General features: G+C 66.0%; 58 protein-coding genes (1 of these 58 only partly in view). 45 read left to right on the top strand and 13 right to left on the bottom strand.

Going from position 1 to position 55,766, the window contains the following annotated elements; all coding sequences use genetic code 11:
* Positions 1-114 precede the first annotated feature (114 nt).
* The 24 genes from fabA to trmB all read left to right on the top strand — a co-directional run bounded on the left by fabA (position 115) and on the right by trmB (position 22,978).
* Positions 115-636 (top strand): 3-hydroxyacyl-[acyl-carrier-protein] dehydratase FabA, encoded by a 522-nt coding sequence (gene fabA / locus RE429_RS00835; protein WP_414472524.1) that lies wholly within the window; start codon positions 115-117, stop codon positions 634-636.
* 215 nt (positions 637-851) lie between these two features.
* Complete coding sequence (gene fabB / locus RE429_RS00840) at positions 852-2,075, top strand: beta-ketoacyl-ACP synthase I (protein WP_414472525.1); 1,224 nt, start codon at positions 852-854, stop codon at positions 2,073-2,075.
* A gap of 155 nt (positions 2,076-2,230) precedes the next feature.
* Positions 2,231-3,061, top strand: a complete 831-nt coding sequence (gene fabI / locus RE429_RS00845; protein WP_370439201.1) for an enoyl-ACP reductase FabI — start codon at positions 2,231-2,233, stop codon at positions 3,059-3,061.
* Positions 3,062-3,318: 257 nt separating this feature from the next.
* The gene (locus RE429_RS00850; protein WP_414472526.1) at positions 3,319-5,082 is read left to right on the top strand and encodes a chloride channel protein; all 1,764 of its coding nucleotides are present in this window, start codon (positions 3,319-3,321) and stop codon (positions 5,080-5,082) included.
* Between the two features lie 105 nt (positions 5,083-5,187).
* Positions 5,188-5,811 (top strand): thioredoxin domain-containing protein, encoded by a 624-nt coding sequence (locus RE429_RS00855; RefSeq protein ID WP_414472527.1) that lies wholly within the window; start codon positions 5,188-5,190, stop codon positions 5,809-5,811.
* A gap of 61 nt (positions 5,812-5,872) precedes the next feature.
* Positions 5,873-7,387 (top strand): murein biosynthesis integral membrane protein MurJ, encoded by a 1,515-nt coding sequence (gene murJ / locus RE429_RS00860; RefSeq protein ID WP_414472528.1) that lies wholly within the window; start codon positions 5,873-5,875, stop codon positions 7,385-7,387.
* 102 nt (positions 7,388-7,489) lie between these two features.
* Entirely contained in the window at positions 7,490-8,530 is a 1,041-nt protein-coding gene (trpS, locus tag RE429_RS00865; protein ID WP_414472529.1) for a tryptophan--tRNA ligase, read from the top strand.
* A 292-nt stretch (positions 8,531-8,822) separates the two neighbouring features.
* Positions 8,823-9,320, top strand: coding sequence for a universal stress protein (locus RE429_RS00870; RefSeq protein ID WP_414472530.1), 498 nt, complete (start codon positions 8,823-8,825; stop codon positions 9,318-9,320).
* 241 nt (positions 9,321-9,561) lie between these two features.
* Entirely contained in the window at positions 9,562-10,122 is a 561-nt protein-coding gene (locus tag RE429_RS00875; protein WP_414472531.1) for a NifU family protein, read from the top strand.
* A 67-nt stretch (positions 10,123-10,189) separates the two neighbouring features.
* Positions 10,190-10,780 (top strand): malonic semialdehyde reductase, encoded by a 591-nt coding sequence (locus tag RE429_RS00880; RefSeq protein ID WP_414472532.1) that lies wholly within the window; start codon positions 10,190-10,192, stop codon positions 10,778-10,780.
* A gap of 106 nt (positions 10,781-10,886) precedes the next feature.
* Positions 10,887-11,273 (top strand): hypothetical protein, encoded by a 387-nt coding sequence (locus RE429_RS00885; RefSeq protein ID WP_414472533.1) that lies wholly within the window; start codon positions 10,887-10,889, stop codon positions 11,271-11,273.
* A gap of 111 nt (positions 11,274-11,384) precedes the next feature.
* Complete coding sequence (gene tsaB / locus RE429_RS00890; RefSeq protein ID WP_414474266.1) at positions 11,385-12,068, top strand: tRNA (adenosine(37)-N6)-threonylcarbamoyltransferase complex dimerization subunit type 1 TsaB; 684 nt, start codon at positions 11,385-11,387, stop codon at positions 12,066-12,068.
* The gene (locus RE429_RS00895) at positions 12,065-12,565 is read left to right on the top strand and encodes a GNAT family N-acetyltransferase (RefSeq protein ID WP_414472534.1); all 501 of its coding nucleotides are present in this window, start codon (positions 12,065-12,067) and stop codon (positions 12,563-12,565) included. The genes tsaB and RE429_RS00895 overlap by 4 nt, the downstream gene beginning before the upstream one ends.
* A gap of 233 nt (positions 12,566-12,798) precedes the next feature.
* A complete protein-coding gene (locus tag RE429_RS00900; RefSeq protein ID WP_414474267.1) occupies positions 12,799-13,209 on the top strand; it encodes a Fur family transcriptional regulator in 411 nt (136 codons plus the stop codon).
* Complete coding sequence (locus RE429_RS00905; RefSeq protein ID WP_414472535.1) at positions 13,206-13,973, top strand: lysophospholipid acyltransferase family protein; 768 nt, start codon at positions 13,206-13,208, stop codon at positions 13,971-13,973. The genes RE429_RS00900 and RE429_RS00905 overlap by 4 nt, the downstream gene beginning before the upstream one ends.
* A 210-nt stretch (positions 13,974-14,183) precedes the next feature.
* The gene (locus RE429_RS00910; protein WP_414472536.1) at positions 14,184-14,675 is read left to right on the top strand and encodes a hypothetical protein; all 492 of its coding nucleotides are present in this window, start codon (positions 14,184-14,186) and stop codon (positions 14,673-14,675) included.
* 103 nt (positions 14,676-14,778) lie between these two features.
* Positions 14,779-16,137 carry a tRNA (N6-isopentenyl adenosine(37)-C2)-methylthiotransferase MiaB gene (gene miaB / locus RE429_RS00915; RefSeq protein ID WP_414472537.1) on the top strand — a complete coding sequence of 453 codons (1,359 nt, stop codon included), beginning with the start codon at positions 14,779-14,781 and terminating at the stop codon, positions 16,135-16,137.
* A gap of 69 nt (positions 16,138-16,206) precedes the next feature.
* Entirely contained in the window at positions 16,207-17,301 is a 1,095-nt protein-coding gene (locus RE429_RS00920) for a PhoH family protein (RefSeq protein ID WP_414472538.1), read from the top strand.
* A 14-nt stretch (positions 17,302-17,315) separates the two neighbouring features.
* Positions 17,316-17,777, top strand: a complete 462-nt coding sequence (gene ybeY / locus RE429_RS00925) for an rRNA maturation RNase YbeY (RefSeq protein ID WP_414474268.1) — start codon at positions 17,316-17,318, stop codon at positions 17,775-17,777.
* A 34-nt stretch (positions 17,778-17,811) separates the two neighbouring features.
* Positions 17,812-18,846, top strand: coding sequence for a hemolysin family protein (locus RE429_RS00930; protein WP_414472539.1), 1,035 nt, complete (start codon positions 17,812-17,814; stop codon positions 18,844-18,846).
* A 7-nt stretch (positions 18,847-18,853) separates the two neighbouring features.
* Positions 18,854-20,575 (top strand): apolipoprotein N-acyltransferase, encoded by a 1,722-nt coding sequence (gene lnt / locus RE429_RS00935; protein ID WP_414472540.1) that lies wholly within the window; start codon positions 18,854-18,856, stop codon positions 20,573-20,575.
* 89 nt (positions 20,576-20,664) lie between these two features.
* A complete protein-coding gene (locus tag RE429_RS00940; RefSeq protein WP_414474269.1) occupies positions 20,665-21,006 on the top strand; it encodes a helix-turn-helix domain-containing protein in 342 nt (113 codons plus the stop codon).
* 104 nt (positions 21,007-21,110) lie between these two features.
* Positions 21,111-22,289: a methionine adenosyltransferase gene (gene metK, locus RE429_RS00945; protein ID WP_414472541.1), complete on the top strand. Its 1,179-nt coding sequence runs from the start codon at positions 21,111-21,113 to the stop codon at positions 22,287-22,289.
* 5 nt (positions 22,290-22,294) lie between these two features.
* On the top strand, positions 22,295-22,978 hold the full coding sequence (trmB, locus tag RE429_RS00950) for a tRNA (guanine(46)-N(7))-methyltransferase TrmB (protein ID WP_414472542.1): 684 nt from the start codon (positions 22,295-22,297) through the stop codon (positions 22,976-22,978).
* A gap of 110 nt (positions 22,979-23,088) precedes the next feature.
* Here the strand turns inward: trmB and RE429_RS00955 are convergent, their stop codons facing one another.
* From RE429_RS00955 to RE429_RS00965, 3 genes are read right to left on the bottom strand one after another with little or no spacing between them, the layout of a single operon-like run.
* Positions 23,089-23,790 (bottom strand): ABC transporter ATP-binding protein, encoded by a 702-nt coding sequence (locus tag RE429_RS00955; RefSeq protein WP_414472543.1) that lies wholly within the window; start codon positions 23,788-23,790, stop codon positions 23,089-23,091.
* On the bottom strand, positions 23,787-25,034 hold the full coding sequence (locus tag RE429_RS00960) for an ABC transporter permease (protein ID WP_414472544.1): 1,248 nt from the start codon (positions 25,032-25,034) through the stop codon (positions 23,787-23,789). Before RE429_RS00960 ends, RE429_RS00955 begins: the two co-directional genes overlap by 4 nt.
* Position 25,035: 1 nt before the next feature.
* Positions 25,036-26,034, bottom strand: coding sequence for an efflux RND transporter periplasmic adaptor subunit (locus tag RE429_RS00965; protein ID WP_414472545.1), 999 nt, complete (start codon positions 26,032-26,034; stop codon positions 25,036-25,038).
* Between the two features lie 230 nt (positions 26,035-26,264).
* On the opposite strand from RE429_RS00965, the gene rimP reads away from it, so the two are divergent.
* From rimP to mbfA, 9 genes are all read left to right on the top strand, one after another.
* Positions 26,265-26,888: a ribosome maturation factor RimP gene (gene rimP, locus RE429_RS00970; RefSeq protein WP_414472546.1), complete on the top strand. Its 624-nt coding sequence runs from the start codon at positions 26,265-26,267 to the stop codon at positions 26,886-26,888.
* A 12-nt stretch (positions 26,889-26,900) separates the two neighbouring features.
* Positions 26,901-28,520: a transcription termination factor NusA gene (gene nusA, locus RE429_RS00975; RefSeq protein ID WP_414472547.1), complete on the top strand. Its 1,620-nt coding sequence runs from the start codon at positions 26,901-26,903 to the stop codon at positions 28,518-28,520.
* 30 nt (positions 28,521-28,550) lie between these two features.
* Positions 28,551-29,222, top strand: coding sequence for an RNA-binding protein (locus RE429_RS00980; RefSeq protein WP_370439224.1), 672 nt, complete (start codon positions 28,551-28,553; stop codon positions 29,220-29,222).
* Positions 29,219-32,275 carry a translation initiation factor IF-2 gene (infB, locus tag RE429_RS00985; RefSeq protein WP_414472548.1) on the top strand — a complete coding sequence of 1,019 codons (3,057 nt, stop codon included), beginning with the start codon at positions 29,219-29,221 and terminating at the stop codon, positions 32,273-32,275. Before RE429_RS00980 ends, infB begins: the two co-directional genes overlap by 4 nt.
* Before the next feature lie 156 nt (positions 32,276-32,431).
* Positions 32,432-32,863, top strand: a complete 432-nt coding sequence (gene rbfA / locus RE429_RS00990) for a 30S ribosome-binding factor RbfA (RefSeq protein WP_414472549.1) — start codon at positions 32,432-32,434, stop codon at positions 32,861-32,863.
* A 7-nt stretch (positions 32,864-32,870) separates the two neighbouring features.
* Positions 32,871-33,803, top strand: a complete 933-nt coding sequence (gene truB, locus RE429_RS00995; RefSeq protein WP_414472550.1) for a tRNA pseudouridine(55) synthase TruB — start codon at positions 32,871-32,873, stop codon at positions 33,801-33,803.
* A gap of 587 nt (positions 33,804-34,390) precedes the next feature.
* Positions 34,391-34,660: a 30S ribosomal protein S15 gene (rpsO, locus tag RE429_RS01000; RefSeq protein ID WP_370439229.1), complete on the top strand. Its 270-nt coding sequence runs from the start codon at positions 34,391-34,393 to the stop codon at positions 34,658-34,660.
* A 289-nt stretch (positions 34,661-34,949) separates the two neighbouring features.
* Positions 34,950-37,127 (top strand): polyribonucleotide nucleotidyltransferase, encoded by a 2,178-nt coding sequence (gene pnp, locus RE429_RS01005; RefSeq protein WP_414472551.1) that lies wholly within the window; start codon positions 34,950-34,952, stop codon positions 37,125-37,127.
* 281 nt (positions 37,128-37,408) lie between these two features.
* Positions 37,409-38,392 carry an iron exporter MbfA gene (mbfA, locus tag RE429_RS01010; RefSeq protein WP_414472552.1) on the top strand — a complete coding sequence of 328 codons (984 nt, stop codon included), beginning with the start codon at positions 37,409-37,411 and terminating at the stop codon, positions 38,390-38,392.
* A 154-nt stretch (positions 38,393-38,546) separates the two neighbouring features.
* On the opposite strand, the gene RE429_RS01015 is transcribed toward mbfA, so the two are convergent.
* Together RE429_RS01015 and RE429_RS01020 are read right to left on the bottom strand one after the other, a co-directional pair.
* Positions 38,547-39,626: an IS4 family transposase gene (locus RE429_RS01015; RefSeq protein WP_414470626.1), complete on the bottom strand. Its 1,080-nt coding sequence runs from the start codon at positions 39,624-39,626 to the stop codon at positions 38,547-38,549.
* Between the two features lie 119 nt (positions 39,627-39,745).
* Positions 39,746-40,678, bottom strand: coding sequence for a DMT family transporter (locus tag RE429_RS01020; protein WP_414472553.1), 933 nt, complete (start codon positions 40,676-40,678; stop codon positions 39,746-39,748).
* A 134-nt stretch (positions 40,679-40,812) separates the two neighbouring features.
* Between RE429_RS01020 and RE429_RS01025 the strand changes: the two genes are divergently transcribed.
* The gene (locus tag RE429_RS01025) at positions 40,813-41,427 is read left to right on the top strand and encodes a pyridoxamine 5'-phosphate oxidase family protein (protein ID WP_414472554.1); all 615 of its coding nucleotides are present in this window, start codon (positions 40,813-40,815) and stop codon (positions 41,425-41,427) included.
* A 12-nt stretch (positions 41,428-41,439) separates the two neighbouring features.
* Here the strand turns inward: RE429_RS01025 and RE429_RS01030 are convergent, their stop codons facing one another.
* Positions 41,440-41,943, bottom strand: coding sequence for a DUF4142 domain-containing protein (locus RE429_RS01030; RefSeq protein ID WP_414472555.1), 504 nt, complete (start codon positions 41,941-41,943; stop codon positions 41,440-41,442).
* A gap of 183 nt (positions 41,944-42,126) precedes the next feature.
* Between RE429_RS01030 and RE429_RS01035 the strand changes: the two genes are divergently transcribed.
* Positions 42,127-42,477, top strand: a complete 351-nt coding sequence (locus RE429_RS01035) for a RidA family protein (RefSeq protein ID WP_414472556.1) — start codon at positions 42,127-42,129, stop codon at positions 42,475-42,477.
* Positions 42,478-42,570: 93 nt separating this feature from the next.
* Positions 42,571-43,992, top strand: coding sequence for a M10 family metallopeptidase (locus RE429_RS01040; RefSeq protein ID WP_414472557.1), 1,422 nt, complete (start codon positions 42,571-42,573; stop codon positions 43,990-43,992).
* 113 nt (positions 43,993-44,105) lie between these two features.
* Here RE429_RS01040 and RE429_RS01045 read toward each other — a convergent pair whose 3' ends face one another.
* From RE429_RS01045 to hslV, 3 genes are all read right to left on the bottom strand, one after another.
* A complete protein-coding gene (locus tag RE429_RS01045; protein ID WP_414472558.1) occupies positions 44,106-44,573 on the bottom strand; it encodes a BA14K family protein in 468 nt (155 codons plus the stop codon).
* A gap of 240 nt (positions 44,574-44,813) precedes the next feature.
* Complete coding sequence (hslU, locus tag RE429_RS01050; protein WP_414472559.1) at positions 44,814-46,124, bottom strand: ATP-dependent protease ATPase subunit HslU; 1,311 nt, start codon at positions 46,122-46,124, stop codon at positions 44,814-44,816.
* Positions 46,125-46,216: 92 nt separating this feature from the next.
* Positions 46,217-46,747 (bottom strand): ATP-dependent protease subunit HslV, encoded by a 531-nt coding sequence (gene hslV / locus RE429_RS01055; RefSeq protein ID WP_414474270.1) that lies wholly within the window; start codon positions 46,745-46,747, stop codon positions 46,217-46,219.
* A gap of 164 nt (positions 46,748-46,911) precedes the next feature.
* On the opposite strand from hslV, the gene hisB reads away from it, so the two are divergent.
* The 8 genes from hisB (at position 46,912) to RE429_RS01095 (ending at position 52,484) form a co-directional block, all read left to right on the top strand.
* Positions 46,912-47,499 (top strand): imidazoleglycerol-phosphate dehydratase HisB, encoded by a 588-nt coding sequence (gene hisB / locus RE429_RS01060; protein WP_414474271.1) that lies wholly within the window; start codon positions 46,912-46,914, stop codon positions 47,497-47,499.
* A 198-nt stretch (positions 47,500-47,697) separates the two neighbouring features.
* Positions 47,698-48,192 (top strand): DUF2628 domain-containing protein, encoded by a 495-nt coding sequence (locus tag RE429_RS01065; protein WP_414472560.1) that lies wholly within the window; start codon positions 47,698-47,700, stop codon positions 48,190-48,192.
* Positions 48,189-48,839 carry an imidazole glycerol phosphate synthase subunit HisH gene (gene hisH, locus RE429_RS01070; RefSeq protein WP_414472561.1) on the top strand — a complete coding sequence of 217 codons (651 nt, stop codon included), beginning with the start codon at positions 48,189-48,191 and terminating at the stop codon, positions 48,837-48,839. Before RE429_RS01065 ends, hisH begins: the two co-directional genes overlap by 4 nt.
* A complete protein-coding gene (hisA, locus tag RE429_RS01075) occupies positions 48,827-49,579 on the top strand; it encodes a 1-(5-phosphoribosyl)-5-[(5-phosphoribosylamino)methylideneamino]imidazole-4-carboxamide isomerase (protein WP_414472562.1) in 753 nt (250 codons plus the stop codon). The genes hisH and hisA overlap by 13 nt, the downstream gene beginning before the upstream one ends.
* Entirely contained in the window at positions 49,579-50,373 is a 795-nt protein-coding gene (gene hisF / locus RE429_RS01080) for an imidazole glycerol phosphate synthase subunit HisF (protein ID WP_414472563.1), read from the top strand. Before hisA ends, hisF begins: the two co-directional genes overlap by 1 nt.
* Positions 50,374-50,390: 17 nt before the next feature.
* Positions 50,391-50,711, top strand: a complete 321-nt coding sequence (locus tag RE429_RS01085; protein ID WP_414472564.1) for a phosphoribosyl-ATP diphosphatase — start codon at positions 50,391-50,393, stop codon at positions 50,709-50,711.
* Between the two features lie 33 nt (positions 50,712-50,744).
* The gene (gene coaA, locus RE429_RS01090) at positions 50,745-51,719 is read left to right on the top strand and encodes a type I pantothenate kinase (protein ID WP_414472565.1); all 975 of its coding nucleotides are present in this window, start codon (positions 50,745-50,747) and stop codon (positions 51,717-51,719) included.
* 246 nt (positions 51,720-51,965) lie between these two features.
* Positions 51,966-52,484 carry a YidH family protein gene (locus tag RE429_RS01095; protein ID WP_414472566.1) on the top strand — a complete coding sequence of 173 codons (519 nt, stop codon included), beginning with the start codon at positions 51,966-51,968 and terminating at the stop codon, positions 52,482-52,484.
* Between the two features lie 55 nt (positions 52,485-52,539).
* On the opposite strand, the gene RE429_RS01100 is transcribed toward RE429_RS01095, so the two are convergent.
* Complete coding sequence (locus tag RE429_RS01100) at positions 52,540-53,541, bottom strand: adenosine kinase (protein ID WP_414472567.1); 1,002 nt, start codon at positions 53,539-53,541, stop codon at positions 52,540-52,542.
* A gap of 11 nt (positions 53,542-53,552) precedes the next feature.
* Here RE429_RS01100 and RE429_RS01105 point away from each other — a divergent pair, with 11 nt between their 5' ends.
* Positions 53,553-53,732, top strand: coding sequence for a hypothetical protein (locus RE429_RS01105; protein ID WP_414472568.1), 180 nt, complete (start codon positions 53,553-53,555; stop codon positions 53,730-53,732).
* Here the strand turns inward: RE429_RS01105 and RE429_RS01110 are convergent.
* The 3 genes in view from RE429_RS01110 to RE429_RS01120 are tightly spaced (at most 10 nt apart) and all read right to left on the bottom strand, a layout consistent with a single transcriptional unit that may run on beyond the window.
* Positions 53,729-54,136 (bottom strand): helix-turn-helix domain-containing protein, encoded by a 408-nt coding sequence (locus tag RE429_RS01110; RefSeq protein WP_370435615.1) that lies wholly within the window; start codon positions 54,134-54,136, stop codon positions 53,729-53,731. The genes RE429_RS01105 and RE429_RS01110 overlap by 4 nt on opposite strands.
* 4 nt (positions 54,137-54,140) lie before the next feature.
* The gene (locus RE429_RS01115; protein ID WP_414472569.1) at positions 54,141-54,716 is read right to left on the bottom strand and encodes a Smr/MutS family protein; all 576 of its coding nucleotides are present in this window, start codon (positions 54,714-54,716) and stop codon (positions 54,141-54,143) included.
* A gap of 10 nt (positions 54,717-54,726) precedes the next feature.
* Positions 54,727-55,766 carry the 3' portion of a murein transglycosylase A gene (locus RE429_RS01120; RefSeq protein WP_414472570.1) on the bottom strand. Its footprint extends 76 nt past the window's final position, so 1,040 of the gene's 1,116 nt are visible here — the last part of the coding sequence; its start codon lies off the right edge, out of view — the gene reads right to left on this strand; its stop codon occupies positions 54,727-54,729.

The following is a 55,766-nucleotide window of genomic DNA, read 5'->3' on the forward strand; positions in this document are numbered from 1 at the left end:
CCCGGGTCCCTTTGATGGACGGCCAAGCCTGTGCTACCAGAGCTCCCGTCGAAGGCCTCGGGACCCGCCCTCAGGCCGCTTTTTGTGAACGCTATGAAAGGATCGGCACCCCGGATGGCCCGCCAGTCCAGCTTTAATTACGAAGAGCTCCTCGCCTGCGGGCGCGGAGAATTGTTCGGCCCCGGCAATGCGCAGCTGCCGCTGCCTCCCATGCTGATGTTCGATCGCATTACCTCCATCGGCGAGGACGGCGGCGAATACGGCAAGGGCCATGTGCGCGCCGAGCTCGACATCCGTCCGGATCTCTGGTTCTTCCCCTGCCATTTCCACGGCGACCCCGTCATGCCGGGATGCCTGGGACTGGATGCCCTCTGGCAGCTGACCGGCTTCTTCCTAGGGTGGGGCGGCTCGCCGGGCCGCGGCCGGGCGCTGGGCGTCGGCGAGGTGAAGTTTTCAGATCAGGTCCTGCCGACCGTCAAGAAGGTGGTCTACGGCGTGGACCTCAAGCGCGTGTTCCGGTCCAAGCTGGTGCTCGGCATCGCCGACGGCTGGCTCGAAGCCGACGGGCGGCGTATCTACGAGGCCAAGGACATGCGCGTCGGCCTCTTCCAGGCCGAGGCCCCGGCCGGCGGCTGAGTCCCGCAGGTTCGGGCTGACGCAACGTCACCACATTCATCATGTTGACAAAACGTGATCTTTTTTAAAAAACCGACCCCGCCGCGCCCGGCGGGGGCATCGGGTTCGACGGATCAATTCCCGATCCTCGCCGGCTCGCGGTTGAGAATGAGCCGGTCAGGCCTTACGTGTTGGAACACAAGGCTGGCATCCAAGATCCTATGAAGAGGTAGGCTATGAGGCGCGTCGTCGTCACCGGAATGGGCATCGTTTCGTCCATCGGCAACAACACGCAGGAGGTGCTTGCCTCTTTGCGCGAAGCAAAGTCGGGCATCGCGAAGGCCGAGGATTACGAGAAGTTCGGTTTCCGCTGCCAGGTGCACGGGGCCCCGCAGATCGATGTGGAATCCCTCGTCGACCGCCGCGCCATGCGCTTCCACGGCCGCGGCACCGCCTGGAACCACGTGGCCATGGATCAGGCGATCCGTGATTCGGGCCTCGAGGACGGCGACGTCTCCAACGAGCGCACCGGCATCATCATGGGATCGGGCGGCCCCTCCACCCGCGTGATCGTGGAAGCCGCCGACATCACCCGCGACAAGGGCCCCAAGCGCATCGGCCCCTTCGCCGTGCCCAAGGCCATGTCCTCCACGGCGTCCGCGACGCTCGCCACCTGGTTCAAGATCAAGGGCGTGAACTATTCCATCTCGTCGGCCTGCGCGACCTCCAACCACTGCGTCGGCAACGCCTACGAGATGATCCAGTACGGCAAGCAGGACGTGATGTTCGCCGGCGGCTGCGAGGATCTGGATTGGACCCTGTCCAACCTCTTCGACGCCATGGGCGCCATGTCGACCAAGTACAACGACACGCCCGCCAGGGCCTCGCGCGCCTACGACGCCAACCGCGACGGCTTCGTGATCGCCGGCGGCGCGGGCGTGCTGGTGCTCGAGGAGCTGGAGCACGCCAAGGCCCGCGGCGCCAGGATCTACGGCGAGATCGTGGGCTACGGCATGACCTCCGACGGCTACGACATGGTGGCGCCCTCGGGCGAGGGCGCGGTGCGCTGCATGCGCATGGCGCTCAAGGACGTGCACAATCCCATCGACTACATCAACCCGCACGCCACCTCGACTCCGGTCGGCGACCAGAAGGAAATCGAGGCGATCCGCGAGGTGTTCGGCTCCGGCGACAAGTGCCCGCCGATCTCGGCCACCAAGTCGCTGACCGGCCACTCGCTCGGCGCCACCGGCGTGCAGGAGGCGATCTATTCCCTTCTGATGATGCAGAACGGCTTCATCTGCGAGAGCGCCCATATCGACGAGATCGATCCGGCCTTCGCGGACATGAATATCGTCCGCAAGCGCATCGACGATGCCAGGATGGATACGGTCCTGTCGAACTCGTTCGGCTTCGGCGGCACCAACGCCACTCTCGTCTTCAGCCGTTATAACGGATAAGACGTCATAAACCTGAGACAGCGCCGTGCGATGTCCCCACGCCTGAGGGGGATCTCGCAATGGACACGCTCATTGAAATGAACACCAAGGCTCCGGATGCACGATTTGCTAACGATCGGCATCCGACACTGGAGCCGACGCATAGGGGGACCCGAATGGGCGGTCTGATGCAAGGTAAGCGCGGCCTCATCATGGGTGTCGCGAACGACCATTCCATTGCCTGGGGGATCGCCAAGGCCCTGGCGTCGCAGGGCGCGGAACTCGCCTTCACCTATCAGGGCGAGGCGCTGGGCAAGCGCGTGACGCCGCTGGCGCAGTCGCTGGGTTCGGATCTCGTGGTCCCCTGCGACGTGGAGGATCTCGCCTCCGTCGACGCCGCGTTCGAGGCCATCGACGGACGCTGGGACTCCCTCGACTTCGTGGTCCACGCCATCGGCTTCTCGGACAAGTCGCAGCTCAAGGGCCCCTACACCGAGGTCACGACGCGCGAGAACTTCTCGCGCACCATGGTGATTTCCTGCTTCTCCTTCACGGAGGTCGCGCAGCGCGCGGCCAAACGCATGAGGAACGGCGGCTCCCTCCTGACCCTGACCTATGGCGGCTCGACCCGCGTGATGCCCAATTACAACGTCATGGGCGTGGCCAAGGCGGCCCTCGAGGCGTCCGTGCGCTACATCGCCAACGACCTCGGACCGGCCGGCATCCGCTGCAACGCCATCTCGGCCGGGCCGGTCCGCACGCTGGCCGGCGCCGGCATCGCCGATGCGCGGCTGATGTTCACCTATCAGAAGGCCCATGCGCCGCTTCGCCGGAACATCACCATCGAGGACGTCGGAGGCGCGGCCCTCTACATGCTCTCCGACCTGTCCTCGGGCGTCACCGGGGAAATCCACTACGTGGATTCCGGCTACAACATCATCTCCATGCCGCGCCCGGAGGTGCTCAAGGCCCAGGACGCCGCCGGCGTGACGGGCGAGGATGCTTAGAGCATCGGCCCCAAAAGTGGAATCCACTTTTGGGATCGATCCGATGCTCCCACAGTAGATTAGCGCATCGTTTGCTGCGAAAAACCGGGGCCACTTTTTCGCACGATGCGCTAGGCGCAATTCACAGCCGGTTCAGGACGACTCGTCTAATGCCGCCCGCTCAGCCGGGCGGCATTGTCGTTTCGCGCATCGCGCCGTGACTTTTCCCGACCGAGGGCGTTCCCGGAAGAACCCCTCTCATGACCGAAGGCTTGCGAATGAGTCCCGAACCGCGACTCTCCTCCGTTCCCGATTTTCGCAAACCCACCGGTTCGTTCCGTCTCGTCGGCCTGGCGGCGGTTCTCGGCTGCCTGACGGGCGTCGCCGTCGCCGGAATCCAGAGCTTCGTCATCTTCGCCCAGCGCGCGACCTTGGGGTTCGCCGCCGAGCGGCGGATCGTGCTGCCCGACCACGCATCCTATCTGCGCATCGCGCTGGCGCTCATCTCCAGCGCGATCCTCGTCACCGTCCTGACGCGGCTGCTCTCGCGCTGGAAGACCCGGGAGCCCATCGACGCCGTGGAGGCCAACGCGCTCAGCGGCGGGACCATGAGCTGGTTCGATGCGGTGGGCGTCGTCATCCCGATTCTGGCGTCCGTGTCGTTCGGCGCCTCGGTGGGCATCGAGGCCGCCGTGACCCAGCTCGGCGCGGTGCTCGCCAGCCGTATCGGGCGGCGACTGGGACGGCCGCGCTCGGACCTGCGCCTTCTCGTGGGTGCAGGCTCGGCCGCGGCCATCGCGGCCGCCTATCGCGCGCCGATCGCCGGCATGCTCTACGCCTATGAGCTCGTCCTCGGCACCTATACCAAGCGGACGCTGGCGCCCATCGGGCTTGCCGCCATCTGCGCCGTGATCACCATGTGGATGCTCACCGGGCAGGCGAAGCCTTTCAACCTGCCGCTGGAGACCCAGGCCTCGTGGTCCGATTTTCCGCTCGCCCTGGCGATCGGGCTTCTGGCCGCCCTGTTCGGCATCGGGGTCATGCTGCTCGTGACCATTCTCGAGCGCCTGTTCAAGCGTCTGTTTCCGGGCCATGCGCTGCGCCGCGCCGTGGCCGGTCTGCTTCTCACGGCTCTGGCGATCCGGTTTCCCGCCGTGCTGGGCAGCGGCCATGCGGCCGTCGAGCATGCCGTGAACGGCGAGATCGCCGGACGCCACGCCCTGGGCCTTCTCGGCGCCAAGACCGTCGCCTCGGCGGCAAGCCTCGGCAGCGGCTTCCGGGGCGGCCTCTTCGGCGCGTCGCTGCTCCTGGGCGCGCTTCTCGGACAATGCGTGGCCTGGATCGTCCCCTTTCTGCCGGGCGTGCCGCCCGTGAACCCCACGCTCTGCGCCGTCATCGGCATGGCCTCCGTCGGCGCGAGCATCATCGGCAGCCCGCTGACCATGATCTTTCTCGTGCTCGAAACCACGGGCGATTACGACGCGGCCATCGTGGTGGCCATCGGGGCGGTGGCGGCTTCCTTCCTGACCGACCGGCTCTTCGGCTATTCCTTCGCGACCTGGCGCTTCCAGCAGCGCGGGCTCGCCATCGAGGGCGGGCACGACGTATCGCGCCTTGCCGCCTCGCCGATCTCCGGCATCATCAAGCCGCCCAAGCGCTCGATTGCCGCCAATGCGGAACTGGACGACGTCCTGCGGGCGATCTCGACCGCCGGGGCCCGGGGCACCGCCGTCTATCAGCATGACGGTTCGTTCGCGGGCCTGATCGATCCGCGCCTGGTGGAGGCGATCGAGGGAGAGGACATCCGGCTGCCCGTCGTCGCGGCGGAGCTCGTCTACGAAACCAACCCGGCCGTGACGCCCCGGACCAATCTGGCCGAGCTGGTCGACATCTTCCGCAACGATGACCGCGCGACGGTCGCCGTGATGGACCCGACGGACAGCCGCGCCCTCGTCGGCGTCATCCGCGCCCGCGACGCCTATGCGCTGGCCTCGCACATCCTCGACATGCAGCGGCGCGAGGACCTCGGCATCGCCAAGTGAGGGCGCTCAGCCGCCCTCTTCACAAGTCCATGAGAGCGGGGAGCTTGGCCTTGCTCCCGACACGATCGAGCGGCACCAGGGCCTTCCGTTTCGAGAGTCGCTTTCATGATCCTGTCCCGCCGCACCGTCCTGGCCGGCCTCGCCGCCGGCGCCAGCCTTCCAGCCTTCGCCCAGTCCGCCCCGGAGCCGCAGATGGTTCCCGTCGAGCTCGTCGAGGACGCGCTGGCCCTGCCCTCGGCGGTCAAGATCGGGCATCCGCATGGCGACGTGATCATGGTCGAGTATTTCGACTACAACTGCCCCTGGTGCCGGAAATCGGCCGCCGACCTGCCCGCGCTCCTCAAGGCCGAGCCCGAACTCACCTATGTGCTCGTGAATTTCGCGGTGCTCGGCATCCCGTCCGTCACAGCCACGAAGGCCGCCCTCGCCTATCTCCAGGTCTACGGCCCCGAGCGCTACCTGCCGCTCCACCTCGCTCTCTTCACGCTGAAGGGAGCCGTCGACGGCGGGCGGGCCCTGAAGGAGATCGAGCGCCTGGGAGGCGACACCGCGCGCCTGGAGGAGGTCGCGAATGCCGACCGGACCACCCAATGGATGAGGGACGCGTTCAAGATCGGCGATTCGCTGGGCTTTACCGCCACGCCCTCCTACCTTGTCGCGACGGAAGCTTATGTGGGCGGGATGACGCTCGCCCAGAAGCGCGAGGCGATTGCGCGCGCGCGGGGATAGCAGCCTCCCGTCACCATTTCTTAGACATTCGCCGCGGAAGCGTTTAAGCGCGGCTCTGCCCATGTCGCTCATCCGCTCCTCCCTTCTGGTCGGCTTCGGCTCGATCGCCTCGCGCATTCTCGGCTTCGTCCGGGACATGCTGTTCGCGCAGGCGCTCGGCGCGGGACCCGTCGCGGATGCGTTTCTCACCGCCTTTCGCCTGCCGAACCTCGTGCGGCGCATCGTCGGCGAGGGCGGGCTCAACCCGGCCCTCGTGCCGCACCTGAGCCGCCTGGAGCCGGAGGAGGCCGCCGAGGCGGCCGGCGACGTGATCGGCGTCTTCGCCCTCGCGCTTCTCGGCCTCGGCGCCCTCGTCGAGATCGGCGCGGGCCCCCTCGCCTTCCTTCTCGCGCCGGGCCTTCGCGCCGACGGGGAGACGCTGGCGCTGGCGGCCCTCTATACGCGCCTGTCCTTTCCCATCGTCGTGGCGGTGACGCTCTCCTCCGTGGCGGCCGCGATCCTCAACATGCGCGGCCGCTATGGGGCGACGGCGCTCGCGCCCCTTGCGGTCAATGCCGGACTGATCGTGACGCTCGTGGTGCTGGAGACCGTCTTCGCCCTGCCCCTCGACGCCAAGGCCGCCTGGCTCTCTGGGGCGTCGAGCCTCGCCGGCTTCCTTCAGCTCGCCGCCGTGCTGGTCGCCCTGCGGCGGGGCCGGGAAACGCTCGTGCGCTTCCGCAGGCCGCGCTGGTCCCCGGGCCTGAGAAATCTGCTCCTGGCGGGCTTCCCGGCGCTCGTCGCCAGCGGCGCCGTGCAGCTCTTCCTGCTGGCGGGAACGCAGATGGCCTCCTTCTGGCCCTCCGGCATCTCCTGGCTCTATTACGCCGACCGGGTGATGCAGCTGCCGCTCGGGCTCATGGCGGCCCTGGGCGCCAGCGTCCTTTTGCCGGAACTCGCCCGGCACCATCGCGCGGGCGAAACGGACGCCATCGTGTCGGCCCAGCACCGGGCGCTCGAAATGGCCCTGCTGCTCGCCCTGCCGGCCAGCGCGGCCCTGCTGATCCTGGCTTTCCCGGTGACGGTCGTTCTCTTCGAGCGGGGAGCCTTCCAGCCTTCGGATTCCGAGGGAACCGCGCGGGTGCTCGCGGCCTTGAGCCTCGGCCTGCCCTTCGCCACCGCCGCCAAGGTGCTGAGCCAGACCCTGTTCGCGCGCGGAGCCCTGCGCAAGACGGTGGCCGGCGCCGTGCTCGGCATCGTCACGACGGTCGCAGGAGGCGCGCTGCTCGCGTCCTTCTGGGGGCCTCCCGGAATCGCCCTCGGCATCAGCCTGGGCTGTGTCGCCCACGTCCTCGCGATGATCTGGCTGCTGGCCCGAATCGGCTTGTGGCGCCCCGACCATCGCTTCCTCGCGCGCCTTCTGCGCATCGGTCTCGCGACCGCCCTCATGAGCCTGGCGCTGTGGGGGGCAGAAGGGTTCCTCGGGCCCAAGGATCCCGCCGCCCTGGCGGGCCTGTGTCTCGGCGGCCTCGGCGTTTATGCCCTCGCGGCATGGCTGACCGGCGCGGTGACCCGTGACGACCTGGCCCGGTTCCGTTAAACGCTTGCATCGTGGCGCGGCCCTGTCATAACCGCGCCGCAACGCAATAAGGGAAACAACGCGGCCGGCGTCCAACCCGGTCCGGCGTAGGAGTGCAAGACGATGGCGCAGTTCAAGGAGCTGGTTTTCTCAGGCATGCAGCCGACGGGGAACCTGCATCTCGGTAACTATCTCGGCGCGATGATCCGATGGATCGAACTCCAGAAGACGATGGAATGCATCTATTGCGTCGTCGACATGCACGCCATCACCATCTGGCAGGACCCGGCGGACCTGAAGCGCCAGATCCGCGAGGTGACGGCCGCCTATCTCGCCGCCGGCCTCGACCCGAAGAAGAGCATCATCTTCAACCAGAGCCAGGTGTACCAGCACGCGGAACTCGCCTGGGTGTTCAACTGCGTCGCGCGCATCGGCTGGATGAACCGCATGACGCAGTTCAAGGAGAAGGCCGGCAAGGACCGCGAGAACGCCTCGCTCGGCCTCTATGCCTATCCGAGCCTGATGGCCGCCGACATCCTGGTCTACCGCGCCACGCACGTACCGGTGGGCGAGGACCAGAAGCAGCATCTCGAGCTCACCCGCGACGTGGCCCAGAAGTTCAACAACGACTATGCCGCCTCGATCGCCGCGAACGGCTATGGCGACGCCTTCTTCCCGCTCACCGAGCCCATGATCCAGGGCCCGGCCACCCGCGTCATGTCGCTGCGCGACGGATCGAAGAAGATGTCGAAGTCGGACCCGTCCGACTATTCCCGCATCAATCTCACGGACGATGCCGACACCATCGCCCAGAAGGTCCGCAAGGCGAAGACGGATCCCGAGCCCCTGCCGTCCGAGATCGAGGGCCTAAAGGGCCGTCCCGAGGCGGAGAACCTGGTCGCCATCTACGCGGCGCTCACCGGCATGACGGCGGAAGACGTGCTGCGGGACCACGGCGGCGGCCAGTTCTCCGGCTTCAAGGCGGCCCTGGTGGACGTGGCGGTGACGAAGCTCGCTCCGATCGCCGAGGAGATGCGCCGTCTCATGGCCGATCCGGACCATATCGACGCGATTCTCATCGACGGTTCGAACCGCGCCCGGGTGATCGCCGCCCAGACCATGGACGCGGTGAGGGACATCGTGGGCTTCGTTCGGGCCCGCTGAACGGGATCCGGTGGTCCGGAGCGGATCACCGGATCCATCCCATGGGGGCAAGCCGATAAAGGGCAAGTCTAAAGGGCAAGTCGACTTTTCACGTTCGATGCTCGACCATCTTGGTTCGAGCATCTTTTCACGCAAACCGGGTCCCACTTTTGCGTTCGATGCTCTCCTGGCTTGAGCATCTTTTCACGCAAAACCGGGTCCCACTTTTGCGTTCGATGCTCTAGATCAAAGCCTCGCACTTGTCCTATTCCTTCGGGCAGGGCAGCATCATGCCGTTGCAGGAGAGCTTGCATTGAGCGGGCAGCGCCGATCCTACGAATCGGGCCACCGGCCGAAATTCATGGTGGTGGTCGACAAGACGCCGGAATGCGCGCAGGCGGTCCACTTCGCCTCGCGCCGTTGCGCGCGCACCGGAGCGAGCATGCTCATGCTCGCCGTGGTCGCTCCGCCGGACAATTTCGAGTGGATCGGCGTCGGCGAGGCCATGATCGAGGAGGCGAGCGCGGAAGCCGCCAAGCTCCTCGAAGCGGCCGCCCGCGAGGCGCGCAGCGCCGCAGGCGTGGAGCCGGAGCAGGTGATCCGGGTCGGCAGCCGCTCGGAAGAGATCATCAAGCTGATCCGCGAGGACGAGGACGTATCCTTCCTGGTCCTCGCCGCCGGCAGCGGCAAGGAAGGCCCCGGCCCCCTCGTGAGCACCCTTGCCGGCAAGGCGGCCTCCACCTTCCCGGTCCCCATCGTGATCGTGCCGGGCAGCCTGACGGACGAGGAGATCGACGCCCTGGCGGGGTGAGATGCATCATCCGGCGTCATGGACGTGCTCGTCACGGCCATCCACGTCTTGGAAGCCGCAGCGAGGCGAAGGCGTGGCTCCCCTGGATCAAGTCCGGCGGCCGGGATGACGGAAGCGCCGCCATTCATTCTGCCCTTGGAATCCTCCTCTCGCCGATCCACATTGGGGTTAAAACCTGTTAGAACGATTCTAAACCCACCGCTCGGCCGGCCTTGAACCGGCGTCAGAGGACCCATAAGCGATGTTCATCCAGACCGAAGCCACTCCCAATCCGGCCACCTTGAAGTTCCTGCCCGGCCGCGTCGTGATGCCGGAAGGCACCTTCGAGGCGAAGACCCCCGAGCAGGGCGAGTTCTCGCCCCTCGCCCAGCGCCTGTTTTCGGTGCCGGGCGTGACCGGTGTCTTCTTCGGCTACGATTTCATCACCGTGACGAAGGCCGACGGCGAGTGGCAGCACCTGAAGCCCGCCATCCTGGGCGGGATCATGGAGCATTTCATGACCGGCGCGCCCCTCTTCGCGAACGGCTACGGCGCGTCGGAAGAGGACGGCGAGGAATTCTTCGATCCGCAGGACGCGTCCACCGTCGAGACCATCAAGGAGCTGCTCGAGACCCGCATCCGCCCGGCGGTGGCAGGCGACGGCGGCGACATCACCTTCCGGGGCTTCAAGGACGGCGTCGTCTATCTCGTCATGAAGGGCGCCTGCTCCGGCTGTCCCTCCTCGACCGCCACGCTCCGCCACGGGATCCAGAACCTGCTCCGCCATTTCCTGCCGGACGTGCGCGAGGTCCAGGCCGTTTGACGGTACGTCAAGAGCTCTCATATGAACAGCGCGGCCCTCACGCCGCGCTTTTCTTTGGAGACGTGCCTTGCCCCCTCTGTCCGACGCCGCCCTCGACCAGCTCTTCCGCAATGCCCGCACCCACCGGTGGTGGGACGACCGGACGATCCCGGAAGAGGCCCTGCGGGCGATCGCCGACCTCGCCAAGATGCCTCCGACCAACGGCAATTCCTCGCCGGGCCGCTTCGTCTTCGTGGTGTCCCGGGCCGCCAAGGAGAAGCTGAAGCCTCATCTCGACGAGGGCAATGTGCGCCAGACCATGAGCGCGCCCGCCACCGTCATCGTGGCGCAGGACATGGAATTCTACGAGAAGCTCGGTTTCCTGGCTCCCCACAGCAAGGACGCGCGCAGCTGGTTCACGGGCAGCCCCGAGACCATCGCGCACACGGCCATGCACGGCTCCACTCTGCAGGGCGCCTACATCATCATGGCGGCGCGCTCGCTGGGACTCGATTGCGGCCCCATGGGCGGCTTCGACCGCGAGGGCGTCGACAGGACCTTCTTCCCGGACGGGACGATCAAGTCCAACTTCCTCATCAATCTCGGTTACGGCATTCCCGAGAAGCTGCACCCGCGCGCGCCGCGCTTCGCGTTCGAGGACTTCTGCCGGATCGAATGAGCGCGGCCGTCTCTGAAAGGGAGCATCGGACGGGCCTCGAAAGTGCAAGTCCACTTTCGAGGCCGATGCTCTAAGATCGGCTCCCGATCAGCATGAACGGCGCGCCGTGACCGAGAAACCGCAGACCGACAGGATCGACCCTGCGCCCGAGCCTCTCCCGGAGCGCACCACGATCGACTCGACCTTCCGCAACGGGTCGCTGACGGCGATCGGGGTCGTGGTCGGCTTCTCGCTGGGATTCTTGAGCCGCTGGGCGGGCCTTCCGGGAGACTGGGAGCGGTCCGACCTCATCGCCGTCTGCGCGATCACCCTCGGGATCGTGCTCCAGATCAAGGCTCTGGCCAATCTTCTGGCGATCGATTCTCTGCGGATCGACAAATACAACCGCTCGGTCCGGATCTTCATCATCGGGCTGATCCTCGTCGCCTGCGGGATTGCCGCGGCCCTTTTCGCCGACCTCCTCGGCTTCGGCGGCATCGCCCTGAAGGGATGAGGCGGCGCCGGAGGGCCGCGTCAGCGACCCGGAGGGCCACATTCGTGAAAACCGGGTCCACTTTTCCGCGCGATGCGCTAAAGAGAGGTCTCGATCAGACGGAGACGAATGTTGCGCGTCCTTGCCATCGATACCGCTCTCGGCGCCTGCTCGGCCTGCATCTGGCAGGCGGGCGATGACGTGCCGCTGGCCGGCGAGACCCTGCCCATGGAGCGAGGCCACGCGGAGGCCCTGCTGCCGCTCATCGACCGGGTGGCCGCCAAGGTCGAAGGCGGCTTCGAGAGCCTCGACCGGGTCGCCGTGACCGTGGGGCCCGGCAGCTATACGGGCCTGCGCGTCGGGATCTCGGCCGCCCGGGGAATCGGCCTTGCCGCCGGAATTCCGGTGGTGGGCGTGGCCACCCTCTCGGCCTTCCTGGCCCCGCTCATGGTGAAGGAGCGGCGCGGCCTGTTCACCGCCGCCGTCGATGCCAAGCACGGCCACATCTACATCCAGGCCATCGCGGCGGGCGGACGCACCATCATCCCGCCGAGCCTCATGACCTATCGCGATGCGGTGCGCGTGCTCGGCTCCGGTCCGCTGCTGATCAGCGGCTCGGCCGCTCCCATGCTGGCGGCGGAGGCCCGCATGCAGGGCGTGGAAGCCCACGTGACCGACATGCCCCAGGCGCCCGACATCGCCTGGGTGGCACGCCTCGGCGCCCTCGCCGACCCGAATCAGGCTCTCCCGAAACCCCTCTATCTCCGCGATCCCGACGCCAAGCCTCAGGATGGCGCGCGCATCGCCCGCCGATGAGCTTCTTCGACCTCTTCAAGAGGCCCGGCGGATTCCGCATCGACCCGCTCGGCACGGAATCCGCCGCCCGGATGGCGGCGATCCATGCCGCCTCCTTCGCGCGTCCCTGGACCACGCTGGAATTCGAGCGGCTCATGGGCGAGCGCGGGATGGTCGGGGACGGGCTTTTCCTGGGCCCCGCCCCCAAAGGTCTCGCCTCAAAGCCTTCGGGCTTCGTCCTGTCGCGCATGGTGCTCGACGAGGCGGAGATCCTCACGGTCGCGGTCGCCCGCGAGGTCCGCGGCAAGGGTCTCTCGATCCCTCTCCTGGAGCGGCACCTGGACGAACTTTCCCGGCGCGGCGTCCGCACAGTCCACCTGGAGGTGGAGGAGGGAAACCAGCCCGCGCTCGCCCTCTATCGCCGCTTCGGCTTCAAGGAAGTCGGTCGACGGGAGGCCTATTACCAGAAGCCGGACGGCAGCCGGGTCGCGGCGCTCACCATGGCGCTCAGCCTATAGCCGCTCCCCGGCAAGTCCCGTATAAGCGTTTCTCAGGCGCATCGTGCTTCATGCAACGGTTCCGGATTTCCGCAGACGCGGCCCGCCGGTTCCACCCCAACGATGCGCGATCGAAGACAGCGGGCATCGGATCGATCCGGAGCGCGGCTTCGGCCCTCGGTCCGGTGTTCGGGGAGTGAGTTTCAGTTTTGGCAGCACGGACCATCAGCACCGGAAAATCCCGCCGACCCGGCATGATCGAGCGCGCCTGCCGCGACAAGGGCCTGCGCATGACGGGCCAGCGGAAGATCATCGCGCAGATTCTCGACGACGCCGCCGATCATCCCGACGTCGTGGAGCTCCACCGCCGGGCGGCCGAGGTGGATCATCGCATCTCCCTGTCCACGGTCTATCGCACCGTGAAGCTCTTCGAGACGGAAGGCATTCTGGAGAGGCTCGATTTCCGCGACGGCCGCTCCCGCTACGAGCAGGCGGCGCGCGAGCATCACGACCATCTCATCAATCTCGAGACCGGCGCCGTGATCGAGTTCCACTCGGAGGAGATCGAGGCGCTGCAGACCGAGATCGCCCGGCGCCTCGGCTACAAGGTGGTGTATCACCGCCTCGAACTCTACGCGGTGCCGCTCGCCAAGGACGACGCGTGACGAGGATCGCCGTCGCCCTCAAGCTCCTCGTCCTGGCGCTGTGCAGTCTCGTGCTCGTCCCGCTGCAGATGCTGGGGATCCGCTTCGGCTGGGGCCTCATCCACCATCTGCCCGTTCTGTTTCACCGCATTCTCCTGAGGCTCTTCGGCGTGCGCGTGATCGAGAAGGGAACGCCCCCGGGCGACGCACCGACCCTCGTCGTGGCCAATCACGTCTCCTGGCTCGACATCCCCGTCATCGGCTCGGTCCATCCCCTCTCCTTCATCGCGAAATCCGAGATCGAGAACTGGCCGGTGGTCGGCCTCTTCGCGAGGCTCCAGCGCTCCGTCTTCATCGACCGCCAGCGCCGGAAAGCCACCGCCGAGGTGAACGACGCGCTTGCCCATCGCCTCGTGAAGGGCGAGGTCATCGTGCTGTTCGCGGAGGGCACCACGGGCGACGGCAACCGGCTCCTGCCCTTCCGCTCCTCCCTGGTGGGCGCCGCGCAGGCGGCCCTCATGCACGACAGCGTCGAGAAGGTCTTCCTGCAGCCGCTCTCCATCGCGTATGTCCGCCGCGACGGACTTCCCGTCACGCGGCGCGACCGGCCCTTCATCGCCTGGTACGGCGACATGGACCTTGCGCCCCACCTCAAGCTCTTCGTGCAGGGCCACCCCATCGACGTGGTGGTGACCTGGGGCGAGCCGATCCCCTTCAACGGCAACCGCAAGGAAGCCACCGCCGCCGCCGAAAGTGCCGTGCGCAAGGCCCTGAAGGCGGTGTGAAGCCTGCTTTGAAGCGCATGCGTTCTATTGTAACAAAGGTTGTTCCTTGTTGACGGACCGACCATGCGGTGCCCTGCGATTGTCCTGATTGTCCTCTTGGCGGTTCCTGCGGTTGCGCAGAAACACCCTCCAAGTCAGGAGCCTGTCTCCTGTCAGGCGGAGGAGGATTGTCTTGCCGAATTGCGGGGCAAGGTGAGCCGGAAGGGCGACGTGCTCACGATCAGGCTCGCAAGCGGGAAGATCAAGACAATCCGGGCGTCGAAGGCCTGCAAGACCAACAATGAGTTTGAATGCGTGAGTTATTCGCTTCACGGTTATCGCCCCGCTCAAAGTATCTATGTCCTGATCGAGCATGGATGGGAGAGCGACAGCGTTCTGCTGCTGAACGCAAAGACCGGAGAACGGTTGGACTTGCCTGACGAGCCCCATTTCTCGCCCTCCGGACGCTGGTTCGTGGTCTTTGGTGGTGAGTACGAATACCACCTCAGCATCTGGTCTCTCGATGCCGGCAAGGCCAAACAGGAGTTGCTGTACAAATACGACAGCAATGGAACGAGCGAGACTTGGCGATTCGTGGGCTGGGACGGCGAAACTCGGATTCGGTTCAAAGTTAGCCCCGCCGAGACATACGAGAAGGACGTGGAAACCGACGCGGTGCTGAAAGAGCAGGGCTGGGTGCTCAACTGGCCCTTCCCTCAATAGGCCATGGCGGCCGGTCGAAAGGCCGCTATTCTCATTGAGGCCCAAAAGGCTTAAATGGGCGCTCGATTGTTGACCGCCAATACCCAGCAGACAGGCCGATCTCGTGAAAAAAGTCTTCGTCAAATCCTATGGCTGCCAGATGAACGTCTATGACGCCGAGCGCATGGCCGACATGCTGACGTCCGAAGGCTACGCCGAGACCAAGGCCATGGAGGAGGCGGATCTCGTCATCCTCAACACCTGCCATATCCGCGAGAAGGCCGCCGAGAAGGTCTATTCGGAGCTCGGCCGCGTGCGCGAGCTCAAGAAGGAGCGCGAGACGGAAGGCCGGGAGACGAAGGTCGTCGTGGCGGGCTGCGTCGCCCAGGCCGAAGGCAAGGAGATCCTGCGCCGGGCGCCCGCCGTCGACGTGGTGGTGGGCCCGCAGAATTATCACAACCTGCCGCAGCTCCTGAACAAGGCGCGCTCGGAACGCGTGGTCGATACCGAATTCCCCATCGAGGACAAGTTCGACCACCTGCCCAGGCCCTCGAAGGCCGCGATCCGGAATCGGGGCGTGTCGGCCTTCCTGACCATCCAGGAGGGCTGCGACAAGTTCTGCACCTTCTGCGTGGTGCCCTATACCCGCGGCGCGGAAGTCTCCCGTCCCGTCGCCAAGATCCTCGACGAGGCCCTGAGCCTGGCGGATGCGGGCGTGCGCGAGCTCACCCTGATCGGCCAGAACGTGAACGCCTATCACGGCGAAGGCCCGGACGGCTCCGTCTGGTCCTTGGGGCGCCTGCTCCATCGCCTCGCCGCGATTCCCGGCATCGCCCGGCTCCGCTACACCACGAGCCACCCGCGCGACATGGACGACGCGCTGATCGCCGCCCATCGCGACCTGCCGGCGCTCATGCCCTATCTGCACCTGCCCGTGCAGTCCGGCTCCGACCGCATCCTCGACGCCATGAACCGCAAGCACACGGGCGACGAGTACCGCCGCCTGATCGCGCGCATCCGCGAGGCGCAGCCCGATCTGGCGCTCTCCTCCGACTTCATCGTGGGCTTTCCCGGGGAGACGGATGCGGAGTTCGAGGACACGATGCGCCTCGTGGCCGATGTGGGCTTTGCGAGCTCGTTCTCGTTCAAGTACAGCCCCCGTCCCGGCACGCCGGCCGCCGAGATCGCGGTGCAGCTGCCCGAATCCGTGAAGGCGGAGCGCCTGAGCCGCCTCCAAAATCTGTTGGAAACGCAAAGACAGGCTTTCAATCGCGGAACCGTTGGTCAGACTCTGGACGTTCTCTTGGAGAAGCCGGGTCGTCACCCCGGCCAGATGGCCGGCAAATCGCCCTATCTTCAGGCTGTTCAGTTCGAGACGGACAGCCACCGGATCGGCGATATCGTGACGGTGCGGATCACGCAGGCAGGCTCGAACAGCCTGTTCGGGGAAGTGGTGCAGCCCGGCGATCAGGCCGCGGCCTGACCCCTTCTCTACGACTTCGAGAGTTTCTTTCGCGGCGATCCTGTCGCGACATACGGTAAGGAGAGGCATTTGAGGCCAGCGGACAACGCGACCGCACGAGCGCAAAAGGGCAGATCCCCCAATCCCTTGCATCCTGGCGTCGAGGAAGAGGCCGAAATCGTCCTCACCTTCGACGATAACCGCCTCGCCAGCCTGGTTTTCGGTCAATACGACCAGAATCTCGCCCATCTGGAGCGGCGCCTGAACGTGGCCGCCATCGCCAACGGCAACCGGGTGACCGTGAAGGGTCGGCCGGAATCCTCCGAGATGGCGCGGCGCGTGCTGGAAGGCCTCTACGACCGTGCCCGGCAGGGCGCGGCGCTGGGTCCAGGCGACGTGGACGGCACCATCGAGGAGGCGACCCTTCAGGGCTCGCTCTTCTCCCCGGAGGAGGCGCCCGCCCCCGGCCTCTCCGCCTTCGACCACATCGCCACCCGCAAGCGCGGCCCGGTGCGGGCGCGCAACGCGGCGCAGAACACCTACATCAAGGCCCTCAAGCAGAACGAGCTCGTCTTCGCCGAAGGCCCCGCCGGCACCGGCAAGACTTGGCTGGCCGTGGGCTATGCCGTCTCGCTCCTGGAGGCGGGACAGGTGGACCGGCTCATCATCTCGCGTCCTGCCGTCGAGGCGGGCGAGCGCCTCGGCTTCCTGCCCGGCGACATGCGCGAGAAGGTCGACCCTTACCTGCGCCCGATCTACGACGCCCTCTACGACTTCATGGAGGCCCGCCACGTGGATCGCGGCCTCCAGACCGGCATGATCGAGATCGCGCCCCTGGCCTTCATGCGCGGCCGCACGCTCACCAACGCCCTGGTGCTGCTGGACGAGGCACAGAACACCAGCTCCATGCAGATGAAGATGTTCCTGACGCGTCTCGGCGAAGGCTCGCGCATGATCATCACGGGCGATCCGACGCAGATCGACTTGCCGCCGGGGCAGAAATCCGGGCTCGTCGAGGCCGTGCGCATCCTGCAGGGCGTGGAAGGCATCTCGCGCGTGACCTTCAAGGAAGCGGACGTGGTCCGCCACGACCTCGTGCGCCGCATCGTAGCGGCCTACGACACCGCCGCCCGCGAGGCGCCATCCCAGGAACAACCCTACCGCGAACGGAACGCAAGACCGTGATCGAGCTCGACTTCATGATCGAGGCCGGGGCATGGGAGGAGAGACTTCCCGATGCGGAAGCCCTCGCCCGCAAGGCCGCGGGGGCGGCGCTCGCCGTCACCTACGAGGCCGCCGGGGAGTTCGAGGCGAGCGTGATGCTCACCGACGACGCCCATATCCGGGAGCTGAACCGCACCTGGCGGAGCAAGGACAAGCCCACGAACGTGCTGTCTTTCCCGGCCCCGGAACAGCCGGGCGCGACGGGGCCTCGCTATTTGGGCGATATTGCTTTAGCGTACGAAACCCTGGTGCGCGAATCCGAGGAGGAATCCAAGGAACTCGCGCATCATTTCGCCCATTTGATCGTTCATGGCGTTCTGCACCTTCTCGGCTACGACCATGAAGTCGAGGCGGAGGCGGAGATCATGGAAGCTCTTGAGGTGAAGGCGCTCGCCACTCTTGGAATCGCCGATCCCTATCGCGATATGGCAGCGTGAACGCAAAAACGTTTGAGCTGATACTCACATTGATATGAACGAAGATCGAAGTCGTAACGACCGTCCTGTCCGCACTCCCTCGGACGACGAAGACCCACGAGAACATTGGTACGATCGTGTTCTCGTCCGCTTGGGGCTGAAGCCCCGCGATTCCATCCGCCACGATCTCGAGGACGCCCTCGAGGAGACATCCGTCGAAGACACGGACTTCTCGCCCCAGGAAAGGGCGATGCTCAAGAACGTGCTTTCCTTCCACCGCATCCGGGTGGAAGACGTGATGGTGCCCCGCGCCGACATCGTGGCGGTTTCCGCCGACACCAATCTCGGCGAGCTTCTGAGCCTCTTCCGAACGGCGGGCCATTCCCGCCTCCCCGTCTATGGCGAGACCCTCGACGACCCGAAGGGCATGGTCCATATCCGGGACTTCCTCGATTTCATCGCCATGCGGGCCGACGGCGGCGCCTCGGAAGGCGGCGCGAGCGACGACACGCCCCCGCCGAGCCTCGGCCAGATCGACCTTTCCATGACCCTGGCCGACGCCAATATCCTGCGCCCGGTGCTCTTCGTGCCCCGGTCGATGCCGGCCATCGATCTCCTGGTGCGCATGCAGGCGACGCGCACCCATATGGCCCTCGTGATCGACGAATACGGCGGCACGGACGGCCTCGTCTCCATCGAGGATCTCGTGGAGATGGTGGTCGGCGACATCGAGGACGAGCACGACGAGGACGAGGACGTCACCATCGTGCCGGCGGCGGACGGCACCTACATCGCCGACGCCCGCGCGAGCCTCGACGAGGTCACCGAGAGCCTCGGCGTCGATCTCTCGGAGGAGGAAGGGGCCGAGGACATCGACACCATCGGGGGCTTCATCGTGACGCTCGCCGGCCGCGTGCCCTCCCGCAGCGAGGTCATCGAGGGCCCGGGAGGGCTGGAATTCGAGGTGCTCGACGCCGATCCCCGCCGGGTGAAGCGTCTGCGCATCGTCCGGCATGTCGCCGCACCCGAGACGATCGTCGCAGGCCCCGCGAACGCCGCCCCGCGCCCTGAAAGCGCCGCAGCGGAATGACTGCCGAATGATTCCCCTGGCCGACCGCGTCGTCCTCGCCCGGGGATGGCGCCGCTCGACCTTGAGCTTCGCGGCGGGCGCGGCAGGCGCGCTCGCCATGCCGCCCTTCGGCTTCCTTCCGGCGCTCGCCCTGTCCCTGACGCCGGCCGTCTGGCTGATCGACGGCACCGCCAAGACCGACTTTGCCAAGACCGACTTTGCCAAGACCGACTTTGCCAAGACCGACTTTGCCAGGACCGACCCTTCCCGGACCGGCCTTTCCCGATGGTCCTCCCTCAAATCGGCGGCTCTGATCGGCTGGTTCTGGGGCTTCGGCTATTTCGTAGCCGGGCTATGGTGGCTCGGCGCGGCCTTTCTCGTCGAGGCGGATCAATTCGCCTGGGCGCTGCCCTTCGGGGTTCTGGGCCTCCCGGCCCTGCTCGCCTTCTTCACGGCCTTCGGGTTCGCGCTCGCCCGCCTGCTCTGGCAGCCCGACGCCTCGCGCATCCTTGCCTTCGCGTTCGCGCTCACGGTGAGCGAATGGCTGCGGGGCCATCTCTTCACCGGCTTTCCCTGGAACAATCCCGGCATGGCGCTCGGCCAGAATCTCTGGCTCATGCAGAGCGCCTCGATCCTCGGCCTCTACGGCCTGTGTTTCCTCGCCCTTGCGATATGCGCCTCCCCGGCCGCGATCCTCACGGGGCCGACGCCCCGGGCGCGCCGGCTCGCGCCGGGGCTTGCGGCGGCCGTGCTCCTCGCCATGGCGGCTTTCGGCTTCTGGCGCATCCCCACTGATCCCGTCGAGAGCGTGGCGAATGTGCGCCTTCGCATCATGCAGCCCAACCTGGCCCAGGACGCGAAGTTCAACCCGCGCAACCGCGATGCGATCATGCGGCGCTATCTCTCCCTGAGCGCCCGCCCCGGCCGTGACGGGCGGACCCTCGGCGAGGCCACCCATATCGTCTGGCCGGAATCCGCATTCCCGTTCCTGCTGCATCGCGATCCGGCCTCGCTCGCCCAGATCGGAGGGCTTCTCGAGGCGGGCTCGGTGCTGATCACGGGCGCGGCGCGCATGGACGAGCCGCTGCCGGGCGAAGCAGTCGGCAAGTTCTTCAACGCGATCCAGGTGATCGACGACCGCGGCACGATCCTCGGCTCCTACGACAAGGTGCACCTCGTGCCCTTCGGCGAATACGTCCCGGCCTTTTTGGAGACGCTGATCCGGGCCGTGGGCCTGCGCCAGTTCGTGCATATCCCGGGCGGCTTCGAGCCCGCCGAAAGGCGCGAGGCCCTGTCCATTCCCGGCCTGCCACCGGTCGCCGCCACGATCTGCTACGAGGCGATCTTTCCCGGGGAGATCCTGGCCGAGGGCGACGGTCCGCGACCGCGCCTGATCCTCAATGTGACGAATGACGGCTGGTTCGGCCAAACAACCGGCCCCTACCAGCATTTCGCTCAGGCACGCCTGCGTGCCGTAGAGGAAGGCCTACCCCTGGTGAGAGCGGCCAACACGGGAATCTCCGGTGTTGTCGATCCTTACGGCCGGCTCGTGGGCAGTCTTCCACTCGGAGTTGAAGGTGTTTTAGACTCCGATCTTCCGGTTGCAGCGGAGGCTTTTTATTCTGCAAGAACAAGAAGCTTTTCTTTGACGGCTCTGCTGACGATCTGCTTAATGGCCCTGATCGTACGTCGAAAACAAAGAGCCATATTCTCATCCGATAAGTTGGACACGGCGTTACATCAGCTTTGATAAGAATGCGTGGGGCTATGAAGAAGTCGACCAGCTTAATCGATAAGGAAATTGGCACGCGCGTCCGCATGCGCCGTATCTCCATCGGCATGAGTCAGGAAAAACTTGGCGAATTGCTTGGCCTTACCTTTCAGCAGGTCCAAAAATACGAAAAGGGGATGAACAGGATCAGCGTCGGTCGCCTCGTCGATATCGCGAAGATCCTGGGCGTCGACATCCACTTCTTCTTCGACGGCATCAGAAGCGGCAAGGAAGAATCGAGCTTCGCGGAGGCGGAATCCCCGCCCTATATTGCCGATGTGATGTCGACCCCGGAGGGTCTCCAGCTGATCCGGACCTTCACGGGCATCAAGAGCGCCAAGGTCCGCAAGAGCATCGTGCAGCTCGTCGCGTCGCTCGCGGCACAGGAAGAGCAGGAACGTTCGTCATAACGAACGCGTTCGCTTGACCTTTCCTTTGCCGTAAGGCATGACAAAGTTGCGAGTCTGTGTCCGAAGGCTCGGCCTCTCTTCATTTGCCTCAAAGGAATTCTGTCGTGCGGCGGTCAAGCTATCTCTTCACCAGCGAGTCTGTGTCCGAAGGCCATCCGGACAAGGTTTGCGACCGAATCTCCGATACGGTCGTCGATGCCTATCTGGCGGCTGAGCCCGAAGCGCGCGTCGCCTGCGAAACCCTGGCGACCACCAACCGCGTGGTCATCGCCGGCGAGGTCCGCGGCCCCGATTCGATCACGAAGGACAAGGTGATCCAGCTCGCCCGCGACGCCATCAAGGACATCGGCTACGAGCAGGAAGGCTTCCACTGGCAGAAGGCCGAGATCGACGTCTACCTGCACGCCCAGTCGGCGCATATCGCACAGGGCGTCGATGCCTCCGGCAACAAGGACGAGGGCGCGGGCGACCAGGGCATCATGTTCGGCTATGCCTGCAACGAGACGCCCGAGCTGATGCCGGCGCCGATCTACTACGCCCACAAGATCCTCGAGAACCTGACCGCCGCCCGCAAGGCGAAGAAGGGCGATGTCGGAAAGCTCGGCCCGGACTCCAAGAGCCAGGTCACGGTGCGCTACGCGAACGGCAAGCCCGTCGCGGCCACCCAGATCGTTCTGTCGACGCAGCATCTGGACGAGGACCTGACCTCCGAGGAGGTGCGCGCGATCGTGGAGCCCACCATCCGCGAGACGCTGCCCGAAGGCTGGATCCTGCCCGAGACGATCTGGCACGTGAACCCGACCGGCAAGTTCGTGATCGGCGGCCCCGACGGCGATTGCGGTCTGACGGGACGCAAGATCATCGTCGACACCTATGGCGGCGCGGCTCCGCACGGCGGCGGCGCCTTCTCCGGCAAGGATCCGACCAAGGTGGACCGCTCGGCGGCCTACGCGGCCCGCTATCTCGCCAAGAACGTGGTCGCGGCCGGTCTCGCCGACCGCTGCACCCTCCAGGTCGCCTACGCCATCGGCGTGGCCAAGCCCCTGTCGATCTACGTGGACCTGCACGAGACCGGCAAGGTGGGCGAGGACAAGCTCGAGGCCGTGCTCATGGAGGTCATGGACCTCTCCCCGCGCGGCATCCGCACCCATCTCGGCCTCAACAAGCCGATCTACGCCCGGACCTCGGCCTATGGCCATTTCGGCCGCAGGCCCGACGCGGATGGCGGCTTCTCCTGGGAGCGGACCGATCTCGTCGATACCCTGAAGGCGGCCTTCCGCTAACCGTCATGAGCGAAGCACAACAGCGCGCCGGCGCATTCTTCGGGCGCCGGAAAGGCAAGAAGCTTCGCTCCGGTCAGGACGACCTGATCCAGAACCTCTTGCCCGCGATCCGTGTGATCCCGGACAGCCCCCCTTCCGGCCAGTTTCCGGACGCGACAGCCCGCGAAACCTGGCTCGAGATCGGCTTCGGCGGCGGCGAGCATCTCGCCGCCCAGGCCCGGACCCACCGGGACGTCAACTTCATCGGCTGCGAGCCCTTCGTGAACGGCATGGCGAAACTGCTCGCGGCCGTGGAGCACGAGAAGCTCGACAATATCCGGGTGTGGGACGACGACGTCACCAAGCTCCTGCCGGAGCTGCCCGACCGGTCCTTCGACCGGGTCTACATCCTTTATCCCGATCCGTGGCCGAAACGCCGCCAGCGCAAGCGCCGCCTCGTGTCCGACGAGATGCTGGAGATGCTGGCCCGCGTCATGAAGCCCGGGGCGGAACTGCGCTTTGCCAGCGATATCGACGATTATATCGGCTGGGTGCTGGCCCGCGCGCTGCGCTCCGATCACTTCCGCTGGACGGCCGGGCGCGCCGACGATTGGCGCAGGCCCTACGAGGGCTGGCCCGGCACCCGCTACGAAGCGAAAGCCATCCGCGAAGGCCGCGTGCCGAGCTACCTGACCTTCGTTCGGAACTAGAGCATCGAACGCGGGAAGTGGGGACCGGTTTTGCGTGAAAAGAAGCGCGAACACAGAGACTGACTGCATCGGATGTGGCGTCGTTGTCACGTCCGCTGCTGTAAGTCCGCTCAGGCCGACGCCTCGGCAGTGCTCTCGTCGCTCACCACCCTGCCGTCCACGAGATGAACGCGCCGGTCGACGCGTGCGGCGATGCCCATGTCGTGGGTGACGGCGATGACCGTCTTGCCGCGCTTTTTCACCAGATCCTGGAGGATGGCGAAGACCTGCTCGGAGCTTTGGCTGTCGAGGCTCCCGGTCGGCTCGTCGGCCAGCAAGACGTGCGGATCGTTGGCCAGGGCCCGCGCGACCGCCACGCGCTGACGCTGCCCGCCGGAAAGCTGATCGGGCCTCTTGTCGAGGTGGCCCGCGAGGCCGAGATCCTCCAGAAGGCCGGCCGCCCGCTCGCGCATTGCGGAAGCCGGGAGGCGTCCCGCCTTGCGCATCGGCAGTTCCACGTTCTTCAGGACGCTGAATTCCGGCAACAGGAAGTGGAACTGAAACACGAAGCCGAGGCTCTCGAGTCGCAATTCCGCAAGTGCGTCGTCGTCGAGCCGCGACGTGTCCCGCCCCTCGACCTTCAGGGTCCCGCCGGTGGGGCGGTCGAGCAGGCCGAGCAGATAGAGCAGCGACGACTTGCCGGAGCCGGAAGGGCCGGTGATCGCCACGAATTCCCGTTCGCCGACGGTGAGCGACACGTCGCGCACCAGCGTCACGGGCACGACGGCCGGGAGGATGCGGGTGAGATGCTCGGCCTCGATCAGCGCGCTCATGTGGCACCCCGGATGATGTCGACGGGGTTGAGGCGCGCCGCCTGACGCGCGGGCAGATAGCCCGCCACGCCCGCCGACGCGACGGCGAAGCCCGAGGCGATCGCATAGTGCCAGGGCGACCAGAAAAGGGGCAGACGGGTCAGTTCGCGGCCGACGCCCGCGCCGGACAACCTGAACTCGACCTGCGAGAGCGCGAAGCACAGCAGGAAGCCGATCATCCAGCCGGCGATCGATCCGGCCATCCCCAAGGCGAGCCCCTCGATCAGGAACAGGCGGCGCATGTTCCCTTGCGTGAACCCAAGCGACTTCAGGATGGCGATGTCGCGCGCCTTCTCATGGGTGATGGTGGAGATGATGTTGTAGATGCCGAAGCCCGCGACCAGCAGGATCGCGCCGACCACCGTGTACATGACCACATTGCGCACCACGAGGGCTTCGAGCAGCGATTCGTTGGCCTCCTGCCAGGGTACGGCCTTGTAGCCGAGCTCCGCCTCCGCCTGGCGGGCGACGCGCGGCGCGGCCTCGGGATCGTCGAGGCGCAGCCGGATCTCGTTGATGGCATTCGGGCGCTCCGAGAGGATCTGGGCGTTCTTCAGGAGCACGTAGGTCTCGCCTTCGTCGCGGGCATTGTTGCCCGTGTGGAACTGTCCGACGATCTTGAAGCCGCGCGACTGGCCGGTGGCCGAGACGAGCTGGATGGTCGTGCCCATGGACGCGCCGAGGCGCTGCGCCAGACGGTCGCCGACGGCGATGTTGTTCCCGCCGGCCCTGAGCGCGTCGAAGCTTCCCTCGACGAAATCCCCCGCCACCGACGAGACCGTGGCCTCGATCTCCGGCTCTATGCCGATGATGGACACCCCGACATCCCGCCCGGCATAGCGCGCCACCCCCTGCGTGCGCAGGCTCTGCGCGATGCGTCCCGGCACCCAGGAGCGCAACGACGCGAAGGCGGCGGCCGGATTGAGAATGCCGCGCCGGTCCTCCTTGGGCCTCAGGCCGTCGAACTGCACGGCGGCAAAGAGGTCCTCCGCCGGCTGGCGGCGCGGTGTGCGGCGCTCGTCCGAGATCTGCACATGGGGCATGGTGTCGACGAGCTGCGCGATGAAATCCTTCTCCGTGCCCTGCATCAGGGCCGCCATGGCGATGGAGAAGCCCACGCCCAGCGCCACGCCGAGAATGGCCACGATGGTCTGGCGGCCGCGCCCGGCGATATGCGTGAGTGCCAGCTCCAGGATGAGGCGCATGCTAACCTCTCTTTTCCTGCACCGTCGCACCGTCCGCGAGATCCTCCGGAAACGGCACGATCACCCGCTCCGTTTCATCGAGACCCGACAGGATCTGCGTGCGGCTCGCTCCGCGGATCCCGATCGTCACGTCCCGCCGCCGGGCCGTGCCGTCCTGCACCACGACGAGGGACGAGCCGCGCATGGCGTTGGTCGGCACCAGCAGCGCACCGGCGGAGACCCGCGCGACCACGTTCACTTCGACCGTCATGCCGATTCGCAGCGGCGTCGTATCCGGCAGGGCGAGGCGCACGCGATAGGTCTTGGCCACGGGATCGCCCTTCGGGGTGACGGAATCCACGTGCCCCTCCAGGATCCGGCCCGGAAAGGCGTCGGACTTCAGGACGGCGCGCAGCCCCACCGCGACGCGCGGGATGTCCTCCTCGTTGACGTCCGCCACCACCCAGAGGGGCTTGGGCTCGCCGACCCAGAACAGAACCGTGCCGGGCTCGGCCACCTCGCCCACCTCGCCATCCTGGCGCAGGACGACGCCGTTCATGGGTGCCCGGAGCACGTAGGATTCGAGGCGCGTCTCCTGGCCTGCGATGAGGGCTTGAATCTGGCCGAGATCGCTGCGGGCGCGATCGAGAGCCTGCTCGCTGGCGACCCTGCGCTCCACCAGGGCGGCCATGCGGTCGTAATCCGCTGCGCTGGATTTCTGCCTTGCGCGCAGCTCGGCGAGGGTCGCCTGCGCCTGCCGATCGTCGAGGCGGGCGAGCACGGTGCCCTTCTCAACGGTCTCACCCTCGCAATTGCACAGCTCCACGATCCGCTCCCGCAACAGGGGCGTTACCTTGGCCCAGGTACGCGGCTCCACCACGCCCGTGGCGTAGACGATCTCCGCCGCGTCGCCGCGACCGGGCACGATCGTTGCGACTTGCGGCGGCCGGGCGAAGCGCCAATACGCCGCTGCGACCGCCAGAAGCAGCACAAAGACGAGGAGCACGCGGGAGATCTTCAAGGCCGGTTCTCCAGGGAACGGGCTTCTCTAGCATAGCTTCGAAGATGGGGCGATTGCGGTCCATTGCGGAAACCCGGCGCGCGGCTCACCCTGCGGGAGCTTGCATTTTGGGCCTTACGCACGTATATTCCCGTTGTCAGCTCTGGTTGCAGCGTAAAGCTGCTGGTCGAGAGTGGACCCCGCCGGGTCCGCTCTTTTTTGTTGCTCGTATACCGGAGCTTCGGAGAGCCATGACGAACGAACGCGACAAGCGGCTGATTACGGAAAACGGCGTTGCTGCCCGGGTGGCCGCCATCGTCGAGCCCGTGATCGAGGGCCTTGGCTTCAACCTCGTGCGGGTGAAGGTCACCGGCACGAACGGCTGCACCGTGCAGATCATGGCCGAACGGCCGGACGGCACTATGTCGGTGGGCGATTGCGAGACGGTGAGCCGCGCGATTTCTCCGGTTCTTGATCTCGAAGATCCGATCTCGACGGCGTATTATCTCGAGGTCTCCTCGCCGGGGATCGACCGCCCGCTGGTGCGCGCAAGCGATTTCGAGCGCTGGACCGGCCACGACGCGAAGATCGAGATGGCCGTGCCGCTGGACGGCCGCAAGCGTTTCCGGGGCTTTCTCCGGGGCGTGGAGGACGGAAAGCTCGTGGTCGAGCTTCCGGACGTGAAGGAGGGCCTGGAGCCCATCGCGCGTCTGCCTCTGACCGACCTGGGCGAGGCCCATCTCGTCCTGACGGACGACCTGATCCGTGAATCGCTGCGCCGGGGAACCGCGCCGACCACGGACGAGCTGGATGAAGATACGGATGTGGTGGAAGTGCCGGAGGCGCCCAACACGTCCGAGACAAAACCGAATTAAGGAGTGCCCTCGATGGCTGTGAGCGCCAACAGGCTTGAGCTTCTGCAGATCGCCGATGCGGTCGCACGTGAGAAAGTGATCGACAAGCAGATCGTGCTTGACGCCATGGCGGACGCCATCGCGAAGGCCGCGCGCTCCCGCTACGGCGCCGAGACCGACATCCACGCGGAGATCAACCCGAAAACGGGCGAGCTGCGCCTGTCGCGCCACCTCCTCGTGGTCGAGGACGGGGCGATGGAGAACGATTCGCGCGAGATCACCCTCTCGGAGGCCCGGTCCCGCCACAACCCGGCCGCTCAGGTGGGCGACGTGATCGCCGACACCCTGCCGCCCTTCGATTTCGGCCGCATCGCGGCCCAGTCGGCCAAGCAGGTGATCGTGCAGAAGGTGCGCGACGCCGAGCGCGACCGCCAGTATCAGGAATACAAGGATCGGATCGGCGACATCGTGAACGGCGCGGTCAAGCGCGTCGAATACGGCAACGTCATCGTCGATCTCGGCCGTGGCGAGGCGATCATCCGCCGCGACGAGCTGATCCCGCGCGAGACGTTCCGTCCGGGCGACCGCATCCGCGCCTATCTCTTCGACGTGCGCCGCGAAACGCGCGGCCCGCAGATCTTCCTGTCCCGCACGCACCCGCAATTCATGGCGAAGCTCTTCGCCTCGGAAGTACCGGAGATCTACGACGGAATCGTCACCGTTCAGGCCGTCGCCCGCGATCCGGGCTCCCGCGCCAAGATCGCCGTGATCTCGCGCGATTCGTCCATCGACCCGGTCGGCGCCTGCGTCGGCATGCGCGGCTCCCGCGTCCAGGCGGTCGTCGGCGAGCTTCAGGGCGAGAAGATCGACATCATTCCGTGGTCCCCCGACCAGGCGACCTTCATCGTCAACGCGCTGCAGCCGGCCGAAGTGGTCAAGGTGGTGCTCGACGAGGAGGCCGACCGCATCGAGGTGGTGGTTCCGGACGATCAGCTCTCGCTCGCCATCGGCCGCCGCGGCCAGAACGTGCGTCTGGCCTCGCAGCTCACCGGCTGGGACATCGACATTCTCACCGAGGCCGAGGAGTCCGAGCGCCGTCAGAAGGAATTCGCCGAGCGCACCGACCTGTTCATGAACGCGCTCGACGTGGACGAGGTGGTGGGTCAGCTGCTCGCCTCCGAGGGCTTCCGCTCGGTCGAGGAAATCGCCTATGTGGATTCCGCCGAAGTCGCCTCCATCGAGGGCTTCGACGAGGACACCGCCGCCGAGATCCAGACCCGCGCCCAGGAATACATCGCCCGCATCGAGGCCGAGAACGAGGCCCGCCGCAAGGAGCTCGGCGTCGCCGACGAATTGAAGGACATCGACGGCGTCACCACGGCGATGCTGGTGGCCTTCGGCGAGAACGACATCAAGTCGGTCGAGGACCTGGCCGGCTGCGCCACCGACGATCTCGTCGGCTGGACGGAGGGCAAAGGAGCCGAAGCGACCCGCTACAAGGGCGCTCTCGACGGCTTCGACGTGTCCCGCACCGAGGCGGAGGCCATGGTCATGGCCGCCCGCGTAAAGGCAGGCTGGATCGAGCAGCCTGAAGAAACCGTAGAGACCGAGGGATCGGCCGACGAGGCCGAGACCGAGGCTCAGCCGTCTTAATCGGACGATGGCGAAGCGAGGTCAGAACCTGTGCCGCGGCATGAACCGGAGCGCACCTGCATCATCACCCGCGAGGCGCAAGGCCCCGCGGGACTGATCCGCTTTGTCCTCGGGCCCGACCGGCAAGTCGTGCCCGACCTCAGGCACAAGCTGCCCGGCCGCGGCGTCTGGGTCACGGCCCGGGCCGATATGGTGGACGAGGCCGTCAAGCGCCGCCTCTTCTCCCGCGCCTTCAAGACGGAAGCGAAAGCTCCGGAGACCCTCTCCCGGGACATCGAGCATCTGCTCAGGGACGACGTCCGACAGGGTCTCGCCCTCGCCAACAAGGCAGGCTGCGTCATCACCGGCTTCCAGAAAGTCGAGTCGGCCATCACGGATAAGCCCATCGTTGCCCTTATTCATGCCGCAGAGGCGGCCGAAGATGGGCGAAGAAAATTGGCGAACCCGTTGCGAAAACGCCTCGGCGGGGCGATATCTAGCTTTCCGGTCATCCAAGTATTGTCAAATGACGAATTGGATTTGGCATTAGGCCGGTCACATGTGATACATGCTGCCCTCGTCGCGGGCGCTGGGAGCGACGGCTTTCTGAACCGCTGGCATCGTTACCGCACTTTCTGCGGCATCGGAGCCGATCCATCTGGCCTCGGAAACGAGACCGGCGAACCCACGATTTTGAAACCCGCAGGAACATTAGCGGAATGAGTGATACGAAAAACCAGGGCGACAAGACTCTCCACGTGTCGTCCAAGACGCTGTCTCTGAAGCGCCCGGTCGAACAAGGTACCGTGCGCCAAAGCTTCTCCCATGGCCGGTCGAAGGCGGTCGTGGTCGAGACTGTGAAGCGTCGCCCTGCCGTTGGCCCCGGTGGGGCGAAGGATGAAAAGCCGGCCGTTTCCCAGGCTGCAGCGCCCGCTGCGGCGCCGAAATCGGCTGCGCCGGCGGGAAGGCCCGCGGCGTCCCAGGGCGGACGTCCGCAGCGTTCCGGCCCGTCCTCCAATGCACCCCGGTCCGGCGTGGTGCTGCAGACGCTCTCCGATCAGGAGCGCGATGCCCGTATGAACGCCCTCGCCGATGCCCGCCGCCGCGAAGAGGAAGAGCGCAAGCGCCAGGCCGAGGAAGCGGTGCGCCGCGCCGAGCGCGAAGCGGCCGAGGCCAAGGACCGCGAAGCGGCCGAGGCCCGCAAGCACGAGGAAGAGGAGCGCCGTCGTCAGGACGAGGAGCGCAAGCGCCGCGCCGAGGACGAGGCCCGCCGTCGCCTTGGCGAGCAGGCGGCTCCTGCTCCGACCCCCGCTCCTGCTCCCGCACAGACCCGCGACCGTGGCCCGGCTCCGCGCCAGGACGGTCAGCGCAGCGAAGGCCGCGAAGGCCGCGAAGGCCGCCCTGGCGGCTTCCGCCAGGACGGTGCGCGCGGTGAAGGCCGCCCCGGCGGCTTCCGTCAGGATGGCCCGCGTGGCGAAGGTCGCCCCGGCGGCTTCCGCCAGGACGGTGCGCGCGGTGAAGGCCGCCCCGGTGGTTTCCGCCAGGACGGTCCGCGCGGTGAAGGTCGCCCCGGCGGCTTCCGTCAGGATGGCCCGCGTGGCGAAGGTCGCTCCGGCGGCTTCGGCGGTCCGCGCACCAACGTCGGCACGACCGGCGGCCGTCCGCCGAGCCTCAATCACATGGCGCGCCCGGCCGCTCCGGCGATTCCCGATCCGGCAACGGCCAAGCCCAATACCCGCACGGCTCCGCCGGTGGTCGCGGCCCGCGGCCCCGCCGTCGAGATGGACGATGATGAGGCACCGCGCGTCGTCCGCCGCCCCGGCAGCCCGGCGAAGCCGGCTGCCGTTCCGAAGCCCACGAAGACCGCTCCCGGCGAGGAGCGTCGCCGCGGCCGCCTGACTCTCGCCAATGCGACATCGGGCGACGAGGAGCGCACCCGTTCGCTCGCCGCCTTCCGCCGCCGCAACCAGCGTCTGATGGGCCACCGCCAGGTGGAGCAGAAGGAAAAGATCGCCCGCGAGGTGACGGTTCCGGAAACGATCACCATCCAGGAGCTCGCCAACCGCATGTCGGAGCGCGCCGTGGACGTGATCAAGTTCCTGATGAAGCAGGGACAGATGCACAAGATCACCGACGTGATCGACGCCGATACCGCGCAACTCGTCGCGGAAGAGCTCGGCCACACGGTGAAGCGCGTCGCGGAATCGGACGTCGAGGAAGGCCTGTTCGACACGCCGGACACGGACGAGAACCTCGCATCCCGTCCGCCCGTGGTCACCATCATGGGCCACGTCGACCACGGCAAGACCTCCCTGCTGGACGCGATCCGCAAGACCAACGTGGTCTCCGGCGAGGCCGGCGGCATCACGCAGCATATCGGCGCCTATCAGGTGACCTCGCCGCTCGGCGGCAAGATCACCTTCATCGATACCCCCGGTCACGCGGCCTTCACGGCCATGCGCGCCCGCGGCGCCAAGGTGACGGACATCGTCGTTCTCGTGGTGGCGGCCGATGACGGCGTCATGCCCCAGACCGTCGAGGCGATCACCCACGCTCAGGCGGCCGGCGTGCCGCTGATCGTGGCGATCAACAAGGTGGACAAGCCCGACGCCAACCCGCAGCGGGTCCGCACAGAGCTGCTCCAGCACTCGATCGTCGTGGAATCCATGGGCGGCGAAACCCTCGAATTCGAGGTTTCGGCCAAGACCGGCCAGGGCCTCGACGAACTGCTCGAAGGTCTCCAGCTCCAGGCCGAAATTCTCGACCTGAAGGCGAACGGGGAGCGCTCGGCCGAAGGAACCGTCATCGAAGCCAAGCTCGATCGCGGCCGCGGCCCGGTGGCCACGGTTCTCGTCCAGCGCGGTACGCTGCATACCGGCGACATCGTGGTGGCGGGCGCCGAATGGGGCCGCGTGCGTGCCCTGATCAACGACCTCGGCTCCAACGTGAAGGAGGCCGGTCCCTCGGTACCGGTCGAGGTGCTGGGCTTCAACGGCACGCCGGAGGCGGGCGACCGCGTCGCGGTGGTCGAGTCCGAAGCCCGTGCCCGCGAGGTCACCGAGTACCGCACGCGCCAGAAGCGCGAACGCGCCGCCGCCCGCATGGGCTCGGCCGGACGTACCCTGGTGGACATGATGCGCGACCTGAAGGCCGGTGCCGGCCGCAAGGAATTCCCGCTCGTGATCCGCGCGGACGTGCAGGGCTCGGCGGAAGCCATCGCCGGCGCCCTCGAGAAGGTCGGCAACGACGAAGTGGGCGCCCGGATCATCCAGGCCGGCGTCGGCGCGATCTCGGAATCCGACGTCACGCTCGCGGAAGCCTCCGGCGCGATCATCCTCGGCTTCAACGTGCGCGCCCACAAGGAAGCGCGCGAGGCGGCCGAGCGGGCCGGCATCGAGATCCGCTACTACAACATCATCTACGACCTCGTGGATGACGTGAAGGCGGCGATGTCGGGTCTTCTCGCCCCGACGCTGCGCGAAGAGCGGCTCGGCGAGGCGCAGATCCTCGAGGTGTTCAGCGTGTCCAAGGTCGGTAAGGTCGCGGGCTGCCGTGTCCTCGACGGCGTGGTGCAGCGCGGCGCCCATGTCCGCCTCATCCGCGACAACGTGGTCATCCACGAGGGCAGGCTGTCCCAGCTCAAGCGCTTCAAGGACGATGCCCGCGAGGTCACCTCGGGTCAGGAATGCGGCATGGCCTTCGAGAACTATCAGGACATGCGCGTCGGCGACGTGATCGAGTGCTACCGCGTCGAAGAGGTGAAGCGCAGCCTCTAAGGCTTCGCCTCGCGCCAATTCCAGAACAATGCGTCATCACCGGGCTTGTCCCGGTGATCTCGCTTGGATGGGCCGCACTCCTCTCCAATCCCCATGACCGGACCCATCCGGTCGTGGCCCTTTCCGATCGATCCGGTCCAATCCCGGAGGATGACCATGGCAAAACGTTTCGAACAGAATACCGGCCCGTCCCAGCGCCAGCAGCGCGTGGCCGAACTCGTGCGCCACGCATTGGCGGAGGTGCTCTCCCGCGGCGATCTTCAGGACGACGTGCTGACGAAGCACGTCATCACGATTCCGGAAGTGCGGATGTCGCCGGACCTGAAGCTCGCGACCGCCTACGTGATGCCGCTCGGCGGCAAGGACGAGGACGCGGTGATCAAGGCGCTGGAAAAGAACAAGAAGCTCCTGCGCCAGGAAGTCGCGCACCGGGTGAACCTGAAATTCGCACCCGATCTGCGCTTCCGCCGGGACGAGAGCTTCGACGAGGCCGCTCGCATCGATGCGCTGCTGCGCTCCGAACGGGTGTCGCGCGACATCGGCAAGGCCGGCCTCGACGTGAATGACGACAACGATAACGACGAATGAGAAATCGATGACCGAAGACCGTCCCGCAGAGCGCCCTCACCGTCGCCCTCATGGCGACCGACCGAAGAAGCGCGACGTCAACGGCTGGATCATTCTCGATAAGGGCGTCGGGATGACCTCGACCCACGCGGTCGCGGTGGTCAAGCGCGGCCTTTCGGCCAAGAAGGCGGGCCATGCGGGCACCCTCGACCCGCTGGCCTCCGGCATCCTTCCGATCGCGCTCGGTGAAGCCACCAAGACCGTGCCTTTCATCATGGACGGCCGCAAATCCTACGTGTTCACCGTCGCCTGGGGCGCCGAGACCAACACGGACGACACCGAAGGCGAAGTCGTGGAACGCACCGACAAGGTGCCGGAGGCCTCCGACATCGAGGCCCTGTTGCCCCGCTTCACCGGGTCCGTCCAGCAGGTGCCGCCGCGTTTCTCCGCCATCAAGATCCAGGGCGAGCGCGCCTATGATCTGGCCCGCGAGGGCGAGGTGGTGGAGCTGCAGGCCCGCACCGTCGAAATCGACAGGCTCGCTCTCGTCCACCACGACGGCAACCGCTCGGTGATCGAGGCGGATTGCGGCAAGGGCACTTATGTCCGCGCCATCGCCCGCGATCTGGGCCGCGCGCTCGGGTGCCTCGGACACGTCGCGGCACTTCGCCGCACGCGCGTGGGACCGTTCAGCGAGCACGAGGCGGTCACGGTCGACGACCTCGCCACCAATCCTGCTGCCTTGCGTCCGGTCGAGACGGCGCTCAGCGAAATTCCCTCGATCGCCGTCAGCCGCGACATGGCGGGCCGCCTGATGCGCGGCCAGTCCATCATTCTGCGCGGCCGCGACGCGCCCCTGACCGGCAAGATCTACGCGACCTTCAACGGCGTTCTCGTGGCCGTGGGCGACGTCGAGCGCGGCGAACTGGTGCCGCATCGGGTGTTCAATCTGGGGGCCTGATGTTGATCGGCTTCAGCCTCGGACACAGTCCGGGGACCGGAGCATCGGACGTGAAAAGTCGAATTCACGTTTGGGATCGATCCGATGCTCCTGCTATAGAACAGCGCATCGCCCAACGACATCAATGGCCGGGTCAAGCCCGGCCATAACGGCGCGAAGCGCCTGACGTTCAGCAATCCGCCTTCGTCCCAGGTCGCAATCCCGAAACTCTCGAAGGCATCGTTCGCGACGGTGTTCTTCACGGTCTCGTCGGACGAGAGCTCGGTCACGCCGGCGGTGCTGGCAGTCCCGGCGTCGGTTTTCCATGTGGGGGATGTCGGGCCCACCGACATGAACCGCGAAGACCTGCTCCGCGGACAGTATTGCTCCGGCCATCCTGTTGTCAGGCTTGGTAAAAACGATTCCGCTGGCACTTATTCACAATTCGTGTATGGTGCGCCCGCCTCGGAGGATTGACCCTTCACGAGGACCGTCCCGGTGACGGACCGCGCTGGACGACATCCCGGCCCGGCCTTTCCCGGACGAATACGGCCCGAGCCTTCACGGCCATGGCCCCTACCGACCAAGACAACCTGAAAGGATATGCGATGTCGATCACTGCTGAGCGCAAGAACGCGCTTGTGAAGGAATTCGCCCAGAAGGCTGGCGACACGGGCTCCCCCGAGGTGCAGGTCGCCATTCTGACCGAGCGGATCAACAACCTGACCGGTCACTTCAAGACCCACACGAAGGACAACCACTCCCGGCGTGGCCTCCTGAAGCTCGTCTCGTCGCGTCGCTCGCTTCTCGACTACCTGAAGAAGAAGGACGAGAGCCGCTACAAGACCCTGATCGAGAAGCTCGGCATCCGCCGCTAAGCTTTTGAACTTTTCCGTCCGGAGCACGGCTCCGGACGGTTTCTCCGGACTGATCGATGACGATCACCTCCGGGACCCACGAACGGATCGGATGAGATCATTCGACCTTTCGCTCCGGCGCTGGCGAGGCTTCAGACAAGTCCCGGCGTCCCTTTGAGGAGACGGATGACGCGATGACCATGGCAGGATCGCCAGAGGCTTGGAGGAGCGGGACTTCCCGCTTCACGAGCCTCTTGCCGTCTTGCTCATGGCATCGAGCCCCCGCTCCTGCTGTCATGAAAGACGAAACATGTTCGATATTCAACGCGAAGAACTGATCTGGGGCGGGCGCAAGCTCACGCTCGAAACCGGCCACATGGCCCGTCAGGCCGATGGCGCCGTGGTCGCCACTTACGGCGAGACCACCGTGCTCGCCACCGTCGTCTCGGCCAAGGAGCCGAAGGCCGGTTTCGACTTCTTCCCGCTCACGGTGAACTACCAGGAGCGCGCCTATGCGGCCGGCCGCATCCCGGGCGGCTACTTCAAGCGCGAAGGCCGTCCGACCGAGAAGGAGACCCTCGTCTCCCGCCTCATCGACCGTCCGATCCGTCCCCTCTTCGTCAACGGATACAAGAACGACACCCAGGTGATCGTGACCGTGCTCTCGCACGATCTCGAGAACGATCCCGACGTGGTCGCCATGGTGGCCGCCTCGGCCGCCCTGACCCTCTCGGGCGTCCCCTTCATGGGCCCGGTGGGCGCGGCCCGCGTCGGCTACATCAACGGCCAGTACAAGCTGAATCCGCCTCTCCAGGAGATGGATCAGACCTCGCTCGATCTCGTGGTCGCCGGTACCACCGACGCGGTCCTCATGGTCGAGTCCGAGGCGAAGGAACTGGCCGAGGACGTGATGCTCGGCGCCGTGATGTTCGGCCACAAGCACTTCCAGCCGGTGATCGAGGCCATCATCCGCCTCGCCGAGAAGGCCGCCAAGGAGCCGCGCGACTTCCAGCCCGCCGATCTGTCGGAGCTCGAGAAGGCCGTCCTCGACATCGCCGAGAAGGACCTGCGCGAGGCCTACAAGATCACCCGGAAGCAGGACCGCTACGCGGCCGTCGACGCCGTGAAGGCACGCGTCATGGACGCGCTCTGCCCGGCCGAAGGCGAAGCCAAGTTCGACCCTGAGAAGGTCAAGTCCGTCTTCAAGGAGGTCCAGGCCAAGATCGTGCGCTGGAACATCCTCGACGAGGGCAAGCGCATCGACGGCCGCGATCTCACGACCGTTCGCCCGATCCTGTCGGAAGTGGGCATCCTGCCCCGCGCCCACGGTTCGGCGGTCTTCACCCGCGGCGAGACGCAGGCGCTCGTCGTGACGACGCTCGGCACCGGCGAGGACGAGCAGTTCATCGACGAGCTCGAAGGCACCCGCAAGGAAACCTTCCTGCTGCACTACAACTTCCCGCCCTATTCCGTCGGCGAGACCGGCCGCATGGGCTCGCCCGGCCGCCGCGAAATCGGCCACGGCAAGCTCGCCTGGCGCGCCATTCACCCGATGCTGCCGGCGTCCCACGAGTTCCCCTACACGATCCGCGTCGTGTCGGAGATCACGGAATCGAACGGCTCCTCCTCCATGGCCACCGTCTGCGGTTCCTCGCTGGCGCTCATGGATGCGGGCGTGCCGCTGCGCCGTCCGGTGGCGGGCATCGCCATGGGCCTCATCCTCGAAGGTGAGCGCTTCGCGGTTCTGTCCGACATCCTCGGCGACGAGGATCACCTCGGCGACATGGACTTCAAGGTGGCGGGCACCGATCAGGGCATCACCTCGCTCCAGATGGACATCAAGATCGCCGGCATCACCGAGGAGATCATGCGCGTTGCGCTGAGCCAGGCCAAGGAAGGCCGCGCTCACATCCTCGACGAGATGAACAAGGCGCTGACCGCGCCGCGCGCCGAGCTCGGCGAGCATGCGCCGCGCATCGAGACGATGCAGATTCCGGTCGACAAGATCCGCGAAGTCATCGGTTCGGGCGGCAAGGTCATCCGCGAGATCGTGGAGAAGACCGGTGCGAAGATCGACATCAACGACGACGGTCTCATCAAGATCGCCTCGGCCGACGGCAAGTCGATCAAGGCAGCCTACAACTGGATCCGCTCCATCGTGGCGGAGCCGGAAGTCGGCGTGATCTACGACGGCACGGTCGTGAAGGTGATGGAGTTCGGCGCGTTCGTGAACTTCTTCGGTTCCCGCGACGGCCTCGTGCACATCTCGGAGCTCGCCAAGAACCGCGTCGGCAAGGTGACGGACGTCGTCAAGGAAGGCGACAAGGTGAAGGTGAAGTTCCTCGGCATGGACGAGCGCGGCAAGGTCCGCCTCTCCATGAAGGTGGTCAACCAGGAGACCGGCGAGGACATCACCGAGCAGCTCAAGGCCGAGCGCGAAGCCGAAAAGGCCCAGCGCGACCAGAAGGCCGCGAACGCCGGCGAGTAACAGCCTCCGGTCCATCGAGAACGAAAAGGCGCGGCTTCGACCGCGCCTTTTTCTTGTCCGGGATCGCGAATCTTCGGCGAGAGCATCGCACCAAAAAATGGGACCCCCTTTTGGGATTTCCTCCGATGCTCCCTTCTGAGGTGAGCGCATCGTCCGGCGCGGCCCCGAAGGGCCGCGATGCGCCGGTGCCGATCGCCCGGCGATCCGTCTGGGGAGGGCCGGCGGAATTGACGTTCCGGGAGCGTGGTATTATTTAGAATTGTTCTAAACAAGGTCCCGTCATGCTGTCACGCCTCTTCGGTTTCGGCCGCCGCCCCTTCGACTCGCTCACCGAACAGGAAATTCTCGCCCTCGCCATCTCGTCCGAAGAGGACGATGCGCGCATCTACCGGTCCTATGCGGACGGCCTCGGCGTCGCCTTTCCCCAATCGGCCAAGGTCTTCGAGGAGATGGCCGCCGAGGAGGACAACCACCGCGCGGCTCTGATCGAGCTGCATCGGCGCCGTTTCGGCGAGACCATTCCGCTGATCCGCCGCGAGCATGTCCGCGGCTATTACGAACGCAAGCCCGACTGGCTGGTGCGTCCGCTCGGCATCGACAAGGTGCGTGCCGCAGCGGAAGACATGGAGGCCCAGGCCCACCGCTTCTATGTGGAAGCGGCCAAGCGCACCCGGGATGCTTCCACACGCAAGCTCCTCGGGGACCTGGCGGCGGCGGAGCAGAATCACGAATCCCTCGCCCGCCGGCTCGGCCTCGCCTACACGCCCGAATCGGTGCGGGAGGAGGAGGGCCGGACCGAGCGGCGGCAATTCATCCTCACCTTCGTGCAGCCCGGTCTCGCCGGCCTCATGGACGGGTCGGTCTCGACCCTCGCGCCGATCTTCGCGGCGGCCTTCGCCACTCAGGATACCTGGCAGACCTTTCTCGTCGGCCTCTCGGCCTCGGTCGGCGCGGGCATCTCCATGGGCTTCACGGAAGCGGCCCACGACGACGGCAAGCTCTCCGGGCGCGGCTCGCCGGTCAAGCGGGGCTTCGCTTCGGGGATCATGACCGCCATCGGCGGCCTCGGCCACGCCCTGCCCTATCTCATTCCGCATTTCTGGACCGCGACGTCGATCGCGGCCGCCGTGGTGTTCGTGGAGCTCTGGGCCATCGCGTTCATCCAGAACCGCTACATGGAGACGCCCTTCCTGCGCGCCGCCTTCCAGGTGGTGCTCGGCGGCGCGCTGGTTTTCGCGGCCGGCGTTCTGATCGGGAATGCCTAGAGCATCGAACGCAAAAGTGGGAACCGGTTTTGCGTGAAAAGATGCTCAAGCAAGGAGAGCATCGGGCGCAAAAGTGGGATCCGGTTTTGCGTGAAAAGATGCTCGAAAACAGAGGCTTACGGCATCGGACGCAAGAGCGGGCACAGTACACGACTCATGTTGCTTTGAGCCTGATCGGACATTTTGCCGTCCATGCGTTTGCGGCGATGTGAGGGGTGTTGAAGAGCGCCTGCCTGAGGGTATCGAGGCCGGTGCGGAACCATGACTTCGCGCGCCGGCCATGGACTTTTCGTGGGATGGCCTTGAGCCCCATGGTGCGCGACGCGGTGGCGTAAACCCAGGTGATGGTGAGCGCCAGAAGGGCGGTCAAGGTTTCGATCTTGCCCGGATCGGCCAGGTGCGTATCCTCCAGGTTGAAGCCGCGCGTCTTGGCCTCGGCAAACAGGCATTCGATCGCCCAGCGCCGGCGATAGGTCTGCAACGCCCGGCGCGGATCGGTGCGGTTGGTCAGCACGACGAGCCATTGGCCGCTTTTGATCCGGCGGGCGGCGAGCCGCAGCGGGGTCGGGTGGTCGGGCAGGAACACGTCGACGGTGTGGATGAGGTGGCGTGCGCGCTTGGTGCGCAACAGGGTCCGGATCGACCACAGCTGCCGGTCGGCGAGCGCCAGGCGCAAGTCCTCCTTGACCCGGATGGCGAACGGAATGTCGTGGTCGATCAGGAACTTGATCCAGTCGGCCCCGATGAACTCACGGTCGGCCAGCAGCAGCTCGATGGTGTCGGGCCCAAACCGGGCCAGATAGCGCCGCATCAGGGCCATGCGCTGGGCGCTGGTGCTGTTGCCCGGATGGGTGAGAACGCTCCACAGCAGCGGCACCCGGAAGCGGCGCGTGACGATGGCCAGCACCAGGATGTTGATGTCGCGGCGGCCGATCTTCCAGTGCGTGCGGTCGAGCGCCAGGCATTTCGGCCGCGACAGGTTGAGCATGCGGACCACCAGGGCGGCCACCACCGTTTGGTCGAAGCGCACAACCTGGAAGAAGCGTTGCAGGCGACGGTATTTCGAGGCATAGCGGGCCGGTCCGGGAAACTGGCTGGCGACATGGGTCAGGTTGACCGTGCGGCCCTGGATCAGCGCGACCAGAAACAGGCAGGCGGTTTCCAGACGGGATTGGCTCAGACCCAGGTGCGGCGCTAAAGTCCGCATCAGGGCGGTGCGAAGACAGATCGGCATAGCAGGATCCTTTTGGCGAAGAATCCGCTACTCCACCAGATCGCACCGTCCACCACCAGACTGTCGTGTACTGTGAAGAGCGGGAACCGGGCGGTTCCTTCAAAACGATGCGCGGATCGTCACGCTTTGCGCTCGGACAGGGTGAACCAGCCGATTCCGAGGATCACGAGCGCGGCGCCCAGCCATTCGGAACCGCCGACGGTATCGCCGAGCACGGCCATGGCGAGCACGATGGTGACAACGGGACTGAGCATACCGATGGTGGCGTTGGCCTGGGCGGAGATCTGCTTGAGCGCGGCGCTCAAGAAGAACGACGGCAGTACCGTCGCGCCGAAGGCCAGCGCGAGACTTAAACCCCACAGGGAGGGAGAGACCAGAATGGTCTCGACGGGATGCGTCGCAAGAAACTGGAGAATGACCGCGCTGCCGGCCGCCCCCATGGCGATGCAGGTGAAGAGTTGCGGACCGATCTTCATGATCAGGGGCTTGGCGAGAAGCTGATAGAGCGCGAAGGTGACCGCGGCGGCGAGCACGTAGAGGGTGCCCGTCGTCGTGGCGGATCCGGAAGCCGCCATGTTCTGCACGAAGAGCAGCGCCAGTCCGGCATAGCTGACGGCGAAGGCCAGAAGCGCCTTGAGCCTGATGGGCTGACGAAAGAAGGCCGCACCGAACAGAACCACGAAGAGCGGATAAGTGAACAGGATCAGCCGCTCGAAATGCGCCGAGATGTATTCGAGGCCCTTGAAGTCGAGATAGCTCGAGGTCCAATAGCCGATGAGCCCGACGCCGATCATGCGCAGCATCAGTGTCGTGTCCGGCATGGGCACGCCCTTGGCCTTCATGCCTCTTACGGCATGGAGGCCGATGACCACATAGAACGGCAGAGCCAGGATCATGCGCAGGGCGAGAGTCGTTTCCGCGTCGATTCCTTGCGCATAGGCGAGCTTGATGAGAATCCCCTTGGAGGCGAACAAGGCCGCGCCGATGGCCGCCATGGCATAGCCCATATAGGGCGGACGCTTGGCGTCGAGGGCGATCGTCTCAGAGGTCATGGCAGGGTTCCTTGGCCTGCAAGCTCTTCCACACCGCCTTTCGAGGCACAAGGAGGCACGACGCATCCCCCCGTTGCGGCCAAGGCGCAGCAAGGCTAAGCCTTGATACCATTCGTCATGAGGAGAGGCGGTTCATGCCGGCTACGATCTCCAGCATCGCCGAACTCGAGGCGCTCTACGGCCAGCCCGGCGAGGCCTCCCTCCTGAAGGAGGCCGACCGCATCGTCCCTGACTATCGCGCCTTCATCGAGGCTGCGCCCTTCGTGGCTCTCGCCACGCGCGGGCCGGAAGGCCTCGACTGCTCGCCGCGCGGCGACGGGCCGGGTTTCGTGCGGATCAAGGACGACAGGACGCTCCTGCTGCCGGACCGGCGCGGCAACAACCGCCTCGATTCGCTTCGCAACATCGTGCGCGATCCGCAGGTGGCGCTGCTTTTTCTCATTCCCGGAATCGGCGAGACGATCCGCGTCAACGGGCGCGCGACGATTTCCGTCGACCCTGCCCTGCTCGAAAGCTTCACGGTCGACGACAAGGCGCCGAAATCCGTGATCGAGATCACGGTCGAGACGATCTACTTCCAGTGTGCGCGGGCCATCCTGCGCTCGGAGCTGTGGAATCCGGAAAGGCATGTGACGCGCAGCGCGCTTCCGAGCGCCGGCCGGATTCTGGCATCGTTGAGCGCCGACCGCTTCGACGGCGAGGCCTACGACAAAGCCCTGCCCGAGCGGCAGAAGACGACGCTCTACTGAAATGGCCCTGCCCTACTGCGTTTTCGCCGTCGAAAGGGATTCGGCCGTCTGCAGATGGTTCTTCAGCGTCGGAAGGGTCTCGTTGGCGTAGGAAGCGACGGGATCGTTCTGCCGCTTGGCTTCCCTTTCGTACTCCGCGACGTCCTTCTTGTGGTCCGTCACCATGTCCTTGACGAACTCGCGGTCGAAGGCGGCGCCCGAGAGCTTGGAGAGTTTCTGATAGGTCTCCCTCTGTGCCTTGGTGGGTTCGGTGGGAGGCGTCATCTTCAGTGTGTTGGCGACCGACATCGCCTTCTGGTTGGCGGCGGAATGGTCCGTCTCGAGCTGATGCCCGAAATTCTTGACGCCGTCGCTGTTGCCCTTCTCCTGGGCGAGCTTGCCCACGGCCACCTCCGCGAGATTGCCCTCGATCGCCTTCGTGAGGAAGGCATGATCGGCCCTGTCCTGGGCCAGGGCGTAGGACGAACCGGTCAGGGCCGCGGCAACGGTCAGGCCGGCGATGAGTCTCCTGGACATGATGCACCTCGTTCGGGTCGGTGGTTCGGATACGCAGCACAGGATTGCAGTGAACGACCGCTGGGCTGCCCGGTTCCCTCACGTTAACGAGCGCGCCGCTTCCCGGAAGTTTGCATCGGGCCCTTTACGCTGCGCCCCTGAACGGCCAAAAGAGCAGGTTCAACGACTGGAAAGAGGCTCACCATGACGATTCAGCGCATCAATCCCGGCCCCCGCATGAGCGGCGCCGTCGTTCACGGCAACACGGTCTATCTCGCGGGCCAGGTCGCCAACCAGGCCGCGGGCCAGAGCGTCACCGAGCAGACGCGGGAAATCCTCACGATCATCGACAAGCTGCTGGCCGAGGCCGGCACCGACAAGTCGAAGATTCTGATGACCAACATCTGGCTGACCGACATGGCCACGTTCCAGGAAATGAACGCCGTGTGGGATGCATGGGTCTCTCCCGGCAACAGCCCTGCCCGCGCCACCGTCGAGGCGAAGCTCGCCGGTCCGCAGTTCAAGGTCGAAATCGCCGTCATCGCGGCGAAGTAGGACTCCGGGATACACCCATGTGCGGGCGCACACGCAGCTTTGCGCCCGCGCGAACTATGATAACCTTACCTTCAATTCAACGGTGAGGTTATCGTGTCCCGGAATGTCGCCTTCAGCGGAGTGAGGTCCATCGACGCCCTTCTGTCGGGATTCGCATGGGACCAGACCAATCTTACATTCGCCTTCCCGACGGATCCCAACGGCTACGGGATCAACTACGCCCGCGGCGAGAACACGAACGGCTTCGGTTCCGTCAACGTGGCCCAGCAATTCGCCCTCAGGGACGCGGCCATCTATGTCGGGCTCTACACCAATCTGACCTTTGCCGAAGGCGCGCCGAACGAATTGGCCCATATCCGGTTCGCCATGTCCGGCGTGCCGTCCACGGCCTGGGCCTATTTCCCGAGCGGGACCGCCCAGGACGGAGACATCTGGATGAATCCCCAGGGGGGAGCGACATACCTGACGCCCGACCTCGGCAACTGGGGCTACGCGACCGTCTTTCATGAGTTCGGCCATGCCTTGGGCCTGCAGCATGGGCATGCGGAAAATCCGGACGACCCCGTTTTCCTGTCGCCGTCCGAGGACAACTGGAACTACTCCCTCATGACGTACCGGAGCTATACCGGGGCGCAGACGGATTTCGTCCAGGGCAACCTGGGAAGCGACAATCCGACCACCTACATGCAGGACGACATCGCCGCTCTCCAATACATGTACGGCGCCAACTTCGACGCCAATGCGGGCAACACCACCTATCGCTGGAGCCCGTCCACGGGCCAGTTCACCGTCAACGGAGTCAGCTGGGGAACGCCCCTGGCCAACAAGATCTTCATGACGGTCTGGGACGGCAACGGAACCGACACCTACGACCTGTCCGCCTACGGGACCAACCTGACGGTCAATCTTCAGCCGGGCGCATTCTCCACCTTCAGCGCGGCACAGGTAGCGGATCTGGATCGGAACACTGCGTACCGCCCTGCCCTCGGCAACGTCGCCAATGCGCGGTTGTACCAGGGCGATGCGCGTTCGCTGATCGAGAATGCCGTCGGCGGGAGCGGAAACGATCGAATCACCGGGAACGCAGCGCGCAACACGTTGACGGGGAACGCCGGAAACGACAGCCTGAACGGCAGTTCCGGCAACGACATCCTGGACGGCGGAAGCGGCCATGACGTCCTCACCGGCGGCTCGGGCGCCGACATCTTCGTGTTCAAGAACCACCGGCCGGGCAGCGCCTCTTATGACAAGATCACGGACTTCAACAGAAGTGTCGATTCGTATTTGAAGATCGACAACAAATACATGTCCAAGCTGGGACCGGCGGGTCACCTGAGCAGTTCCAAGTTCGTGCTCGGCACGCATGCCAAGGACGCCGGCGATCACCTGATCTACGACAAGGCCAAGGGCTATCTCTACTACGATCCGGACGGCACGGGCGCGGCCGCCAAGCAGCTCATCGTCTGTCTCACGAACAAGGCGAGCCTCGCCGCTTCGGACATCTACGTCATATGACGCGTGGCCGGTCTCCATATGAAAGAGGAATGAAAGAAGAGCCCCTCGATGACGGATCGCATCGAGGGGCTCGCCTGACTGACGGCTTCGATCGGGCGCTTCGTCTCTGTGCCTTACGGGCAGGAGTGACGACGGCCGTCGTACCCCAGATAGGTGCCCGATGCCGGGTCGTAGGACTTGAAGCGCTGAGCGCAGTAGGACTGGACGTTGCCGCCATAGACCGGAGCAGCCTGCGACTGGGCGATCGCGCCGCCGATGATGGCGCCGGTCGCAAGACCCAGAGCGCCGGCCGCGAGGGCGTTGCCGTTGTTGCGGCGATAATAGCCGTAACGGTTCCCGTAATAGGGACGGCCATAGTAGCGGCCGGGCGCATAATAGCGGTTGCCCACGTAGCGGCGACCAGCATGGTAGTTGCGGCCTGAATAATGACGGCGATGCTGCACGTAATCGGCCTGCACCTTACCGTTCTGAATCGCCGTGACGAGTTCGTTCACGGGAGCGGTCTGGGCCGAAGCTGGCGCCGTGAACCCGACCGTGCCGAGAGCTGCCGTCGCGGCCAGGGCCATGAGCATCTTTCGCATGGGGAAACTCCTTCCAATCATCTCCTGTTGTGGAGCGAACGCCTCAGGCAGGAGGTCGTTCCCCGATGCGGTATTTTTGACTAACGGCCCTCGCAGAAACGTGAGCTCTTTCCTACGAATGAGATCTCGTAACGCTCGAAAGCCGAATCGGGTGGAGGTGCGAATCGGGTGGAGGTGAATGCACGCGGAGGCGTCGGGGCTCGGAGGGCGGCCCTCCGAGCCCCGACGCCGGCAGAACGGTCAGAGGATGAACCGGCTGAGATCCGTGTTCTTGGCCAGCGTCTCCACCTCGCCGCGCACATAAGCGGCATCGATGGTCACCGTCTCGCCCGATCGATCGGGCGCCGTGAAGGACACGTCGTCGAGCACCCGCTCCAGCACCGTCTGCAGACGGCGTGCGCCGATATTCTCCACGGTGTTGTTCACCTCGACGGCCACTTGAGCCAGCGCGTCGATGGCGTCGTCGGTGAACACCAGCTCCACGCCTTCCGTATGCAGGAGCGCGACCGATTGCTTGATGAGGCTCGCCTCCGTCTCGGTGAGGATCCGCTTGAAATCCTCGACGGTGAGCGGGGAGAGCTCCACGCGGATCGGCAGGCGGCCCTGCAATTCCGGCAGCAGGTCCGACGGTTTCGAGACATGGAACGCGCCGGACGCGATGAAGAGGATGTGGTCGGTCTTCACGGGCCCGTATTTCGTCGAGACGGTCGTGCCTTCGATGAGCGGCAGCAGATCGCGCTGCACGCCCTCGCGCGACACGTCCGCGCCGGAGCGGCCCTCGCGGGCGCAGATCTTGTCGATCTCGTCGAGGAAGACGATGCCGTTGTTCTCCACCTGGCGCAGGGCCTCCTGCACGATGGCGTCCTGGTCGAGAAGCTTGTCGGCCTCTTCCGTGACCAGTGGCTCATAGGCTTCCTGCACCGTGGTGCGGCGCGTCTTGCGCTGGCCGCCGAAGGCCTTGCCGAACATGTCGGAGAGATTGATCGCGCCGACGGATGCGCCCGGCATGCCGGGGATCTCGAACATGGGCATGCCGCCGCTCCCCGACTGCTGCAGCTCGATTTCGATTTCCTTGTCGTCGAGCTCGTTGTTGCGCAGCTTCTTGCGGAACGCATCGCGCGTCGCGGCGCTGGCGGTCGAACCCACGAGCGCGTCGAGCACGCGCTCTTCCGCGGCGATGTGGGCCTTCGCCTGCACCTGGCGGCGGCGTTCCTCCTTCACGAGGCCGATGCCGATCTCCACGAGGTCGCGCACGATCTGCTCGACGTCGCGGCCCACATAGCCCACCTCCGTGAATTTCGTCGCCTCGACCTTCATGAAGGGCGCATTGGCGAGCTTGGCGAGGCGGCGCGAGATCTCGGTCTTGCCGCAGCCCGTGGGGCCGATCATCAGGATGTTCTTCGGGGCGACCTCCTCGCGCAGTTGGCCATCGAGCTGCTGACGCCGCCAGCGGTTGCGCAGCGCGATGGCGACGGCGCGCTTCGCGTCGTTCTGGCCGACGATGTAGCGGTCGAGTTCGGAAACGATTTCACGGGGGGAGAATGTGGTCATGAGATGTCTTGGCTCAGCAAAATGTCGTCTTTCCCGGAACTGGGCCGGGGATCCGCGTCTGTCGGGCCGGGACGGGCCCGGATGTCGGGCGATCAGGTTTCATCCAGCGTTTCGATGACGATGTTCGAGTTCGTATAGACGCAGATCTCGGCCGCGATCGCGAGGGAGCGGCGGACGATGGCTTCCGCATCCATGCCGGAATCGGCCAGCGCCCGCGCGGCGGCGAGCGCGTAATTGCCGCCCGACCCGATGGCCGCGATGCCGTTTTCCGGCTCCAGCACGTCGCCCGCGCCGGAGAGCAGCAGGCCCACCTCCTTGTCGGCGACCAGCATCATGGCCTCGAGCCGGCGCAGATACCGGTCCGTGCGCCAGTCCTTGGTGAGCTCCACGCAGGCGCGGGTGAGCTGGCCGGGATATTGCTCGAGCTTGGCCTCCAGCCGCTCGAAGAGCGTGAAGGCGTCCGCCGTCGAACCGGCAAAGCCGCCGATGACCCCGCCCTTGGACAGGCGGCGCACCTTTCGCGCGTTGCCCTTCACGATGGTCTGCCCCAGGCTGACCTGCCCGTCGCCGCCGATGACGACGCGGCCGCCTTTGCGGACCATGAGGATCGTGGTGGCATGCATGCTGCGGGGGGCGGCGTCTTCGGACACGAGGCGAACTCCAGCGGACGGGGAGGGGAAGCGTTTCCCCTGACTTAATCACTCGGCGGCCAAAAGCAACGCGGGTAGCGTTTCCCGCGCGGTCTTGGTAGAAGGCCTCGTCTCAATCTCCGCAAAGGATTTTCATGATGCGCTCCGCGAGCGTCAGCCGTCGCACCGCCGAGACCGATGTGGCCGTGTCGATTGCCCTCGACGGCACCGGCAAGGCCGAGATCTCCACGGGGGTCGGCTTTCTCGACCATATGCTGGAACTCTTTGCCCGCCACGGTCTGTTCGACCTGACCGTGAAGGTGACGGGCGACCTGCATGTGGATCAGCATCATACGACGGAGGACACCGGCATCGCCCTGGGCCAGGCCATCCTCAAGGCGCTCGGCGACAAGAAGGGCATCACCCGCTATGCGGACATCCATCTGCCGATGGACGAGACGCTGACCAGGGTCGCCCTCGACATCTCCGGCCGCCCGTTCCTGGTCTTCCGCACCGCCTTTCCGACCGAGAAGATCGGCGTCTTCGACACCGAGCTGGTGCGCGAGTTCTTCCAGGCCTTCGCCGTGCAGGCCGGCCTGACCCTCCATGTGGAGACCCTCTACGGGGAGAACAGCCACCATATCGCCGAGAGCTGCTTCAAGGGTCTGGCGCGGGCCTTGCGTCATGCGGTCGCCGCGGATCCGAGGGAGGAGGGGCGCGTTCCCTCTACCAAGGGCACGCTCTAGAGCATCGAACGTGAAAAGTGGGACCCGGTTTTGCGTGAAAAGATGCTCAAGACCGTCGACTGACAGCATCGGGCGCAAAAGTGCGAAGCGGTTTTGCGTGGAACGATGCGACTGAAAAGTGCTGCAGGTTCGAAGCGAAAGAGACATCCTGTCCGGCAGATATCGTCGGCTTACCGGCAGGCTTGAGGGAACGACGCCATGACCACCTATACCCTGCACCTTCCGGGCGATGCGCGGCCGGGTGATCCGGCTGCTTTGGAGGAGGCGGAGCTCGTGAAGGATGCGTTCTCCTGGGGCGCCTTCTTCTTCACGTTCCTCTGGTTCTTCTTCCACCGGCTCTGGCTCGCCGGTCTTGCCGTGCTCGTGCTCATTCTCGCGTTCGGCGGTCTCCTGGAGCTGCTCGACGTCCATCCCGCGGCCGGCACCGTGGCGACGCTGCTCCTCCAGGTGCTGATCGGCCTCGAGGCGAACAGCCTCAGACGCTGGACGCTCTCGCGCCGTGGCTACAGGCTGGCCGACGTGGTCACGGCCGCGGACAGCGACGAAGCGGACGCCAAGGCCTGTGCCCGCTGGCTCGCGCAGCGCCCCGCGCCGATCCCCACCCGCAATCCGGCCCCCGGGCCGGTTCCATCCACCCTCAAGAGGCCCGATCCCGTGATCGGTCTCTTCCCTGATGCGGAGCGTCCCCGGTGAGCGTCGCCATCATCGATTACGGCTCGGGCAACCTGCACTCCGCCGCGAAGGCTTTCGAGCGCGCGGCCCGCGAGGCAGGTCTCGACCGGACCATTGCCGTGACGTCCGACCCGACCCTCGTCGCAAAGGCCGACCGGATCGTGCTGCCGGGTGTCGGCGCCTTCGCCGATTGCCGTCGAGGCCTCGATTCCGTGCCCGGCATGGTGGAGGTGCTCCAGCGCGTCGTCCGGGAGGAGGGCCGTCCCTTCCTGGGCATCTGCGTGGGCATGCAGCTCATGGCGACGCGGGGCCTCGAGCACACCACGAGCGACGGGCTCGACTGGATCCACGGCGACGTGAAGGCGCTCACGCCGAAGGATCCCGCGCTCAAGATCCCGCATATGGGCTGGAATACGCTCGAACTGGCCAGGCCGCATCCGCTGCTGGACGGCATTCCGACGGGGCCGAACGGGCTGCACGCCTATTTCGTGCATTCCTATGCGCTCTCGCCGAGCGATCCGTCCGACGTGGTCGCCACCACAGATTACGGCGGGCCGGTCACCGCCATCGTCGGACGCGACAACATCGCCGGAACCCAGTTTCATCCTGAGAAGAGCCAGGCGCTCGGCCTGAAGCTCATCGCCAATTTCCTGAGGTGGCGCCTGTGATCCTTTATCCCGCAATCGACCTGAAGGAAGGCCGCTGCGTTCGCCTGATCCAGGGTGACATGGATCAGGCCACGATCTTCAACGACGATCCCGCCGATCAGGCCGCCACGTTCGAACGCCAGGGCTTCGAATGGCTGCACGTGGTCGATCTCGACGGCGCCTTCGCGGGCAAGCCGATGAATGCGTCCGCCGTCGAGGAAATCCTCAAGCGCGTGAAAATCCCCGTGCAGCTCGGCGGCGGCATTCGCGACATGAAGACCGTCGAGGGCTGGCTCACCAAGGGCGTCACCCGCGTGATCATCGGCACGGCGGCCGTGCGCGATCCCGCCTTCGTGCGGGAAGCCGCTCGGCTCCATCCCGGCAAGATCGCGGTGGGCATCGACGCGAAGGACGGCCTGGTGGCGGTGGAAGGCTGGGCACAGACCTCGACCCTGTCGGCGGAAGAGCTCGGCCGCCGTTTCGAGGACGCCGGCGTCGCCGCGATCATCTACACGGACATCGCCCGCGACGGCATTCTGAAAGGTCTCAACTTCCCAATGACGCTGGGGCTTGCCCGCGCGGTCTCGATTCCGGTCATCGCCTCGGGCGGGTTGGCCTCCATGGCCGATATCGAGCGCCTCACGCAGCCCGATTGCGCCGTGCTCGATGGCGCCATTTCCGGCCGCGCGCTCTACGACGGGCGCATCGACCCGGACGAAGCACTGGCGCTGCTGCGCTCCGCCCGCAAGGACAATGCCTGATGCTCAAGATACGTCTCATTCCCTGTCTCGATGTGAAGGACGGGCGCGTCGTGAAGGGCGTGCAGTTCGTCGATCTCGTCGATGCGGGCGATCCGGTGGAAGCCGCGAAGGCCTATGACGCGGCGGGCGCGGACGAACTCTGCTTCCTCGACATCACCGCGAGCCACGAGGCGCGCGGCATCCTGCTCGACGTGGTGCAGCGCGCGGCGGAAGCCTGCTTCATGCCGCTCACCGTCGGCGGTGGGGTGCGCACGGTGGAGGATATCCGCAAGCTTCTGCTCGCCGGTGCCGACAAGGTCTCGATCAACACCGCCGCCGTGAAGAATCCCGAGTTCGTGCGCGAGGCTGCTGAAAAGTTCGGCGCGCAATGCATCGTCGTCGCCATCGACGCCAAGAAGGTTTCAGGTGAGGGCGAGGAGCCGCGCTGGGAGATCTTCACCCATGGCGGGCGCAACGCGACGGGCATCGATGCGATCGCGTTCGCCAGGCAGGTGACCGAACTCGGGGCAGGGGAGCTTCTGGTGACCTCCATGGACCGGGACGGCACCAAGGGCGGCTACGATCTCGCCCTCGTGCGGGCTATCGCCGATGCGGTCTCGGTCCCGGTCATCGCCTCCGGGGGTGTGGGCAATCTCGACCACCTGGTCGACGGGGTCGAGAAGGGGCATGCCAGCGCCGTTCTCGCGGCCTCGATCTTCCACTTCGGCACGCACACGATCTCGGAAGCAAAAAGCTACATGGCCGAAAAGGGCCTCAAGATGCGGCTCGACGAACCCGCGAAGAGTGCGGCTTGAGCGAACGGAAAGAACCCATGACGAGCTTCAGCCTCGACGACCTCGCCCGCATCGTGGCCCAGCGCGCCGCCGCGCCCGCATCCGAATCCTATACGGCCAAGCTGCTCGCGGATGGACCGGCCAAGGCGGCCAAGAAGCTCGGCGAGGAGGCCGTGGAGGCCGCCATTGCCGCCGTTCAGGGCGACCGGCAGAATCTCACCGCCGAGGCGGCGGATGTTCTGTATCATCTTTTGGTCGTGTTGCAGGGCGCTCATATTCCGCTAAGTGACGTTCTGGCAGAATTGGAGCGCCGTACCGCGCAATCGGGGCTCGCCGAGAAGGCTGCGCGCAAATCGTGACCCGCCGTCACGAGGTCACAGCAGGGGGCTCGCATGGATCAGCCCAACATGATTTCGCCTCAGGCCGATGACGGCCTCTCGCCCTACCGCACGTTCACGCGGGAGGAATGGGCGAAGCTGCGCGCCGACGCGCCCATGACGCTGACCGCCGACGAGGTGCTGCAGCTGCAATCCCTGAACGATCCGATCTCCCTCGACGAGGTGGCGGCGATCTACCTGCCGCTCTCGCGCCTGCTGTCGCTCTATGTGGCGGCGACGCAGGGCCTGTTCAGGGCCACCCAGCGCTTCCTGCTCGCCGAGCAGGAGGAAAAGGTGCCCTACATCATCGGCGTCGCGGGCTCGGTGGCGGTGGGCAAATCCACGACGGCGCGCGTGCTGAAGGCGCTTCTCGCCCGCTGGCCCAACACCCCGAAGGTGGATCTCATCACCACGGACGGCTTCCTGCTCCCCAACGCCGAGCTGACCCGGCTCGACCTGATGGAGCGGAAAGGTTTTCCGGAGAGCTACGATACCGGCAAGCTCCTGCGCTTCCTGGCCGACATCAAGGCGGGCAAGCGCAACGTGAAGGCGCCGCTCTATTCGCACCTCGTCTATGACGTGGTGCCGGGCGAGGAAACGAATGTCGACCGGCCGGACATCCTGATCGTCGAAGGCCTCAACGTGCTCCAGCCCGCGCGCCTGCCGAAGGACGGCACCGCCATTCCCTTCGTGTCGGATTTCTTCGACTTCTCCGTCTATATCGACGCGGAAGAGGACGACCTGCACCGCTGGTACGTGAACCGCTTCCTGAGGCTACGCCACACGGCCTTCCGCGACCCGCTGTCCTATTTCCGCCGCTACGCGGAGCTTTCGGAGACGGATGCCATCTCCGTCGCCGACGGGCTCTGGAACCGCATCAACCTCCTGAACCTGCGCGACAACATCGTGCCGACCCGCCAGCGCGCCAGCCTGATCCTGAAAAAGGGCGCGAGCCACCGGATCGAAACCGTGGCGCTGAGAAGGCTGTAGGATCCCGCGAACGGACCTGGAAAACGGACCAGGAAAACGGGCCTGGAAATTTGAGGTCCAGGGCAAAGACGCCGTGAGCCTGGCCGTTCCGAAGATGCCGGCCACGATTGCCGAATGGCTTAGAGGATCGGACGTGAAAAGTGGATTCCACTTTTGGGATCGATCCGATGCTCCCTCCTCGAGGAGCGCATCACGGCTGACCCTTTCGCAATCTTGAGCGTTGTCCCTCCGTTGTATGGAGGAGCCATGGTGACGCCACCGGTCGAGGACAAGCTCAGGCGCAGCGCCGAGCACGCCAGGGAGGCGGCTGCGCAGACCCAGGAAGCGGCCGAGAACACGCAGGAGGCCGCCGAACAGACCCAGGTCGCCGCGAAAACCACGGCCAAGGCCAGCGTTCAGCTCAAGGACAGCGCCGACCGGCGCACGGAGCTGGCGGCCAACCGCACCGTCTTCGCGGCCGAGCGCACCTATGCGGCCTGGGTGCGCACGGGCTTGGCCGCGCTCGCCTCGGGGATCGGCGCCCAGAAGCTCCTGGAAGGAGTGGTGCCGGGATGGATGATCGTCTCGACCGGCTCCGTGCTGGTGCTGTTCAGCGCCTTCTGCTTCGCGGCGGCCGTGTGGCGTCAGCTATTCACCGGATCGCAGCCGCCGCATCCGGATGTGCGGCGCCTTCCGCCGCCCATGCTGGTGATCTTCAACGGATTCCTGGCGCTCGTTTCCCTCGCGGCCCTGTTCGGGCTCTGGTTCGGGCGAACGGGCGGGTGAGACTTATCATCGTCATGCCCGGATCAGGTCCGGGCATGACGCAGGACGATCGACCTTACCCCAACAGCCCTTCCTGCTGCGCGAGCTCACGCAGGTTCGCCTGCGGGCGCGCGCCGAGATGGCTGATGATTTCCGCGGCCGCCAGGCCGCCGAGACGGGCGCAATCGGTCAGGTTCAGGTTCTGCACGAGCCCGGCGAGAAAGCCTGAGGCGAAGAGATCGCCCGCGCCGGTGGTGTCGACCACGCGCTCGACCGGGAAGGCGGGAACGGCGAGCGTCTCGCCCCGGCTCACCACCATCGCGCCGTGTTCCGAGCGGGTGATGACCCCGAGCAGGTTCTCCTCCCGCAGGGCGGCCAGCGCGCTCTCGGGCGAGGAGGTGCCGTAGAGGCTCTGCAGCTCGTGAATGTTGGCGAAGAGAATGTCCAGGCTGCCGTCGCGCATGAGGCCGAGGAACTCGTCGCGGTAGCGGTCGACGCAGAAGGCGTCGGAGAGGGTCAGGGCCACCTTGTTGCCCGCCTCATGGGCGATTCCCACCGCCTTGCGGAAGGCTTCCTTCGCGGCCGGCGGATCCCAGAGATAGCCTTCGAGATAGACGATGCTGGCCGCCCGCACGGTGTCGGGCTTCACGTCGTCCGGGGTGAGGTTCTGGCAGGCGCCGAGATAGGTGTTCATGGTGCGCTCGCCGTCCGGCGTCACCAGGATGAAGCTGCGCGCGGTCGCCGGGCCGTCCTCGGCGGGCGTCACGTCGTAATGGACGTCGATGGCCCTCAGATCGTGCGCGAAGAGCTTGCCGGTCTCGTCGTTCTTCACCTTGCCGATGAACCCCGCCTTGACGCCGAGGGCGGCGGCGCCCGCCGCCGTGTTGGCGCCTGAACCGCCCGACACGATGATGGCGGGTCCCATGTCGCGATAGAGCTCTTCGGCGCGGCCCTCGTCGATGAGCTGCATGGCGCCCTTGTGCACCTTCTTCTCGATCAGGAACGCTTCGTCGGTATGGGCGAGCACGTCAACGATGGCGTTGCCGAGCGTAAGCACGTCGATGCGGGTCTGGGACATGGACAACCACGATGTTGGAGGAAATCAAGGGCGCTTTGGCATCCGGCGCCCCGGGGGTCAAGGCTCCGAGCGCATCGTGCGAAAAAGTGGGCCCGGTTTTTCGCCAGAACGATGCGCTCATCCAAGGAGCGGGCATCGGATCGATCCCAAAAGTGCAAATCCGCTTTTCACGTCCGATGCTCGAGCCCTAAACGGCGTCCTGCACGGCCTGGATCGGCACCGGAGCGCGCCGCTCGCGGTCCTGCGCATGGTCGAGAATGGCGAGCATGTCCTCGAGGTCGCCCTCGGTGAGGGCGCGGATTTCGCGGGCGAGGCGATTGGCCAGCAGGGTCGCCCTGGAATCGGCCCCGGCGGTGTCGATCTTCACCCTCGGATCGGAGAGATCGGCGAGCCGGGTCAGCTCATCCGCCTCGTCCCAGATGATGTGGAAATACTGCAGCACGCCTTGAATCAGAGCCCAGGTGGGCTTGCCGCGCTCGCCGCGCTCCAGGGCCGAGAGATAGGCGCTCGACACGCCCAGATGGGCCGCCATGTCCTTCAACATCAATCCGCGTTCGCGGCGCAGCTGCCGCACCCGTTGGCCAAAGGGGGTCATGTGATCATCCCGCACTCCGCCTGCGGCGGAGCCTGACATAGAGTGCACCGGAACCGCCGTGTTGGGGAGAGGCTTCCTCGAAACCGATCACAAGAGATCTCAGCTCGGCCAGACGAAGCCAATGGGGGACCATGCGGCGCAGGATTCCGCGTTCCTCGGCCATCGTCGCTCCCGAAGCGGCGCCACCCTTGCCGGTGATGACGAGCACGAGCCCGCATCCCGAGTTCTGGGCCCGGTGCAGGAAGCTGACGAGGGCGAAATGCGCCTCCTCCTGACGCATGCCGTGGAGATCGATGACGCTGTCCACATCCTTACGGCCGCGGCGCAGGGCGACGAGGGTCTTGCGCTCGACGGGAGCCAGCGGCGGAAGGGAAGGCTGCTTCGGCCCGGACGGAAGCGGGGGCAGGGGAGCCGGAGGCGCCAGCGGAACCTTCGGCGCGGGGGCGGTCGACATCTCCTCTTCCGGCTCGGGCTCCGGCGGCAGCGCCTTGCCCTTCATGGGCGTGACGTGACGGGCCACGTGCGACCAGAGCCGCCGCTCTTCCGAGCTGAGCTGACGTGTCCTGCGGCGCTTGGTCATGAGGAGGTTTTCATCGGGCTTTGGGCTTGAGCACCACGAAGCGCACGGCATGGCGCAGCAGACCCGCGCGGATGCCCGCCTCCTCGCCGCTGCCGAAAAAGAAATCGCCCCGCGCGGGACCGACGATCGCCGAGCCCGTATCTTGCGCAATCATGAGCCGCCGCAGGGGCTCCGATCGTTCGAGCGTGAGGGGAAGGTCGCCTTCCAGCCAGAAGGGCAGGCCATAGGTCCAGAGCTGACGGTCCACCGCGAGGCTGCGGCCCGGCACCAGCGGAAAGCCCGCTCCGCCGATGGGGCCGTCCTCCGGCGCCAGCTCATCGGCCTCGCGAAAGAAGATATAGGAATGGTTCTGCCGCATCAGCTCCCGGGCGGGGCCGGGATGGTCCTTCAGCCAGCCCATGAGTTTGGCGAGCGTCATGGATTCGAGATCCATCTCGCCCCGCTGCACCAGCACACGGCCGATGGAGGTATAGGGGCGTCCGTTGCGGCCCGCATAGGCGACGCGCATGACCGACCCGTCGGTGAGGCGGATGCGGGACGAGCCCTGCACGTGAATGATGAACGCCTCGCCCGGCTCGCGCAGGTAGACGACCGGCCTAGCGAGCGGTCCGAGCGCACCGTCCTCGATCGCGGCGCGGTCGGGATAGGGCTCATAGCCTTGTCCCGTGCGCCGTGCGGCCTGGAGGCCTTTGTCGATTCCGGGCAGGGTTTCGCCCTGCGGAATCGTGACGAGGTCGTCGGGTCGCGCCAGCAGGGGAACCGTGTAGCGCGAATCGGGCGTGCGCGAGCCCTGGAACTCGGGCTCGTAGTAACCGGTGAGAAAGCCGTTGCCGGCCGGAGGCACGACTGCGAAGGGCGTGAAATGCGTTTCGAAAAACCGTCGCGCCTCGTCACGAGGCAGAGCGGGGCTCTTCAGGGCCGTCCGGCAGACGGCGAGGAGATCGCGCTCGGGAGCCTGGGCCGGCCGCAATTCTGCGGCGCTCGCATCGAGCGCGCGGCAGGAGCGGAGAAAAGCCCTGAAGGCGGCCGCGTGATCGTCGTCCTTCCAGG

It is taken from the genome of Microvirga sp. M2 (assembly GCF_047497095.1).
Classification (GTDB): Bacteria; Pseudomonadota; Alphaproteobacteria; order Rhizobiales; family Beijerinckiaceae; genus Microvirga.

What these genes read in the sequence shown, in the direction of transcription:
- fabA (WP_414472524.1), top strand. Translation starts at nt 115, where the DNA reads ATGGCCCGCCAGTCCAGCTTTAATTACGAAGAGCTCCTCGCCTGCGGG.
- fabB (WP_414472525.1), top strand. Translation starts at nt 852, where the DNA reads ATGAGGCGCGTCGTCGTCACCGGAATGGGCATCGTTTCGTCCATCGGC.
- fabI (WP_370439201.1), top strand. Translation starts at nt 2,231, where the DNA reads ATGGGCGGTCTGATGCAAGGTAAGCGCGGCCTCATCATGGGTGTCGCG.
- RE429_RS00850 (WP_414472526.1), top strand. Translation starts at nt 3,319, where the DNA reads ATGAGTCCCGAACCGCGACTCTCCTCCGTTCCCGATTTTCGCAAACCC.
- RE429_RS00855 (WP_414472527.1), top strand. Translation starts at nt 5,188, where the DNA reads ATGATCCTGTCCCGCCGCACCGTCCTGGCCGGCCTCGCCGCCGGCGCC.
- murJ (WP_414472528.1), top strand. Translation starts at nt 5,873, where the DNA reads ATGTCGCTCATCCGCTCCTCCCTTCTGGTCGGCTTCGGCTCGATCGCC.
- trpS (WP_414472529.1), top strand. Translation starts at nt 7,490, where the DNA reads ATGGCGCAGTTCAAGGAGCTGGTTTTCTCAGGCATGCAGCCGACGGGG.
- RE429_RS00875 (WP_414472531.1), top strand. Translation starts at nt 9,562, where the DNA reads ATGTTCATCCAGACCGAAGCCACTCCCAATCCGGCCACCTTGAAGTTC.
- RE429_RS00895 (WP_414472534.1), top strand. Translation starts at nt 12,065, where the DNA reads ATGAGCTTCTTCGACCTCTTCAAGAGGCCCGGCGGATTCCGCATCGAC.
- RE429_RS00900 (WP_414474267.1), top strand. Translation starts at nt 12,799, where the DNA reads ATGATCGAGCGCGCCTGCCGCGACAAGGGCCTGCGCATGACGGGCCAG.
- ybeY (WP_414474268.1), top strand. Translation starts at nt 17,316, where the DNA reads ATGATCGAGGCCGGGGCATGGGAGGAGAGACTTCCCGATGCGGAAGCC.
- RE429_RS00930 (WP_414472539.1), top strand. Translation starts at nt 17,812, where the DNA reads ATGAACGAAGATCGAAGTCGTAACGACCGTCCTGTCCGCACTCCCTCG.
- lnt (WP_414472540.1), top strand. Translation starts at nt 18,854, where the DNA reads ATGATTCCCCTGGCCGACCGCGTCGTCCTCGCCCGGGGATGGCGCCGC.
- RE429_RS00940 (WP_414474269.1), top strand. Translation starts at nt 20,665, where the DNA reads ATGAGTCAGGAAAAACTTGGCGAATTGCTTGGCCTTACCTTTCAGCAG.
- trmB (WP_414472542.1), top strand. Translation starts at nt 22,295, where the DNA reads ATGAGCGAAGCACAACAGCGCGCCGGCGCATTCTTCGGGCGCCGGAAA.
- RE429_RS00955 (WP_414472543.1), bottom strand. Translation starts at nt 23,790, where the DNA reads ATGAGCGCGCTGATCGAGGCCGAGCATCTCACCCGCATCCTCCCGGCC.
- RE429_RS00960 (WP_414472544.1), bottom strand. Translation starts at nt 25,034, where the DNA reads ATGCGCCTCATCCTGGAGCTGGCACTCACGCATATCGCCGGGCGCGGC.
- rimP (WP_414472546.1), top strand. Translation starts at nt 26,265, where the DNA reads ATGACGAACGAACGCGACAAGCGGCTGATTACGGAAAACGGCGTTGCT.
- nusA (WP_414472547.1), top strand. Translation starts at nt 26,901, where the DNA reads ATGGCTGTGAGCGCCAACAGGCTTGAGCTTCTGCAGATCGCCGATGCG.
- infB (WP_414472548.1), top strand. Translation starts at nt 29,219, where the DNA reads ATGAGTGATACGAAAAACCAGGGCGACAAGACTCTCCACGTGTCGTCC.
- rbfA (WP_414472549.1), top strand. Translation starts at nt 32,432, where the DNA reads ATGGCAAAACGTTTCGAACAGAATACCGGCCCGTCCCAGCGCCAGCAG.
- truB (WP_414472550.1), top strand. Translation starts at nt 32,871, where the DNA reads ATGACCGAAGACCGTCCCGCAGAGCGCCCTCACCGTCGCCCTCATGGC.
- rpsO (WP_370439229.1), top strand. Translation starts at nt 34,391, where the DNA reads ATGTCGATCACTGCTGAGCGCAAGAACGCGCTTGTGAAGGAATTCGCC.
- pnp (WP_414472551.1), top strand. Translation starts at nt 34,950, where the DNA reads ATGTTCGATATTCAACGCGAAGAACTGATCTGGGGCGGGCGCAAGCTC.
- mbfA (WP_414472552.1), top strand. Translation starts at nt 37,409, where the DNA reads ATGCTGTCACGCCTCTTCGGTTTCGGCCGCCGCCCCTTCGACTCGCTC.
- RE429_RS01015 (WP_414470626.1), bottom strand. Translation starts at nt 39,626, where the DNA reads ATGCCGATCTGTCTTCGCACCGCCCTGATGCGGACTTTAGCGCCGCAC.
- RE429_RS01020 (WP_414472553.1), bottom strand. Translation starts at nt 40,678, where the DNA reads ATGACCTCTGAGACGATCGCCCTCGACGCCAAGCGTCCGCCCTATATG.
- RE429_RS01025 (WP_414472554.1), top strand. Translation starts at nt 40,813, where the DNA reads ATGCCGGCTACGATCTCCAGCATCGCCGAACTCGAGGCGCTCTACGGC.
- RE429_RS01030 (WP_414472555.1), bottom strand. Translation starts at nt 41,943, where the DNA reads ATGTCCAGGAGACTCATCGCCGGCCTGACCGTTGCCGCGGCCCTGACC.
- RE429_RS01035 (WP_414472556.1), top strand. Translation starts at nt 42,127, where the DNA reads ATGACGATTCAGCGCATCAATCCCGGCCCCCGCATGAGCGGCGCCGTC.
- RE429_RS01045 (WP_414472558.1), bottom strand. Translation starts at nt 44,573, where the DNA reads ATGCGAAAGATGCTCATGGCCCTGGCCGCGACGGCAGCTCTCGGCACG.
- hslU (WP_414472559.1), bottom strand. Translation starts at nt 46,124, where the DNA reads ATGACCACATTCTCCCCCCGTGAAATCGTTTCCGAACTCGACCGCTAC.
- hslV (WP_414474270.1), bottom strand. Translation starts at nt 46,747, where the DNA reads ATGCATGCCACCACGATCCTCATGGTCCGCAAAGGCGGCCGCGTCGTC.
- hisB (WP_414474271.1), top strand. Translation starts at nt 46,912, where the DNA reads ATGCGCTCCGCGAGCGTCAGCCGTCGCACCGCCGAGACCGATGTGGCC.
- RE429_RS01065 (WP_414472560.1), top strand. Translation starts at nt 47,698, where the DNA reads ATGACCACCTATACCCTGCACCTTCCGGGCGATGCGCGGCCGGGTGAT.
- hisF (WP_414472563.1), top strand. Translation starts at nt 49,579, where the DNA reads ATGCTCAAGATACGTCTCATTCCCTGTCTCGATGTGAAGGACGGGCGC.
- RE429_RS01085 (WP_414472564.1), top strand. Translation starts at nt 50,391, where the DNA reads ATGACGAGCTTCAGCCTCGACGACCTCGCCCGCATCGTGGCCCAGCGC.
- coaA (WP_414472565.1), top strand. Translation starts at nt 50,745, where the DNA reads ATGGATCAGCCCAACATGATTTCGCCTCAGGCCGATGACGGCCTCTCG.
- RE429_RS01095 (WP_414472566.1), top strand. Translation starts at nt 51,966, where the DNA reads ATGGTGACGCCACCGGTCGAGGACAAGCTCAGGCGCAGCGCCGAGCAC.
- RE429_RS01100 (WP_414472567.1), bottom strand. Translation starts at nt 53,541, where the DNA reads ATGTCCCAGACCCGCATCGACGTGCTTACGCTCGGCAACGCCATCGTT.
- RE429_RS01105 (WP_414472568.1), top strand. Translation starts at nt 53,553, where the DNA reads ATGTTGGAGGAAATCAAGGGCGCTTTGGCATCCGGCGCCCCGGGGGTC.
- RE429_RS01110 (WP_370435615.1), bottom strand. Translation starts at nt 54,136, where the DNA reads ATGACCCCCTTTGGCCAACGGGTGCGGCAGCTGCGCCGCGAACGCGGA.
- RE429_RS01115 (WP_414472569.1), bottom strand. Translation starts at nt 54,716, where the DNA reads ATGACCAAGCGCCGCAGGACACGTCAGCTCAGCTCGGAAGAGCGGCGG.